Source organism: Shewanella sp. 10N.261.52.F9, from assembly GCF_041471165.1.
Lineage (GTDB): Bacteria > Pseudomonadota > Gammaproteobacteria > Enterobacterales > Shewanellaceae > Shewanella > Shewanella marinintestina.
The window spans coordinates 1-40,636 of record NZ_JBFRNX010000015.1; the positions used below are offsets into that span (position 1 = coordinate 1).

The following is a 40,636-nucleotide window of genomic DNA, read 5'->3' on the forward strand; positions in this document are numbered from 1 at the left end:
CCACACAGATTTGCTTGTCATATTGTTAAAGAGCGTGAAGTCGTCTTTCAGACTTCGCCTTAGACGCTTAGGTCGTTTGGCTGAGGAGGCGTATTCTACACTCTCCAGTGTCGGCGTCAAGCGCTTATTTTAAGAAGTTTTTCAAGCGATGACTCTTTGTTCAAGTCATATCTAATTTAGCTTCTAAAGCGATTGCCACCTGAGTCAAATCTCCGTGGAGTTTTAACTCTCTAACCCGTCGCAAGTCCCGTTCTATCTAGCGTTTACGCTGGGTAGTTGGCCTGCTGTGCCGTGTCAGTGGATGCGCATTATAGGGAGTTCTCGCAGCAGCGCAAGCGCTTTTTGAAAGAAAATCGGCGTTTTTTCAAAAAGATATATTAAGCACATCATACCCACTAAATACCCCCAGAGTTATCCACAAAACTCGGTTTTATGTCTACTATTTGTGCGCTGGGATAATGAGTCTAGTACAGTATTTTTGAGTTGCACGGACAATTTCAAACAAATTTGATATTTTCATTATTTGGTTAAGGGTTACCTGTCGATATTTTCTTTGCTTATAGCCTTATCTAGCTTCGCAATAAAGAAGTCTTGCTATATAAAGGAAAGAATCATCACTAACATCGACGTTTATAGATCTGACGCAATTCCTACGCGTCATTCAGAAAGTCCTCTGCTATATAGCTAATTACTTCAATCGGATTATCTAGCTGGCATTATCCAAGTTGCTTTCCCCTCCAGTGATATCAATTGAGATGATAGCTATTAACTCATTTTTCGCGACGCACCTTTATTAGCTCCTTACTTATTATCTGAATAGAGCAGTTCATGTGCCACTTACTTTATATAGATAACCTTAAGGTTATAACGAGTTCGATTCAGCCAGTTTTAAGGCTTTGTCGCAAAAACCAATATACGAAATACATTTCTTGTTTATAAGGTGATCCCTTTAACAGTGCGGCAATCGTGAGCTTCACCCATTTGTTAAGACATGTTTGAATAAAGCAACATCATTTCTTCTTGCCAAAGGTATAATCATGCACAATAACGTTAAAGCATTACTCGCGACCACATTGTTATTCTTCAGTAGCCAAAGCATGGCAAATAGCGGCTGTGGGTTTGAAGATAAACAAGATGGCTTTCTAGCAACTTGCAGTGAGGAGAAACAAGAAGTGATTTTAACTGGTGCAGTAACACATCAAGAGCTTAACGAATTTGACTGGTTCAATGATGAATATACAAACTATAAAGCAGATACTGCGATAGTAGCTAAACTGCAAAAAGTCGATAAGCCAACACAAGTGACCGTTATCATTGGCACTTGGTGCCCAGACTGTCACCGTGAAACGCCACGATTTATTCGTCTTATTGAAGAGATCAATAACCCGAATATTGAGGTCATCTATATTGGTGTTGATAGAGAGAAGCAAGATCCACAAGCTTTAGCGGCTAACTACGAGTTTAGCCGAATCCCTACCTTTATAGTCGAGCAAAATGACGAAGAGATTGGCCGTATTGTGGAAAGACCAGAAGTGTCACTAGAGGCTGACTTAGCTAAGATTTTAAAATAACCTTTGTTAATAAAAGAAAAGGCCGCTAATGCGGCCTTTTTAAATCTACCCGTTACTTAGAACTCGTAACGTGCAACGACTGAGAAGAAACGTTCTTCTTGGCGATCAGTTACCATTCCATAATCTGGATTCAACTCCAGACCAGAGTCCCCGTAACGCGCTCTTTCTTCATTGATATTTGTAGCTGAATCAGAATCAAGTACGTTATAAACAGTTCCTTTAATTGTGAAGTCACCATCAAAGATTTCTGTCATATAAGTCAACGAAAGATCAATATTGGTTACCCAAGGTAAGTTACCTGCTGAGCCTCGCGGTGCTGGGTTACCATTTTCATCATAGTGTGATGCTTGACCATAGTAACGACTAATACAATCATCCCATGGATTACCCGCAGCACAGCTATCGACACCTTCAGGATGGACAGAGAAGTAGCTTTGTGGGCGACCTGAAGTTACCCGAGTGACAAAACCGAAAATTAGCTCTTCTGTAATATCATACGCACCACTTAGCTTAAATGCATGCGTATGGTCATTCGGTAGATCACCATTAGCATGATCCATCAAGTCACCATAGTCGTAAGATGTAGTCCAACCAGGATCGGCTTGGTTATTATCTGTTTTAACTAAACCCTCGGTATTACCATAACTATGAGACCAAGTGTATGATGAATTGATACGTAAATCGTCAGTAACAGAACCATCTAGAGTAAACTCTAACGCCACATACTTACGTTCAGCTTCAGGTAATGCCATCTCTGCCGCACTTAAGTTAACATTATCAACTTTACCATCACCATCGAAGTCATAAGAAATAGCAACATCTTCACCCGGATTTAGCAGAACATAATAAGAGCTTTGACCTACGTTATCGGTAATACCCAACTCAGCAAGCTTTTTCGATAATACTGGTCCTACATCAGTATCTTCTACGCTACGACCTAAATCACGGTAAATACCGCGAACACCAGCGGTCATAGTTTCAAATACTTCCTGCTGATAACCTAAAGTAAATTCATCTGAGTACATAGATTTAAGTGAAGAAGAAGCGATTAGACCTGGCTCAGTAATCCCTTTTTGACGATACCAACGATCACGTAGCATAGCCCCGCGACTTGGTGAGCCATCAGCTGTAATCACTGGATGACCATCGCTATCGACTTGATCAAGTTCTGAATACTCAAACCATTCAATAGATGAAGAACCTTGAGTGATGTTCATGTTAGCTGATACTGGCTGGAAGTAGCGGCCATAGGTAGCAAACACTTTTGCCTCGCCATCACCAAAGACGTCATAAATAGCTTGAACACGTGGTGCAAATTGATCTTCCATTTCAACATAAGCACGACCATCTGAAACTGTATTTTCAAATTCGCTATAACGTAAGCCTAGGTTTAACACTAAGTTATCTGTCGCTTGCCATGAATCATTGATATAGAAAGCAGTTGAAGTTACATCTGAATCGGTAAAGCGCTCACGAACACGACGTTCGATGTAATCAGCTCCCTCGACTTGACCTGAGTTATCGTCTGCACCAGCGGTATAAACAGACCACCAACCTTGTGCATCACCAATACCGTTTTGAGAAGAACTGTAGTCAACTTTAACTTTTGTATAATCAACACCAAACTGAATTGAGTGGTCTTCTAAATCCCAACTGAAATCGATACGTGCTTGATCTCGAGTGTAATGCTCTTCAGAAACAGATGAATTTGTGTGTTGGCTGAGAGTGGTTGTACCGTCACGGAAATCCCAAACACCAGGATTAGTTGAGGCTACAACATTTTCAACATCTTCTTGTACACGGCCAACAACAGCTGATACAGAGAAGGTATCAGATAAATAACCATTATAATTTAAGCTATAGACTTTACCGCCATCTTCTCCAGGCGCATCAACACCTTGTTTTTCACCAATAACATTAGTTTCCCAGTCGTAAGCATAAGTTTTATTTGTCCAAGTACGCTTGTTGTTCATTGCAGAAAAACCAATTGAATGGTCGTCTGTCATATACCAATCTAACTTGGCGAACCAACGGTCTTCTTCACGGTCTTTGCTTGTTTTTGTTGTTTGGCCAGCCCACTCAGACTCTTCTCTTCTAGGTGCAAATAAACCGTAAAAGAATAGTGAATCTTCAATAATCGCACCACTTGCCCAAAGCTGTAGCTCTTTGAAGTCATAGCTATCTTGCTGAGTGTTAGTGCTAATCTCACCGTTTGATTGATAAATGCTATCTTGAGTGGCACGAAGAGATGATGGATCCCAGCGCGCTTCTGCACCAAACTTAAATTCGTTTTCACCCGACTTGGAAACCGCGTTAACAATACCGCCTAATGCACCGCCATATTCAGGGCTTACGCCACCCGTTTTAACTTGAGTTTGAGAAATAGCCTCCCAAGGCAAACGAATAGACCCCATACCAGTTCGAATACTAGTAACGTTTAGACCATTAAAATAGTAACCATTTTCTGCAGCTGATGAACCGCCAAAACTAGATGCGCCATTAAAATTTGAACCGCCTGGTGCTGCGGTACCAGGTGCCAACAATGCAATGCTTTCAAAACCAGTGTTAACAGGCATTGTTTGCAACTCGTCTTGGCTAAAGGTTAATCCAGAGGTTGATGAGGCGGTATCGACTCGACGGATCATACTGCCTGTTACTGCAATGCGCTCAACATCATCGGTGCCAGCATTATACAATTGACCGTCTAGTATGACTGATTGGCCGATACTAACTCTTACACCATTCTCTTGGTTTTGCTCATAACCATCTTTGCTAATGGTAATGTCATAGTCACCCACAGGGACATTACGTAGAAGGTAATCACCTTTCTCATTAGTCTCAACCGTAAATACTAAGCCCTTAGTTTTATGTTTTAGGGTAATGGTGGCATTCGATAAGTTGCTACCAGACTCATTAACAATGTGTCCCTTTACAATACTTGTATCTGCAGCCATCGCAGCTGGTGCAGATATAAATAACACCGAACCTACCGCAAGTGCAGCGAGCGTCTTTTTCGGCGAAAATCGCGTCAAAGCGTTACTTCCAGACATAATTTACTCTCCCTTAAATCTTCTTTTAGTAAGCGCTCAGCCAAAATATTTATTAGTGTGCTTGAGTGAAAAACAACCGAACGCAACAAAAGATTAACATTAAACGAATATTTTATACAATGTACTTTATGCAATAATGACCCGTGAATGCTGAAGGTACGTCTTAAGCTAGAAAGAAAATTAAGATGTAGAAGGATGTAACAACTTATAATTGTTAAAAAAATTAACAACTAGAGTGATTAGAAAAAGAATTGCAAATTGCAGTAGTATTTTTAAATAAGTAGTAAAAATTCGCTAAGGATCAGGAGCAAGTGAGGCTGAGATTAAAAATAACGTCATTGTAATAGCCTTTGCTATTACAAGACTATAAGGCTAGATAGAGGTACTCAGCCTTTAATACTGATTACTCAAAATATGGGGAACACCTAAAATGGAGAGGCCAGGTTAATATTTAAAAATTACTGTAGATAAAATAAGGAAGTTAAGCTTGCTCTGCAAGCATTTGCAAAACGCCTTCACGCAATGCACCACCAGACAGTTGTAGCTTCTCAATTTCTAATAACTCAAATAACGCGAGAAGAATGGCAACCCCAGCTGCAAATGTGGGGGCTCTCTCATGATTTAAACCACGAATATCCAGCATTGATAAGTCATTTTGTGACAGGATTTCTTGCTTAAGTGCTAATAAAACATCTTGGGTGATCGCCGTAGGCAAGCCTCTGTGGTTGAGCAGTTCAACAACTGATTGCACACTGCCCGATGCACCAACAACACAATGCCAACCTAATGATTTTAGAGTTATTAGCTGCTCACCAAGCACTTTTTTAACTTTGTTTTTGGCGTCATCAAAGTCAAGCTGTTGCAAAGGAGCATTACTAAAAAATGACTCATTAAAAGTCACGCAGCCTATAGCCAAACTGGTTTTAAGTAGCACTTTACTACCATCACCAATAATAAACTCTGTGCTCGCACCACCAATATCAATGACTAATCGACGCCCTTGACCATCAGTAGTCGCTACCATACCTTGATAAATCAACTCGGCTTCACGCATGCCTGAAATGATCTCGATTGGATGACCAAGAATAGGTAAAGCGCGACGACAAAAATCATCTGAATTAGAAATTTTACGTAATGTCGCTGTTGCAATAACAGCAACATTATCTGCAGACACGCCCTCTTTATTGAGCATATCAGCAAACATAGTTAAACAGTCTAGACCGCGTAATAACACCTCTTCACTTAACGAACCATCAGCCTGGATACCTTCGGCCAAACGGACTTTACGTTTATACTTGGCAATAATTTTAGGTTGTTGTCCTACCGTTTCAGCAACCAACATATTAAAACTATTTGAGCCTAACGTAATGGCTGCGTAAAGAGGTGTCGTCATTAAGCGTTATCGCCTATGAATGTCTACGGGTTCGGTCATGACGACGCGGACCATTACGTTGACCGCCCTGAGGACGTGTATTACCGCCTGTACCACGCGAGTTACGAGTATGAGTCGTAGGCTTGCGATGAATACGTACTGGTGGTGGAATATCATCAAGTAAAGCACTGCTGTCGTATGACGTTACCGGGATTGAATGCTGAATATAAGACTCAATTGCAGGCAAGTTAAGTGCGTACTCTTCACATGCAAAACTCACTGACACACCTTTTTGACCAGCGCGACCTGTACGACCAATACGGTGCACATAATCTTCACAGTCATCAGGTAGGTCATAGTTGTAAACGTGTGAAACGTCTGAAATATGTAAGCCACGCGCAGCAACGTCAGTCGCAACAAGAATATCAATTTCACCTTTTGTGAACTGCTCAAGAATACGTAAACGTTTCTTTTGCGGCACATCACCGGTTAACAAGCCTGCGCGATGTCCGTCACCTTCAAGCCATGACCAAACTTTTTCACAACTATGCTTGGTATTTGAGAACACGATGGCTTTTTCTGGCCAGTCTTCTTCAAGCAAAGACAATAACAAAGGCATCTTCTCCTCCATCGATGGATAGAAGATCTCCTCTTTAATGTTCTTTGAAGTTTTCTCGTTTGGCGCAATTTCAACTTTCTCAGGTTCGTTCATGTGGTCATAAGCAAGTTCTTGCACTTTCATTGAAAGCGTTGCAGAGAACAACATGTTAAGACGTGATTTAGCATCTGGCATACGTCTAAACAAGAAACGAATATCTTTAATAAAGCCCAAATCGAACATACGATCGGCTTCATCAAGAACCACAGCTTGAATTGCGCTAACGTTGATAACACCTTGGCGAACGTAGTCGATAATTCGACCCGTAGTACCAATTAGAATATCAACGCCTTGATCTAATACTTTACGCTGAACGTCATAACCTTCACCGCCGTAAACAATACCCACTTTAAGACCGGTATGCTTTGCTAGCAGATTTGCATCTTTAGCAATTTGGATAGCCAGCTCACGAGTCGGCGCCATGATAATAGCGCGAGGTTGATTGATTTGACGTTCGGCTGGAATAGGGGTCGATAGAAGGTGGTTAAAGGTGGCAACTAAAAAGGCCAGCGTTTTACCTGTACCCGTTTGAGCCTGACCTGCTATATCTTTTTTTTCTAATAAAATCGGTAACGATAAAGCTTGAATTGGTGTACAAAACTCAAAACCAGCTTCGTTAAGTGCTTGATGTACTTCCTTATGTAGAGGGAAGTCAGCAAACTTTTGTGTAGATAAATGTGTATCGCTCATAGCGCAGGCTTACCTGTAAAAGGTTGCAATAAAAAACTCGATCGTTTGAAATAGCGATAGAATTTTATCACGGAAAATTAGTGCACTCTCGGAGAAACGTGTATCACGATATATTTGGCATCAGTGACGGAATCATCATTCCCTCTATTTATATACGATGCGATGAAATTTAAGCGTGTGTATACAGTTCTCTTAAGACAATTTTAAACGCATCAAGCGTTAAACGTCGTTGACGTAGGCTAACTATGCCTGTAAATCAGCGTCTTGTCTAAAGCGTTTTAACGAACTAAAGAGTGCCGACATTAATATTTGCATAACTTTTAGCTTGAAAAGTTATTTTACCGACCCAATATACAGGTTAAGCCATTAACAAACCAGCAATGGCAGCCAAACTGGAGAACGACATGAGCGACAAGATTGTATACCTAAGCGACGATAGCTTTGAAAATGACGTAATTAATTCAGAACTACCAGTTCTGGTTGATTTTTGGGCTGAGTGGTGTGGTCCATGTAAGATGATTGCCCCAATCTTAGACGACGTAGCTGAGGAGTACGAAGGTAAGATCACTATCGCTAAGTTAAACGTTGACCAAAACAACGTATCACCAGCTAAGTACGGCGTTCGCGGCATCCCAACTCTATTGCTTTTCAAAGCTGGTGAGCTTGCTGCCACTAAAGTTGGCGCACTATCAAAAACTCAGCTTAAAGAGTTCATTGACGCGCAGCTATAATCACTCTAGCGCCCATTAATCCAATATTAGGCGCTATTAAGTGACTCCCGACACAGCTTCAATAAGAAAATGTGTCGGGTTTAGCTAAACTTCTAGACGCCCCGCCTTGTTAGTGCTACTTTAATAACCAGAAACATTCTTAATTAACCCACTTCTCGCTATCCGATCGATACTCTAGTAAGCTACAAACCTTTGATCGTAGATGGCATTGCCACGTACAAAACAAGACCCACCAAGATGAATTTATCAGAATTAAAAGACACCTCAATATCAGATTTAGTCCAGCTTGCGCAGGACATGAAGCTAGAGAATATGGCTCGTGCTCGTAAGCAAGATATCATTTTCTCTATTCTTAAGGCCCACGCTAAAAGCGGTGAAGATATTTTCGGTGGTGGCGTTTTAGAGATTTTACAAGATGGCTTCGGCTTCCTTCGTAGCTCTGATGGTTCATACTTAGCGGGTCCAGATGATATTTATGTATCACCTAGCCAAATTAGACGCTTCAATATGCGAACTGGTGACACGATTTTCGGTAAAATCCGTCCACCAAAAGAAGGCGAGCGTTATTTTGCCCTTCTAAAAGTTACCGAAGTTAACTTCGACAAGCCTGAAAATTCTCGCAACAAAATCCTTTTTGAAAACCTTACACCTTTACATGCGCAAGATCGTCTACGCATGGAACGTGGTAATGGCTCTACTGAAGATATCACTTCACGTATTCTGGATTTATGTTCACCAATCGGTAAAGGCCAACGTGGTCTTATCGTTGCGCCACCAAAAGCTGGTAAAACACTTCTGCTACAAAACATGGCGCAAAGTATTACTCACAACAACCCTGAAGTGGTGTTGATGGTTTTGCTAATTGACGAACGTCCAGAAGAAGTAACTGAGATGCAACGTATGGTAAAAGGTGAAGTTATCGCTTCTACTTTTGATGAGCCTGCAAGCCGTCACGTACAAGTTGCAGAAATGGTTATTGAGAAAGCTAAGCGCTTAGTTGAGCACAAGAAAGACGTTGTTATCTTACTTGACTCTATCACGCGTCTAGCACGTGCTTACAACACGGTAATTCCTTCATCAGGCAAGGTACTTACTGGTGGTGTTGACGCTAACGCTCTACACCGTCCAAAGCGTTTCTTTGGTGCTGCACGTAACATCGAGCATGGTGGTAGCTTAACAATTATCGCAACTGCGCTAGTTGATACTGGCTCTAAAATGGATGAAGTTATTTACGAAGAATTTAAAGGTACCGGTAACCAAGAGTTACACCTTTCTCGCAAAGCGGCTGAAAAGCGTGTGTTCCCAGCAATCGACTTTAACCGATCTGGTACGCGTCGTGAAGAGAAACTCACTACGCCGGACGAGCTACAGAAGATGTGGATCTTACGTAAGATCCTTAATCCTATGGATGAAGTGACAGGTATGGAGTTCCTTATCGATAAATTGGCAATGACCAAGACTAACGATGAGTTCTTCACAGCGATGAAACGCGCTAAAAGCTAATTAGCTTTTACACTATCCGCCCTAAACGGATAAAACAAAAAAACCGCATTCGTGCGGTTTTTTTGTATCTGCTATTTGCACCTATTGGCATTATCGGCCCATCAGGTGCTTTACCCGTGCCAAGCGCTGTTTACAACGCTCACGTAGCATATCCCGCAGCAACAGAATCACCGGCGTAACATGCTCACGACCAGGACATACCAGATATAAATCCGCATCTTCCCCTTGGTACTCGTTAAGTAACGGCACTAACCGACCACTATCTATATCCTCAGTAAGATCTAACCAAGACTTAAACACTAAACCTTGGCCTGCAACTGCCCAGCGCCTTGCAATATCGGCATCATTACAAGTTCGGTTAGCCGTTACTCTTACCTTATGCTGTTGACCATTTTTATTGAAAATCCATTGGTCATGAGTCCGCTCATCTAACATAAAAAATAAGCAGTTATGATTAGGTAGCTGCTCAAGTGAAGTGATGTTACCAAAGCGGGCTATATAGTCTGGCGATGCACACAGTACTCGGTGAGAATTACAGATTTTAAAGGCCACCAGCGAAGAGTCCTTAGGTACACCAGAACGCAGTGCTACATCGATTTTGTCATGATAAAAATCAGATAAGTTGTCACCAATATGCAGCCTAAGTTTGAGCTCTGGGTACTCTAGCAAAAAATCATCCAGCCACGGCAGCAACACATTGCGACCGACATCTGACGGCACAGATAAACTCACTAACCCAGAAATACTCGCTTGGGTACTTTCAATAGCGCGCTGACCCACTTCCAGATCTGATAAAGCGCGGCGGCAGTGAATTAGATAACGCTCACCCGCATCGGTTAAACGTAAGCTGCGTGTGCTACGAATAAACAATGCCGTACCTAGTTCTTTCTCTAGTCGTTTTAAGCCTGCACTGGCAACAGCTGAGGAGATATCCAGCTCAAGTGCTGCTGCAGTCAAGCTGCCGCAGTCAGCGACGCGCACAAATAGCTTCAAATCGTTAAGTTGCATTATCAATATTCCGTGTATAAATATCGCTTTATTATAATTTGATTGTAGATAAACAGCGGTTAAACGTCACCCACAAAAAAGCCTGCGTTAAGCAGGCTTGTCAATATAGGTTCTGAATGAAACGCTTAGTTTTATCGAGTCGATTAAACCAAGGTAACAGCCATCTTACGGCGTAGATAAGCAATCTGTTGCATATGCGGCAAATCCTTCGGACAGTTGTCCTGGCAGCCTAGTAGCGTCATACAACCAAACACACCGTCTTGGTTACCAATCACATGGTAGAAATCTTCTGCATTACGTGCATCACGACTATCTAGCTCAAAACGCGCAATCTTCATTAAGCCAACAGCACCAACAAAGGTATCACGCATTTGCTTAGTCGCACACGCTGACACACATACACCACACTCAACGCAGCGCTCTAGCTCATATAGCTTAGCCGCTTCTTCTGGTGACATTGGCGCTTCTAAACGATGAATATCATCATCGCCCGCTTTCGGGTGTAGCCATAGCTTTAAGCGCTCGGCAATTTCACGCATAAACTTACCCGTATTCACCGACAAGTCGCCAATCAATTCAAAGCCTGGTAGCGGCATTAACTTAATTTTTCCATCAGCAAACTTACTTGTTAAGGTGCGGCACGCTAAAGTCGGCATACCGTTAATCACCATGGCACAGCTACCGCAAATGCCTGCACGACAAACAAAGTCAAACTGCAGCGATGGATCTTGCAACTCACGCAACTGATTTAGTGCAATAAAGACCGTCATACCAGGCGCTTCTTCAATCTGGTAATCCACCATCTTCGGCTTATCATCCGGCATTTGCGGATCATATCTGAAAATACTGAAAGTTAAGGTGCGGCCCTTAGCCATTTGTTGGCTCATTTAGCGATCTCTCCTGCGCCTGAATTTAGTTTGTCACTCAAACGTTCGTTCTTTGGTTTTAATGATTCTGGTACATCAAATGGCATAACCGCCGCTTGTTTTTGATGTCTGTCGGCATCAGGGCCAAGCTGGCTGATAATCTCTGCAATTTGTTGTTCACGCTTTTCCGTGTCTGGATGGGCAATAGCGTTGTCGATACCGTAACCACGGTAGCCAGGTGGCAATTCCATCTTCATCACATCTAATTGCTCATACTCAAGCTGTGGTGACAGACTGTTAGCGTCTGGCCAGCTTGATAACGTACGGTTTAGCCAATCTTTGTCGTTACGCTGTGGGAAGTCCTCACGCGCGTGTGCTCCGCGGCTCTCTGTGCGCGCAGCAGCACCTGCAGCAACGGTTAGTGCCACTTTAAGCATGCGCTTAACACGCAGCGCTTCTACTAGTTCAGGGTTAGCATGGCGCTTCTTACACTTAAGGCCTAACGCATTAGCACGCTTAAGCAGGTCTTGTAGTTCACTCACTGCTTTATCAAGCTCTGGGCCATTACGGAAAATACCCACGTAATCCATCATGATGCGCTGCATCTGCTGCTTAAGCTCAAATGGATTCTCTGTGCCGTCACCGTCAATTAGCTCGTCAATTTCACCTTGTAGTTTACCCACAAAGGTCTCAACTAGATTAGTGTCGATTTCAAGGGTATTTTGCTCACAGAAGTCAGCAACATACTTACCGATGATCATGCCGCCAACCACAGTCTCAGCTAATGAGTTACCGCCTAAACGGTTAAAGCCGTGCATATCCCAACATGCTGCTTCACCGACACTGAATAGGCCTTTAAGCTGCGGGCTTTGGCCGGTAGCGTCAGTACGAATACCCCCCATAGAGTAATGCTGCGTTGGTCTGACTGGGATCCAATCTTTAGCAGGGTCTATGCCTAAGAAATTCTCACAAATTTCTTTTACTTCACGCAGGTTGGTTTCAACATGCTTACGACCTAGCAAAGTAATGTCTAACCACAAATGCGGACCGTACGGGCTATCTACTCCCTTACCTTTGCGCATATGCTCAGTCATACGGCGCGATACCACGTCACGTGATGCTAGCTCTTTCTTTTCTGGCTCGTAGTCAGGCATAAAGCGGTGACCATCTTTGTCACGCAATAAACCACCATCACCACGACAACCTTCAGTGGTTAGAATGCCCACAGGTACAATTGCGGTAGGATGGAACTGTACCGCTTCCATGTTACCTAGCTTGGCAACGCCGGTTTCTAGTGCTAGTGCTTGACCCACACCTTCACAAATAATCGCGTTGGTCGATACTTCATAAATACGCCCATAACCGCCCGTCGCAATGGTGGTCGACTTAGCAATATAAGCAATAAGCTCACCGGTAATTAAGCAGCGTGCAACCACACCGTGACAACGCTTGCCATCATGGATCAGCGACAATGCTTCCATGCGCTCATGCACAGGAATATCCATTGAAATCGCTTTGTTATCTACCGCATACAACAGCGAATGTCCTGTACCGTCAGCCGTGTAGCAAGTACGCCACTTTTTAGTGCCACCAAAGTCGCGGGCGTTAATTAAACCGTGCGCCTCTTCTGCTTCTTCAATGGTGACTTTCTCTGCATTCACCACCACCTGACGTGGTCCTTTAGTAATCCGCGTCCAAGGTACGCCCCAATTAGCCAGTTCACGCACTGCTTTAGGTGCACAATGAGCAAACATACGAGCGACATCCTGATCGCATCCCCAGTCAGACCCTTTTACAGTATCTTGGAAATGCACATCTTCATCATCACCCATGCCTTTTACAGTGTTACCAAGGCTTGCCTGCATGCCACCTTGCGCAGCCGCAGAGTGTGAACGTTTAGCAGGGATCAGAGATAGCACAACGGTGTCGAGCCCTCTCTCTTTCGAGGCGATGGCGACCCTTAGTCCAGCCAGACCGGCGCCCACGACTAAAGAATCGGTATATATGAGTTTCACGCTTGCTCCTTAAATAGGAATAGGTCGATGTTCTATTGCGCTGTGTCATGACTCATTGCCATGCTCAGCGTTATTTTTATTAATTTTTATTGATACCGACTGATTCAATCGGCATCAATTAATCTGTTGGCTTATGGACGAAATGGTTCAATCGGGAGCGTTAATTCACTGCCAATAATCATGTACTGAGCTAGGCTTAACAGGCCAATCACCATTAAGTACACCACTAAGATATGAGCTAATTTACGTAGACCATTACGATTAGCACTAATGCCCCATTTCACTGCAACGCGGTACAAACCAAACATTGCATGAATAACCACTGCAGGCAGCAAAACGATATACAGTAACCATGCATTATCGTGATACACGCGCTCAGCACTTAAATGCGGGCCAATTTCCGGAGTCGCAATCATGGTGTATAGATGAACAGGCACAAGGAAGAATAAGATGAAACCACTGACAAGTTGCCAGAACCACACGCGAGTATCGCTATGGTTAACCACTTGCATTTGGCTACGTAGCGCACGCCACTGACCAATTTGAGCAGGGAAGCGACGTAGTGCAAACGCTGCATGGACTAAAACCACTACCAATAAGAAGGCTGAGAATATGCTGGTCAATAGCGGATAACCGTGGCCGGTTTCGCTAAACATGCCGCCCTCAAGAAATTGCACTACATGGTAGAAAGCTTCTTTACCAAATAAAATGCTAGATTCAAAATGTAGGTGCACCAGCAAAAAACATCCTAAAAGAATGCCGGTAGCGCTTTGCAAGCGGTCAGCTTTGGCAGACCAGGTGTTAGCTACTTTTTGTTGAAATAGGTTTACAGTGTCAGTTAGGGTTCTCACGGTTCTTTTTCTTTTATAGTGCCTATTGTCGGGACTTACACCATAACAGGAAGATTTGCCCTACAAATATTCGCCATTTTAAAGCGTGAGCTTGCTCACCAAGCTACTCACCACTCTTTGACAGTGATCACAAACGCAAACTATAAAAGCAAACGCTGGTCAAACCATTTTACCGACCAAATTCAATAACTTGACATCGAATTGTAAACACTAAAACACTTAAACACCTTATACTTTAGTCTATATTTAAATTCACAATTTCGCACACAATCTAGTCGAGATTTTTACTCACAACGGTAAGCTTAGGCCTGCTCACAACAAAAACCACTGCTTTTTAATGTTGGCGCTGACGTAAATCGAGCAGATGGTTTACAATAACGCCATTATATCTAGCTACAGAGACGATCCCATGCCTTGGATCCAATTAAAAGTCGACACCGACAACCAGCACGCCGATGCCCTAAGCGACATGCTTATGGATCTTGGTTCACTATCTATCACTTATGAAGATGGCAAAGATACGCCAATCTACGAACCAACCTTAGGTGAAACACCACTATGGAACCACACAGTATTAACGGCACTATTTGAAGCAGATTACGATCTAGCACCAATCGTAGCGATGCTGAAAGGCTTGCCTTACCTAGGCGAAAACTTTAGCCACAAGATTGAACAAGTTGAAGATAAAGACTGGGAACGTGAATGGATGGATAACTTCCACCCAATTCAGTTTGGTGAGCGCCTATGGATCTGCCCAAGCTGGCGTGAAATTCCAGACCCAACCGCAGTTAACGTGATCTTAGATCCTGGTTTAGCCTTTGGTACTGGTACTCACCCAACTACCGCACTTTGTCTAGAGTGGCTAGACGGCTTAGATTACACTAATAAAGACGTTATCGACTTTGGTTGTGGCTCCGGTATTTTAGCCGTAGCAGCACTGAAGCTTGGTGCTGAGCGCGTTACCGGTATCGATATCGACTATCAAGCGATTGAAGCATCAAAAGCTAACGCTGAACGTAACGGTGTTGAAGATAAGCTAGATCTATATCTACCAGAAGATCAGCCTGCAGATTTGCTTGCCGATATCCTAGTTGCCAACATTCTTGCAGGCCCACTGCGCGAACTTGCACCACTCATTGCTGAAAAAGTGAAACCAGGTGGCCAATTGGCACTTTCGGGTTTATTACAAGAGCAAGCAGAAGAAGTCTCAGCTTTCTACAGCGAGTGGTTCGATATGGATGCACCGGCTCACAAAGACGACTGGAGTCGCTTGACAGGTATACGCAAATAGCGGTAACCAGCGGCGCTTTAAGCGCCGCGACTGACTTCTCACTCAACAAAAGTCAAGCAAAAAAGTTGCCCTCAGGTCATTTATTGACCTTTTCACAGGCTTGAAAAAGGCGTACTATAGCGCCCCTTTGACGAGCAAGGTGTTTTGATAAATGCAGATTGGACCCTATCGCCTGAAAAATCAGTTGATCGTGGCCCCAATGGCAGGTGTCACAGACCAACCCTTTAGAAATCTCTGCTTACGTTATGGCGCAGCCTTAGCCGTGTCGGAGATGCTTTCGTCTAATCCTGAGGTTTGGGATACAGATAAAAGCCGCTTGCGTATGACACACGCAGGTGAAGACGGAATACGTTCGGTTCAGATTGCCGGAGCAGATCCTGAGTTAATGGCCAATGCCGCTGTTGTCAACGTACAACAAGGGGCGCAAATCATTGACATTAATATGGGCTGCCCAGCGAAAAAAGTGAATAAGAAGCTTGCAGGATCAGCTTTGCTACAAGATCCAGTACAAGTAGAAGCAATTCTACGTGCTGTTGTCGCCGCAGTTGATGTGCCTGTCACGCTAAAAATTCGAACGGGTTGGGCTCCAGAGCACAGGAATGGTGTTCATATCGCCCAGATTGCAGAAGATTGCGGTATTGCTTCATTAGCCGTTCACGGCAGAACGAGGCAGTGCATGTACAAAGGCGATGCCGAGTACGACACAATTAAAGCAATTAAAAAACAGATCTCGATACCTGTTGTCGCCAATGGAGACATTTTAACGCCAGAGAAAGCACGTTTTGTGTTGGATTATACTGGTGTGGATGCCCTGATGATTGGACGAGGAGCTCAAGGAAGGCCTTGGATATTTAGGGAAATCCAACATTACCTGGATACAGGTAATAAGCTAGCGCCCGTTGAGATGGATGAAAAGCGTCAAGTTATGCTTGAACACCTGGAACTACTATACAAATTGTATGGTGATTTTAAGGGCATCCGCTTCGCAAGAAAGCATGTTGGCTGGTACCTAGACCAAGAACATCAACGACCTTTTAGGGCCGAATTTAATCGACTCGAAACCGTTGAAGAACAATGTTCCATGGTGGAACGCTATTTTGATGAATTTGTTGCATATTAATAAAGAGCAGAATACGAATGTTTGATCAGACTACTCACACTGAAGTTCACCCACTTACTGTTGGCAAAATCGAAACCGCAAGTGGCGCTATCAAGCCACAATTACTACGTGATGCGGTAAAGCGTGCTGTCACTAACTTTTTCGCTCAGATGGACGGGCAAGAAGCTGAAGAAGTATATGAAATGGTGTTAAGCGAAGTTGAAGCACCTCTGCTAGATATCATCATGCAACACACTCGTGGCAACCAGACTCGCGCTGCCAACATGCTAGGTATCAACCGTGGTACTCTACGCAAGAAATTAAAGAAATACGGCATGAACTAAGACTTACGTCTTAACATGTTGTATTAAAACGGGCTTTCCAGCAATGGAAAGCCCGTTTTGCTTTTATATGTACCCTCATATGTACCCCGCTATCTCTATTGCCTCTATCAAAGTCCCATTCTTTCCATTTGTAAATCAAGCAAATAATCCTCAAACCATGCAGCGCTTTCAGCTTCGGCTAATTTTCACCTTGTAGACTCGCAAACCATGTGACAATTTCTAACAAGTTTTAACTTAGTTGTTAACTAAAAAAGTGATAAATTGCACCACCCGCCGCTACTCAACAAAGCATGAGCACGGCCATTGTGCAGATTGAAGAATCAGTATCATTACAACAATTAAAGCTGCGGCATATTTGCAAACATGACCGCAGAACTAAATCCCGATAGAGGACATTATGCTAACTAAGAAAACCCTACTAAACAGTGCATTAAGCCTAGGTCTATTAACCAGCTTCACTGCAAATGCCGAGACATTTGATTTTGTCGAAAAGCAATCTAATAACATCGACACGTTAGTGGTCTTCCAAGCAGGCGAAAAAGCATCAAGCGCGCTTAGCAAGTTAGATAAACAATCAAAGCAGCAAATTAGCAATGCCTTAGCCTTGCAAGAGTTTACTGGCGAAAAGAAACAAATCGTAGAGATTTTAATGCCTACTGGTATCGATGCTAAACGCCTTGTAGTGATTGGTGTCGGCGATGAAGCAGAATTAACTCCCGGTGAAGTCAACAAACTTGGTGCGGAAATCACCGCCCATTTCAACGGCATTGAAGTAAAAGACATTCAAGTATTAACCGATGGCCTTAACGATGCCACCAGCAACGCTAGCTTCGCTGCAGAGCTTGCTCACGGTATTAACCTACGCGCTTACAAGTTCGATAAGTACTTTTCAGAGAAAAAGCCTGCTGAAAAAAATTACACCATCGCCGTCGACGCAGCGAAAGACACTGACAAGCGATACACTCAGCTAGCAGCGATTGAGCAAGGCGTATTCTTAGCTCGTGACTTAACCTCTGAAACCCCAACTGAGATGACACCGGTAGACTTTGCCAATGCAGCAAAAGAGCTTAAAAAGCTCGGTGTAAAAATTACCATTTTAGAGCCTAAGAAAATTGCCAAGCTAGGTATGGGCGCATTACATGCGGTTGGTCGTGGTTCTCTAGAAGGCGCTCGCCTTGTTGTTGCTCACTGGGAAGGTAATGACGATGCCCCAATCGCGCTTGTGGGTAAAGGTATCACCTTCGACTCGGGTGGTTATAACATTAAGGCATCTGGCGATTCGATCTCGCGCATGAAGTCTGACATGGCTGGTGCAGCTGCAGTACTTGGTGCAGTTAAAGCCATGGCATTGCAAAAAGCTGATGTTAACGTCGTCGCGGTAATGCCAATGGCAGCCAACATGGTATCTGAAACCGCTCTGGCGCCAGGTGATGTATTGATGACAGCTGAAGGCTTAAGCGTTGAAGTGCTCAATACTGACGCTGAAGGTCGCCTAATCTTAGCCGATGGCATGTGGTACGCCCGTGAATACTACAAGCCACAAGTAATGGTTGATGTTGCGACATTAACCGGCTCTAAGGTTCGTGCACTAGGTAAACGCTACACTGCGGTATTTAGTGAAGATGATGCCCTAGTCGATGAACTCACTTTCTCAGGTAAAGCAGTAGATGAAAAGCTATGGCGCTTACCACTTGCATACGATGACTTACTAAAAAGCCCAATTGCTGATTTGAAAAATGCCGGTTTTGGCGGCCCTGGCGCTACTACAGCAGCGGTATTCTTACAGCAATTCACTGGCGATACTAAGTGGGCGCATTTAGATATTGCGGGTAGTGCATTGGCAGCAAAAGATGTGGGTGTGACTCCAGCAGGCGGCACAGGTCACGGCGTACGTTTACTAAGTAACTGGCTTATGACTCAAAGCAAATAAGCTTTTGGTACGACATCTATAACTTAGATGATAGCAAGTCATAAAAAAGCCCTGCAATGCAGGGCTTTTGTTTATCTGGCGGACTGAACTCACTACTTTCGCAGCCAAGCTCCACGCTATAATAGAGCGACCAGCAATGAGTGCCGCTCTTTAGCGATAAGGGTTAGTTCTTAGATAGTCGCCTCATCAGAAACTTTGTGTTTATTCTCACCACGCTGGTGCGCCATACGATACAAAATTGGCAACACGAATAAGGTCAGAATGGTCGATGAGATAATGCCGCCAATCACTACTGTGGCAATTGGGCGCTGCACTTCAGCACCTGTGCCAATATTAAGTGCCATCGGAACAAAGCCAAGCCCTGCTACTAAGGCTGTCATCAATACAGGGCGCAGTCTTATTAGTGCACCATCAATAATCGCAGACATCAACTCGCCCTTCTCTTGATACAGCTGACGAATAAAGCTCAGCAGCACTAGACCGTTAAGCACCGCCACACCTGAGAGCGCAATAAAGCCCACACCAGCAGAAATCGACAATGGCATGTCTCGCAGCCAAAGTGCAATCACCCCGCCTGTCAGCGCCAGTGGAATACCGGTAAAGATGATTAGCGCATCTTTTACTGAGCTAAAGGCCATCACCAATAAACCTAAAATGAGTGCCAACGTTAATGGCACCACAATCGATAAGCGCTGACTTGCCGACTCTAATTGCTCAAAGGTGCCGCCATATTCAAGCCAATAACCTGCAGGAATATCCACTTGCTCACCAATTTGCTGTCTAGCTTCACTGACAAAGGTGCCCAAGTCGCGACCACGCACGTTAGCGGTCACCAGTATGCGGCGCTTACCGTTTTCACGGCCGATCTGATTAGGCGATGGTGCAATATCTAACGTCGCCACTTCAGATAACGGCACATATTGCCCAGATGGCAACATGATTGGTAGCTCGTGTAAGTGCTCTACGTCTTTACGGATCGCTTCAGGTAAACGCACCACCATTTTAAAGCGGCGATCGCCTTCAAAGATAAGGCCTGTCTCCTCACCACCTATTGCAGTAGCGACAAAGTCTTGCAGCTGGTTAACCGTTAAGCCATAACGCGCTAACGCCATGCGATCAGGTTGGATCGATAACATAGGTAAACCTGTTACTTGCTCAACTTGCAGATCGGCAACACCATCGATCTTTTCCAGCACTTCATGGATCGCATTCGCTGAAGCCAGTAGCTGATCGAGATCATCACCGACAACCTTAATACCCAGATCGGCACGAACGCCGGAGATCAACTCATTAAACCGCATCTCGATCGGCTGGGTTAGTTCAAAGTTATTACCCGGTTGACCCGATACTGCTGCGACAATGTCAGCAGCTAACGCATCATGGCTCATTTTAGGGTTAGGCCATTCATTACGCGGCTTTAGCATAATAAAGGTATCAGCGATATTTGGCGGCATGGGATCGTTGGCAACCTCTGGCGTACCGATCTTAGAAAACACATTTAACACTTGCGGGAAGTGTTTAATGCGATCTTCTAACTGCATCTGCATATCCACCGATTGCTCTAGGCCTGTGCCCGGAATACGGATCGCTTGTAGCAAGATATCTTCCTCATTGAGTTGAGGAATAAACTCAGAGCCAAGAGTCGTTGCCAGCCAAATAGAAAAGCCCACTAACGCCATCGCTGCGCCAAGCACTAACCAACGTAACTTCATTGCGCCAATTAATAACGGCTTATAAAGTGATTTAGTCGCGATGATGACACGGCTCTCTTTGTCACTCACTTTGCCCGTCATAAACAAGGCTACAGCAGCTGGCACTATAGTTAGCGACAAGACTAACGCAGCTAGCAACGCCATCACGACCGTTGACGCCATAGGGTGGAACATCTTGCCTTCCACGCCTGTAAGGCTGAATAGCGGAATATACACTACGGTAATAATCAGCACGCCAAACAAGCTAGGACGGATCACCTCATTGGTAGCTTCAAACACCAGTTGCAAACGCTGTTTACGTGGTAATACATGACCACCATTTTGCGCTTGTGCCTGACCCAGTCTGCGAATGGCGTTTTCAACAATAATCACTGCACCATCGACGATCAAACCAAAATCAAGGGCACCTAAACTCATCAGATTGGCAGAAACACCCGCCTGAACCATGCCCGTCATGGTGGCTAACATCGCTAGCGGAATTACCGCCGCAGTGATTAAAGCGGCTCGTGCGTTACCCAGTAGGATAAACAACACCACGATAACCAGTAACGCGCCTTCTACTAAGTTTTTCTGTACCGTATAAACCGCTTTATCGACTAAGGTGGTGCGGTCGTATACCGCTTCTACCTTAATGCCATCCGGTAGCGATGCTTTAATATCTTCAAGTTTCGCCGCTACTGCGAGTGATACCTGACGTGAGTTTTCGCCCACCAACATCATTGCACTGCCGAGTACCGTTTCTTTACCGTCACGAGTCGCAGCGCCGGTACGCAGCGCTTTACCAATCCCCACTTCTGCTACATCAGCTATAAAGATTGGCGTGCTATCAATATGTTTAATCACCACTTGCTCAATATCACTAATGGTCTTTAGCTGCGCCGCAGAACGCACTGTTAACTGCTGACCATCTCGCTCAATGAAACCAGCACCACGATTACTATTACTGCTTTGCAGCGCCAGCTTAATATCAACAAATGACACACCGTATTGCAGCATGCTTGTTGGTGATGGGGTGATATGGTATTCCTTGTCATAACCACCAATAGTGTTGATCTCAGTAACACCAGGCACTTGAGCGAGCTGAGGCTTAATGATCCAATCTTGGATCTCTCTTAACGCTGTCGCATCAAATTCGCTGCCATCAGCTTGCTTGGCATTAGGCAGCGCTTCGATGGTGTACATGTAGATCTCACCAAGCCCGGTCGAGATCGGTCCCATCTCCGGCTCGATATCACTGGGTAACTTGCCCTTAATCGCATTTAAGCGCTCATTGATCAAGTTACGGGCAAAGTACAGATCAGTGCCCTCATCAAACACTACGGTCACTTGCGATAAACCATAGCGCGATAGCGATCGGGTGTAAGATAACTGCGGGATCCCCATCAGTGCATTTTCGATCGGATAGGTAATTCGTTGCTCAGTTTCTTGTGGTGAATAGCCTTCTGCGCGGGTACTAATTTGCACCTGCACATTGGTAATATCCGGCACCGCATCAATCGGTAGTTTTTGATAGCTCCACAGCCCGACTGCAACCAGCAGCATGGCGAGGAACATCATCATCCAGCGTCTATTTATCGCAAGACGCAATACTGACTCAATCATTGACGTCTCCTTTAGTGAACGTGGGCAGCGCTTGATTTCTCAAGGTCGGCTTTGAGTAGAAAGCTATTGGCAACAGCGTATTCTTCGCCAACTTCAAGACCCGATAATACTTCGCTCATTTCGCTATCGCTGCGGCCAAGGGTTACAGCGCGTCTTTCAAAACCTTCATCATTGCGGATAAATACCACTTGCTGGCCTTCTGACTCCTGCAGCGCGCGGTTATCTATCGTTAATGCCACCGCTTGCTTACTCAGAGTAAGCTTGCCGGATAGTAAAGCCCCTACTGCCCATTGGCCGTTGCTGTTATCAAGTGGGGCACGAGCCAGTTTTATGTTGTCACCGTTTGTTGAATTAAGTAGATATTGAATACTTGAAGTTGCTTTTAGCTGTTCAGCTGAAATGCTGAGCGTTTGCCCTAAGGCAACTTTGCTTAGTTGGCCGGGAAAGATTTGGTACTGCGCCCAAAGCTGACTGTCATCGATAATGCTTAGCAGTACATTATCATTCGCCATTTCGCCTGCATTGGCACTGCGCCCTACTACCACACCAGAGATTGGCGCTTTAATGGAGTAACGCTTTAAGCTGGAATTTGACTCGACTTCTGCCACCACTTGACCAGCTTTAACGCTATCGCCAACGGTCACATTCATGCGGGTTATTAAGCCGGCAAAACGAGCGCGAACTTCCGCTTTTGCCGCTTCAGGCACCACTGCACGACCATATACTGTCATTGTTTGTTTGATATCACCTGCTTCGGCTTGCTGGGTCACTATGCCTGACGCCACAATTTGCTCGACGCTGATGTGAACTCTGCCCTCTTCATGCTCGTCATGACCATGTTCATCGCCATGCTCATCATCGTGACCACTATGTTCGTCTTGATGACCGTCATTATGGCCATGTTCATCGCTATGCTCATCACCGTGACCATCATGTTCGTCTTGATGCTGATCTGTGTGCTCTGTTTGCTCTTGATGCACCGCTTCATGATGATGCTCAGACTCATGGCTATTTACAGGCTCATGGCTAGCGTTAACAGTGCTGCTAATCATCAATACAACTGCAGCAACAACAGCAAGGTGAACTAAGGAGAATTTATTTAATAAACTAGGATTCATTTTGTATATCCTTTCGCAGCATCAGAAGAATTAGCTGACTTTGAGAAATCATTGAAGAAAGTATGTTGAGAAGCAGGTAATGGCTCAGCAATCAGCTGCTCAATATCGACGCCATAACGCAATGCAGAGGCCGCTGCATCAATTAACGCACGGCGAGCAAATAGCAGTTCTTCTCGGGCAGTTAAATAATCAAGATAGCTGTAAAGCCCCTGTTCATAGGCTTGTTTGGTATCTTCAAGGGCTGAGGTTAAGGTGGGGATCACGCTTGCCTGTAGGCGGTTAACAGTCACTATCGCTTGTTTACGGCTGGCATAAGCACGATACAGTTGACCATATAACTCTAAAAGTGCCACTTCTCTGTTGGCGAGTACTTGCTCTTTTGCGGCTTGTGCCGAAAGAACGGCACCAGTGTTACGCTCACCATTAAACAGCGGCATACTAAAACCGGCGGTCAATGCCATATCATTAGTTTGCTGAAATTGCTTTACACCCACCGACCAGCTGATATCGCGGCTAGACTGGGTTTTAGCAAAGCGTAACTCGGCCTCTTTAAGCTGTGCCTGAGTTAAATAAGCGGTAATAGCTGGGCTATATTTTACTTTCTCAAATAACGGCTCGAGTGCGACATCATCTGTAAAAGCAAACAAACTGCCCTGCAGTGAATCAAAATCAACCTGAGATTGACCCCACATCATACTTAACGCCAATTTAGCGTAGTCGAGCTGCTGTAGCTGAGTTTCGGCAACCAGTCTGGCATTAAATGCCGCCGCTTGGGCGCGCTTAACTTCGGCCTCTGGTGTTACAGCTGCTTGAGCGCGCTTAGCTACAACCGCTTGTGTTTCTTCTGCAAGCTGTAATGAATCAACAGCAAGTTGCAGTTGCGACTGCGCCGCCAATACATCGATATAACGACGTGTTGCTTCAGCTAATAAATTTAATGCGGTAATTTTTTGTTCGGCATCTAATACAGCGCGCTGCTCACTAACAATACCGCTGCGAGCATCTAACTTGTCACCCAGTTCAATGACCGACGATAAAGACACGCTAAACTCGGCGCTATCGATTCCTTGGAACTCACCGCTGCCCACGAGATTGTCAGCATCAAAGCCGATTTCAAAGCCTGGCGTCAACGCTTGAGTTTGCGCTGCGCCATCCAGCGCCTTAGATCTAAACTCAAACACTTTAAGGGACGGGTGTTGTTGTTGAACCCGCTCAATAACCGTGATTAACGACAGTGCATCTGTTGTCGTTTCAGCCTTTGCGACCAATGGCACTGCAAATAGCAGGGTAATGATAACGAGAGTGCTTAAAAGCCCTCGCCAAAGACAACGTATAGCCATTTTAAAGGCGTCGTTGCCAGCATAAGTATTATAAAACATCAGAGAATAGGCCTCGATTTAATACAAAAAATACAGAGCTGTTAGTTAAACCCAAAAGAGGCCTAACAGATCTTTAGCAAGCAGATAAAAGCTCGCTAAATGAATAAAATTTTGATTAAACGATTAAGGCTTTAGGCGGGCGCAAGAAAGCGAAATAAGGGGATTCAACAGAGGTAGAGCTAAAAGCAAAAAGATGGCTATTTGGGCTTGCCGTCATAGATGTTAATGCGGTAACAGGGTGCATCAAGGTCATACAGCATGAGCAGCAATTATTACTGCATTCAGTACAATCATCTTCAACATGGCTTACAGACTGGGGATCACACAAGTCAGCACTTGCTATTACATCGTCTTTAAGCTCAGTAATCAACACCACATTATCAGTACAATCATCATGAGCCAATGAACAGTCATCAGCCATTGCAACTACAGATTGCATCGTTAAAATCACGATCAATAACATCCGCCCCAACTTAGCTGGAGTGGTGGTGAATATTGCGCGAATTAAACACGATAAGCTCGACATTAGGCCGCAGCATTACCTTTGTTTTTAATAACGTACATATCTGACTCTAATTGCACTCTTGTATTACCTTTGATGCTCACTAGTTTAAATTAATCAAAATTAAAACACTATGCGTTTACCAGCCTTAATCGACTCTCTGTATAAAAAAGTTCCTAAAACATCGATAAGCCCACATCTATACCTGTAAATTTTAGCGACAGCCCTCTACCCATATCGAGTTAATTCATAGTAAAAAGTGTGATTACCCGAGCATTTTACTCAAGTAATAATTGAACACACCATAAGATGCAAATAATATACATCTAAATTATAAAGCCTAACTTGCCATGGTGATGCCAATGTCTCAATCAAATACATTTCAGCCTGAATCACTTCAATCTAATGAACATCTGCTAGCCTCTCGCGTTGGCGAGTTAGTCGCTAATGACTTTCGTACTGCCCATATTTTTAGTCAGCATGGTATTGATTTTTGTTGTGGTGGAAGCATTTCATTAGCGCGAGCAATCAAACGCTTTGACGCTGATGAAATGGTCTTACTGGATGCATTAATGGCATTAGAAACTGAAGGCGATAAGCAGCCAGGTTTAGAGCTACTCGCTTTACCCGATCTGCTTAATTACATTGAGTCGACTCACCATACTTTTGTAAGAGAGAAAGCGCCTTTACTGCTGGAATACAGCCAAAAAATGGTGCGTGCTCATGGTGAGAACCATGAAGAGATAAAGCCACTCGCAGGTTGGATCCGCGCACTCGTCGACGACTTAATGCCGCACCTGATGAAAGAGGAGCAAATCTTATTCCCAGCAATTTTAGGTCTGCACAACCAAGTTGAGATGCAAAATTGCTTTGGCCACATTGGTAACCCGATTAATGCCATGCTGCATGAGCATGATGATGCATTGCAGATCTTTGAAAAAATCAGCCAGCTAACTAATGGTTTTACTCCGCCTGCACACGCTTGCACCACTTGGCGAGTTTGCTATGCCAGCTTGGCAGAATTTGAAGCAGACTTAAAACAGCATATCGATCTTGAGAACAATATTCTGTTTCCTAAAGCTTTGGCACTAACAGCTTAAATTATTGCACTAATAGTTAGCGTATAATAGCTGCCCCATCAAAGTAAAAGGCTCACATCAGTGAGCCTTTTTATTATTAAACTGAATAGCTAGACTAACCGCCTTAGCTGCATTATTGATGAGATTTCAATATGTGGCAGTTGTTGTTTAGGTAACGATTTCTGCGCTACGCCAAAACCAGGGTTAAGCCATACCGCCTGACAGCCGGCGCCTCTTGCCCCGTCAACATCACTTTTAGCGCTGTCACCCACATGCAGTATTTTATCTAAAGGTAAGGCTAATTTGCTTGCTGCCAACTCAAACATGTCTACTGCAGGCTTTTGCGGATAGCCTATTCCAGGATGCAGTACAAATTCGAGTAACTCACCTAAACCTATGCGCTGATAATCGACATTGCCATTGGTAATCCCAACTAAGCGATACTTTTGCTTAAGCTGCGCTAATAACTCTAGTACTTCTGCTGACACCTTAAAATTACTACGGTGTAAGACAAAGTTCTCCAGCCCAGCTTTAGCACCTACTTTGGCTGTTTCTGTATCGTATCCAAGCTCAATTAGTCCCAGCTCTAACATCTGTAACCGTGCTTTACTGGTGTCGTGACGAAGCTCTGGAGAGCGACTCAACATACGTGATTTAAGCGCGCGCCAGTCATCAAATTGCCACGCCGTTGCTTTCGAATAATGTTGATGCAGAAATTGCTGCAGCGCCTTTTCAGCCGCGATAATAATCGGTCGATTGTCGTAAAGGTTGTCGTCTAAATCAAAGCTGATCGCTTCAAAAGGTTGTGGTCGAATATAGATTTTCATGCTTTATCTCCACGTTTTTTAGCTCGCGGATGGGCACCGTCATACACCTTAGCCAGATGCTGGAAGTCCAAACTCGTATAAACCTGAGTGGTCGACAAATTGGCGTGGCCTAAAAGCTCTTGTACCGCGCGCAGATCGGCGCTGGACTCAAGCATATGCGTTGCAAACGAGTGCCGTAGCTTATGTGGATGCACCTTAATGCCGATGGCTTGCTCTTGACCCCACTTAGCCAAACGCGCTTGAATGCTGCGGTGCGCTAATCGTTTACCTTTAGCGGTAACAAACAGGGCATCATCTTCACAAGGGATATCACGCTTGATATCCAACCATTGATTTATCGCTTGCAGTGCCAATTTACCAATTGGCACAATTCGTTCTTTGCTGCCCTTACCGAGTACTTTGACTTGCGCCTGTGAAAACTGAATGTCAGCAGCGTTTAGTGCTGCGAGCTCAGCAAGACGTAATCCTGATGAGTAAAACAGTTCCATAATAGCTTTATCGCGAAAACTCAATGGATCGTTGGCGTCGATTTCCAGCAGATGAGTTACTGAATCAACGTCCATATTCTTAGGCAGAGGTTTGCCTTGCTTAGGTGCACTAAGACTAATCGCAGGATTCACTTTGATAAGCTGCTCACGCAGTAAAAACTCGTAAAACTGTTTAAGTGAAGATAGCGTCAGTGAAAGTGAACGTGGACTGAGACCTTTGCGGTGTAACTTAGCCAGAACAGCCTGCAAAGAATCGTGCTGCTGCGTTAACCATGACTCTGTTTCAGTAAATAGCTTAGCAACCCTATTAAGTTCAAACAGATAATTACGCACTGTATAAGCCGACACTTGACGCTCAGTACGTAAATATCGTTCAAAGTCTGCTAACGCTTTATCAGCCATATCGCCTCGCGATTAGATTTTTGTCAGCTGGTGATCGAGTAATTGTTTCAGCTGCGACAACAGCAGGTGATCCATTTCTGGATGAAAGTGCATTGGATCTTGGCTAGCAATCGCAAAAATCACCTGACCGCACTCTTTGGATAAACGAGAAAGCGCAACTGAACCCACTTCAGTACCAAACAAACGTTTGGACTCTTCATTGGTTAAACGGCCAAAGTAATAGCCAGAGTCTAAACGTTTGCTCCAGATCTGCGACAGTTCACTGTCGATATCATGCACTGTGATTAGCCTAACGTGGCTAAACTGAAATTGCTCGATTAGTCCATTAGATAATACTTGGCGTAAGTCGCCCATATCTTCACATTTTAGCAGCTGCATAGATAAGCGGCTGTTGAACATGTAGATCTGCTCATTACGCGATGCCATAGCCAATAATGCAGTGATCTCTTCTTCAAGCTGGCTAACGCGTTGACGCAACATCTCTTGTCGACGCTCAACCAATGACACTGCGCCACGCTCGGCATGAGGAATTCGCATCGCCAATAATAGTTCTGGGTAGCGACTAAAAAAATCTGGATTATCCAGCAAGTATTCGCGGATCAAGATCTCGTCAAAGGGGGCATTTGAATTAGGATTATCGATCATTGCGCGATCTGCCCATCATAAACGTGTTCAGCCGGACCTGTCATCCACAACGGTTTGCCTTCGCCGTCCCAGTTGATCATTAGTGTGCCACCTGGGAGATCGACTTGCACATTGCGATCTAACTTACCTTGTTGAATACCTACAACAACCGCCGCACAAGCACCTGTGCCGCAAGCTAAGGTTTCCGCTGCGCCGCGTTCATACACCCGCAGTTTAATATGCCCAGAGTTAACCACCTGCATAAAGCCAACATTAACGCCTTTAGGGAAACGCTCATGATTGGTCAGATCGGCGCCAATGGTATCAACATCAGCCGCTTCTACGTCATCAACCTCAATCACACAATGGGGATTCCCCATTGAAACAGCGCCACATAAATAGGTACCACTCGATGCCATTAGCAGATAGGTCTTTTCGACTTTTTTAGCAGTAAATGGGATCTTACTTGGCTCTAAAACCGGCACCCCCATATTCACGGTCACTTTACCGTCACGCTCAAGACGTAAGGTAATTTTACCCGATGAAGTGCTTACGCGAATTTTATGTTTATGGGTTAAACCTTTATTACGCACAAAACGTGCAAAACAACGAGCGCCGTTGCCGCACTGCTCTACTTCGCTACCGTCAGCATTAAAGATGCGATAATGAAAATCTAAATCGGGATCGTATGGCGGCTCAACCAATAATAACTGATCAAAACCGACACCAAAATTCCGATCGGCTAGACGCTTAATTTGATCTGGCGAGAAAAACACATTTTGTGTGACGCCATCGACGACCATAAAATCATTGCCTAACCCATGCATCTTAGTGAATTGGATCAAGGGGACATCCTTAAAAAGTATCAATAGCGGATCTCAAGATCCGCTACTTAGTATTATGCTAGTTTACGGCAGGATCTGCTCACCTTGCCATAACTGAGCGACTTTTTCTCGCTCTCGAATGACATAAGCGTTATCTGCATCAACCATCACTTCGGCCGCGCGTGGACGAGAGTTGTAATTTGACGCCATAGTGAAGCCATAAGCACCTGACGAACGCACCGCAAGATAGTCACCTGCTTGCACGTTCAACTGACGATCTTTACCCAAGAAGTCACCGGTTTCACAAACGGGACCAACCACATCGTAGTTATGAGTTGCGCCTGCACGCTCGATTACCGGAATGATCTTTTGCCATGCACTATAGAGTGACGGACGGATCAAGTCGTTCATCGCGCCATCCACTAAAGCAAAACGCTTATCGCTGTTTTCTTTCAGATAAAGCACTTGGGTAACAAAGATCCCAGCATTAGCTGCGATAGCGCGGCCAGGTTCAAAAATCAGCTTCAGATCGCGATCGCCTAAACGCTCAAGTAGCGCAGCGGCATACACATCTGGCTGTGGCGGCACTTCATCATCGTAAGTCACACCGAGTCCACCGCCCACATCAAAGTGCTTAATCTTGATCCCTTGCGCTGCTAAGCGATCAATTAGCGCTAGCATACGATCCATTGCATCTAAGAAAGGTTTTATTTCGGTAAGCTGCGAGCCAATGTGGCAATCAACGCCCTTAACAGCAAGACCTGGTAATTCGTTAGCACGGGCAAAAATAGCCTCGGCTTCTTCCATGGCGATACCAAACTTGTTTTCTTTAAGACCGGTAGAAATATAGGGGTGAGTGCCAGCATCAACATCCGGATTAACGCGCAATGACACCGGAGCCACTTTACCCAGACGCAAAGCCACTAGGTTTAGCTGCTCTAACTCAGCTGCAGATTCAACATTAAAGCAATAAATGCCTAAGTTAAGCGCCATTTCCATCTCGGCGACCGTTTTACCAACGCCAGAGAAAACCACTTTAGCTGGATCGCCGCCAGCTTCTATTACCCGTGATAGCTCGCCGCCAGAAACAATATCAAAACCACTGCCTAAGCGCGCTAGCACGTTAAGCACGGCTATATTTGAATTTGCTTTTACCGCATAACAAATAAGGTGTGGATGATCACTCACCGCATTATCAAAAGCGTGCCAATGACGCTCTAGCGTTGCGCGAGAATATATATACAGCGGTGTTCCATGCTGTTTTGCGAGTTCGGCAACTTGGCACTGCTCCGCATAAAGCTCATCTGCTTGATATAAAAAGTGATCCAACGTCTTTAGTCCTTTTTGTTTTGTTCGCTTTGCTCATGCTCTGCGTCAGACACCTGCTTATCAGTTGTCTGCTGATTAACTTCCTGTGGCGGCGCTCTAAATAATGCACTTTTTTGCCCACAGCCCAAAAGTACTAGGCTACCAAGCCCTACCAGCAAAAACAGTCTCATTTTTTTCAACATCAGATGACCCTTGCAGCAATAGCAGCAACGCTTGCTATACGGCTAAAATTGTTAATCCTGATGTTTGCAGACAAGTCCGCTATGCGTCAACCCTCTAACGCATTTATATCGGGGCTTTATTACATAATATCTCAACGCAGAGAGGCTAGTATTACCGCAGTTAATTAACATAAATCACAACTTAGCGCTAAAAAGCCTCACTAACTTAAAAAAAATCACTCTTTCCTTGTTAAAAGCAGTGGATAAAAAGCGCAGTGAAAAACTACTATTTGCATGAATATAAAGAGTTTTAATGTATTTATTTATGAGTGTGATTATTTAGTTTCTGATTAACCACAAAATTAATGTGATTGGTAATCAGGCTAGTGATTGGTAAGATGTTGGTATTACCTAAATCTGAGGAAGAATTAGCATGGCTATAACAGATTTCGAATTTCATCAATTGGTTGATGAGATATTTCAAACAATTGATAACGCATTAGAAGTGCTGATTGACGAGCAAGATGCTGATATCGATGTTGATGGCTCTGGCAATGTGCTGCAATTAGAGTTTAATGGTACATCGACAATCGTGATGAATAAGCAAGAGCCCCTGCATGAGATTTGGTTAGCAACGCAGTTTGGTGGTTATCACTTCGCTTATGTAGATGGTAAATGGATGGACGAGCGCAATGGCAATGAATTTATGCCATTCGTTGTTGAGTCTATCTTTAAACAAAGCGGACTAAAGCTAGATATTTAATCTAGCAATTTCCTCTTAGTTTATTGCAATTAAAGGGAGCCTAGCTCCCTTTTTTATTATCTACTAACAATACCAAGCATTTCACTTCTTATTAAAACGCCCTTCTATTATTGCACCAAGCAAACGACCAATGTTAAAAATCGACCTCAGCCGATTCATGAGTGACCCCGAACGGGACTGCCGTTAACTCGCCTTTTACTCGCTTCAATTTAAAAAATTGTGGCAAATTGAAGTTATCCTTAGTCAATTGTGGATCTTCAAAAGTATGATAGTGACTGAGTTTATTTACTAGCGCATTAACGTCTGTACCCTCTTGTACATAATGATTTAGCTCGTTGCCCTCATCTAAAATAAACACATCCAAGCCTTGCTTGCGTTGACGCAAGAAATATTGAATTGCACCTTTAGCCGCGTAGTCTTGGATCACTGCCGGCAACTTAGCAAACGGTTCATCGCCTAAAGTAGGTCTGGGTAGCTCGAGTAACTTGCGTTGTGACAACTGCTGATAAAAAGATTTGGCATCACTTAAATTTTCATAATGCATACCACGATTATTAAAAAATAAGCCATAACGCAGCTTACCCACTTGCAGTGCATAACCTAATGTTGTTGAGCTTTGTGCCTGACGACTGAGCCTAACTGCGCGATAAAGTAAGTCTTGCACTGTGCGCTCTGTTTGCGAACGTAGCTTAAGCGAGCAACTAATAACCTGCACGGAAACTTCTTCTACCGCACGCTTCATTCCAGGAGTGACAAACGACAGCGCATCGAGAATGCTTTTTTTGCCTTCAAAATGATGGCAATGCCATTCTCCCCAGCTATTAAGGCTGATCACATCAATCGAGTCGACCATATTTAAGTGATTACGGCCAATTGAAAACACGTTACTGTTCATGTAATCAACCATAATATCTTGCCCTGACCAGCTCTCTGTCGGATCGCTATTAAAGTTTAATAAAAAGACTAGTTTACGAAAATGCCACGGCTGATAAAGTGCCATCTTAGAGACTTTTATAGACTCATTAACCACTAAACCATCTAGCCTATTTGCCGCCTGAGTTAAATAACTGGATTTACGTTTACTTTGTCTAATTTCATGCCAACGGGTTTGACTATTTGCTACACCATTTAAACTGGCCCAAACTAATAATTTGGCTTTGCTTTTCGAATGAAAAACAGCACTATGCTCTAAAAAGTTTCTTGGATTTGGTGAGCAGCGATAAAGATAGTAAAACTTGTCTTGAGAACTATATATCACCGACAAGTGCGGCTCTAAAATAGAGCGGCTCCATAGCGAGTTCAAGCGCATAATCTGATGTGCATCTTCGCTAAAATAAGTGTGTAGTTTTCGGGTAAGTAAACCCAGCTCAGAGATCCGTAAGCTTTCACTTAATTTATGGGTTGAAGCAAACTGTAATAACGTACGATAACTGCCTAACATCAACTCATTAAGCTGCTCGTTAAACCACTGTAACTGACCGCAGTGCCAATTTTCACAGTTATCCAGAGTCTTCAATAAACTGTCTGACCAATTCCAGTCAGCCACCAATTTTTGCATCTTAAAATAACGCCAATCCACCGCCTGATCATGTTGGCTTAACTTAACGCCACATTTTAGATAAAAACAGCGTCGGGTGATCTCTAGTCGCCTAACATCATCTCGCTTAAGCAAATAAGACTCTATCGATTCGTACAATAAGTAATAGGCGTCATTAGCAGAAGAAAAATCCCCTTCTAATGTATGCTGCCAAATACGCTCACTTACAAGTTGAGTATGGGGATACTCGCTGGCATAAGCTTCAAGTAAAAGTACCTTTAATAGTGCCTTATGCGGTTTTTCTACCCCCTTATAAAGTTGCCAAAGCGACGCTCCAAAGTACTCACTTGCAGGTAAGGCATTCGCGTCGCCCAAAGATAGTAGGCTTTTTGATTTATCAGCATTTGGCCACCACGCAATAGACTTACCAGCCAATCGAAATTGACTACGGTAAAACTCCTCTAATAACAACCAATGCTGCGCACTCCCGCTATGCTCATGGCCCATGCAGTTATACAGATCGCTCTTATCATTACGCCCTTGAATAAACTGCTTAGGGTGGACTAAATAAAAATTGACCTCAAAATCAAACAGAGCAAACCATTGCGTTAACAGCTGAGTTTTATTAACCAATAGTTCACAAGCATTTTGGGTTAACTGCTCACTATGTACTAACCAAACATCAATATCACTTTGTATATTTTGGCCAAAACTTGCCGTACTCCCCATGCTGTAAACACCTTCGATAAGAGGGTCATTTACGGAGCTAGTTGTGGTAATTTCAATATTGAGAGTATCGCAGGCTTCAAGCCCATCGGGCCCTAAAACGTAGTCAGCGACTCCACTTGGAGTTAATGGGCCGTTGTAACCTGGTAACTTTGGGGAATGGTAATGCAATAAAACCGAGATGAGCCGAAGGAGATGACGCTTTAAGGGCGACAACAATGCAACTGCTCTAGCATACCTAATGACATCTAACCTTTGCGCGGCATGCTCGAGTTTAGCAATCTCTTGTGGCAAATGATTTGACCTTAAAAAATAGATAACGCTCCGCTAATGTATCTCGCAAACTAACCCTCGGCAAGTAAATGTGATCAAGATCATGTTTTTCGCCAATATAGAACAGGGTGGACTTCAAAGAATCGGCAGCAGAATGTTACATCTGTATTCAGGCAATGTTAGCATTGGCGCAAATAAGTTCTAAGATGGAATATCGTTCATGTCTCAAAATCTGATCCGTATCGCAACACGTAAGAGCCCTCTTGCCATGTGGCAAGCCGAATTTGTGAAAGCTGAACTGGAAAAAATCCATGAAGGCCTCACGGTTGAATTGCTGCCAATGAGCACTAAAGGTGACATCATCTTAGACACACCACTGGCTAAAGTGGGTGGTAAGGGATTATTCGTTAAAGAACTTGAAGTCGCTATGCTTGAAGGTCAAGCTGACATCGCGGTGCACTCAATGAAAGACGTGCCAGTTGAGTTTCCTGAAGGTCTAGGCCTTGAAGTTATTTGTGAGCGTGAAGATCCACGTGATGCTTTCGTATCAAATACCTATAAAACTATTGAAGATTTGCCACAAGGTGCAGTAGTCGGTACTTCAAGCTTACGTCGTCAATGCCAAATTCGCGCAGCACGTCCAGACTTAGTCATTAAAGATTTACGCGGTAACGTAGGTACACGTCTAGCTAAGTTAGATGCTGGTAACTACGACGCAATTATTCTTGCTGCTGCAGGTCTTAAACGCCTAAAACTAGAAGAAAGAATCGCTAGCTTTATTTCTGCAGAGCAGTCACTACCCGCTAACGGTCAAGGTGCTGTAGGTATTGAATGCCGTACAGATGATGCTCGTGTTAAAGCATTACTTGCTCCGCTAGAGCACGCTGAAACGCGTATTCGTGTTATTGCAGAACGTGCAATGAACACTCGTCTTGAAGGTGGTTGTCAGGTACCTATTGGTGCATATGCTGAAATTGACGGTGATACATTAAATCTGCGTGGTCTAGTCGGTAATCCAGATGGTAGCCAAATCATCACAGCTTCTTCTACAGGCAACACTGCCGATGCTGAAAAGCTAGGTGTTGCATTGGCAGAAGAACTACTCGAGAAAGGCGCAAAAACCATTCTTGACGCTGTGTACGCAAACGCGTAACTAGAATGAAAGTCTTACTGACACGCCCTGAGGGGCGCAATCAGTTAATGATAGAGGCGTTGACACAGCGCAACGTCTCTTACTTTGTTACACCCCTTTTAAATGTACAACCCACCTCAAATCTTGATGCTACTCAGATCAATAGCACGCTAAAGCAAGCCGATATTGTTATTTTTATTAGTACCAATGCGGTGACTTTTTCTTCTCAAGCTATCAATCACCAATGGCCTCAATCTGCGCACTACCTTGCTGTGGGTGATGCGACATATGCAGCGTTAAAACAGATTGGTATAGAAGCGGAAAAAGCCCCCGATGATTGCCAACAAACCGAAGGCTTATTAACGCTAGACTCACTCAGTAATATCGATGGTAAGCACATTGTTATCGTAAGAGGCCAAGGTGGCCGTGAAGATTTAGCCACAGAGCTTAGTCTCAGAGGCGCCCAAATGAATTACTGGGAAGCTTACAAACGTGGCTGTCCGCCCCTCGATACATCTCAAATTTGTCAGCAATGGCAAAGCTTCGGCATTAACACTATTATCATTACTAGCGGTGAAATACTCGATAACCTTGTTAAAACAGTACCAAAAGAGCTATTTGCTTGGTTGCAAACTTGTCATATTATAGTGCCAAGCTCCCGAGTATATGAAAAAGCAAAAGCGTTCGGTTTACAACAAATTACTAATGCAAAAGCTGCCAACACCAATGCTATGTTGACTGCGTTATTTCAAAAGTAGTTAGCCGCTAATTGTAAGTTTATACTCGCTATTTCTGCAGCACCATAGCTTTCAAGGACTGTTTAATGGAAACCAAGAACACTGACGCCAGCGCTTCAGAGCCAACAACTGAGTCAAAGGTTGCAGCGCAGCCTGCTGTCGAGCCAGAGTCAACAGTAGAAGCTGAATCACAATCAACTGCAGCCCAAGCTACAGCGAACACAGCCCAAGACACGACAAGCACTTTATCTACTCAAAATAAAGCGACACCTTGGGGCACAATTGTCACATTGTTCTTATTGCTGATTTTGACTTTTGCTGCCGTTGCAGGTGGTTACTACCTGTATCAACAGCTACTGACGCAACAAGCTGAATCAGCAAAGCTTAGCCAACAATTACAAGCAGCTTTAATTGAACCTAATAAACGTATTGCTATGCTGGAGCAACAACAAGGTCAGTTTAAATCTACCGTCGACTTAGCCATGGCCCAATCTCTTGAGCAGCAGACTCAACTTGAAGAGCGCGTGTCTATTATTGCTCAGCGTAACCCTAATCATTGGCGTGCAGAAGAAGCTAAGTACCTCGTTAGACTCGCCGGACAAAAACTGTGGTTAGAGAAAGATCCGAGCACAGCCACTAGCCTACTTAAAGCTGCAGATGAGCGCATTAAATCAATGCGAGATCCCTCTTTAATGCCGCTTAGAAAAGCACTAGCAAAAGATATTGCGGCTGTTGCGGCTGTTAAAAATACCGATATTTCAGGCACTGTTCTTACCCTAGATTCAATTATCGATAACCTTGATAAACTACCTTTAAATCGCGCTGAGACGCACTTCTCTGCTGAAGAACTTGCTGACACCCAAGTAAGTGATTCACTGGATGATTGGCAATCTAATTTATCTAAATCTTGGCAAGCGCTAATTGATGACTTTGTTATTGTAAGAAAGCGTACAACCGATGCTGCGCCGCTATTAGAACCAGATCAGCAATGGTATTTAGTTGAAAATACTAAAAATAAATTACTGCAAGCACAGTTAGCTTTGTACCGCCAAGATCAGGTGAATTACCGCAACTCTATAAAGCTTGCACGAAAATGGATATTTCAATATTTTGATCTAAAAGACCAACAAACTACCGACGCACTTGCCACCTTGGATGCTTTAGAAACCCTAAAGATTCAATCAACTAGCATTGAGCGCTTTCAAGCCTCTAACTTGCTAAATCAGTTAGTGACCTATGGCAATTTAATGACTGAGGAGACGCAATAATGGTTCGCGCCCTCGTCTATCTAATAATTATTCTACTTGGCTTATGTATTAGCCCTTTTCTAGTAGGCAGCAAAGGCTACGTTTACCTAGCAATTGGTGATTACCAAATTGAAACGAGTATTGTTTTTGCTGTTATCGCACTAATTATTTTTTATAGCTTATTACAGTTAGTTGAGTTTGTGGCAGTTTGGCTATTAAACTTAGTACTCAATAGCCGTTACTTACCAGAAAGATGGCGTCGAAAAGCGGCACGAAAACATACACTTCTCGGCGCTCTAGCATTAGCCGAAGAGAACTGGCCTGCCGCAGAAAAAGCTATGGCAAAAGGCGCGGAAAAAGGTGAGATCCCAGCGCTAAACCTATTAGCCGCTGCTCGCGCAGCTCACCATCAAAATAATCATCAAGCTCGTGACGAATATTTAGCAAAAGCACAATTAGAACCTTCGGCAGTAAAAGCGGTTAGCACTACACGTACTCGGTATTTATTGCAACAAGGTGACTTAGTTGCCGCTAGGGAAGAACTCGATAAGCTTAATCCAACTAGCAAAAGTAAATTTCCAGTTCTAAAACTGGCTATAGAGCTGTACCAAGCACAGCAAGATTGGCAAGCGCTTAAGTTGTTACTGCCAATCGTTGCTAAAAAGCATATTTTAGATGATGACGGCTTTAAAGTGTTATCGCTAAAGACGAATACAGCGCTATTGACTCAAGCGGTTAAATTAAACGAGCAAGAGCTAGAAAAATGCTGGCATTGGCTTACTCGTGCAGAAAGAAAACAACCTGAATATATTGCTTTGTATGCGATAGGGCTAAATCAATTTGAGAGAAAAGCTGAAGCGATAAAGTTACTTTTAAAACAAGTAAAATCTTCGGCTTCTGCGGCTATATTCAGCGCGCTATCCGAAGTAATAACGCCCGCCGATGTTGAAGCTAAAAAGCAATTATTAGCATTAGACAGTCAATATGAAAACAATGTCGACTACCAAATCTGCTTAGCCAAGCTTTATCAACAAAATCACGATCATCAACAAGCCAAAGTTTGGTGGCAAAAAGCTTGCTACCTCAAAGATGATAAAGACAATTTACATGCGCTAGCCGACGCTCAAGAGCACTTAGGTGAGCTTAATCGTGCCCTACAAACACGACGTAACGCGGCTAAACTTATTTAGGCTTTATACCTTTTTAAACTAAAGGCTGAATTTTATTCGGCCTTTAGTTATTTGAACTCCCCTTTCCCTCTATTTTTAATCTCCTAACCTACTGATAAAAAACTGATAAAAAGCATAAAACACAAACTTCAATTAATTGTCACCGACTTGCTTGACTTCCCACAATTTGACAACGCCTCAATGCAGTACAGAATTTGTACTGTTAGTGCGTAAATAACAACTAACTAAGCACTAATAATTCTTCATTTAACTCACGGATGAGATAGGTAGAGTATTTTAAGATGGATAAATTTATTCCAAAGCAGGACGCCAAGATTCTTGAGCTTTCTGGTGCCATAAACACAAGCACTGCACAAGGTAACAATACACCTCTCAAAGTAGGCGATACCTTAAGAGAAAATGTGGTTTATAGCGCATCTGTGGGCACAACATTTTTACTGCAATACAGTGATGGTACAACCGTCACGCAAGATGAAGTAGCCAACCTTTCTGAAACCGAAGCTCCTCAAGACCTCGCAACCATAGATCCTAGTGTGGATGCGGAGATAGCTGCACTACAAGCTAAAGTTTTAAGCGGGGAAGATCCTACACTCAACTTACCTGACACAGCTGCAGGCGAAAGTGCGCCAACGGGTAACGAAGGGAGTGGCTTTATCGCTGTAGGACGCACCGGTGATGAAACGATTGCAGCAGCAGGGCATGATACCGAAGGCTTTACCCAAGTTGAGCTTCCTCGAGTAGAGGAAGAGCAGAACTTTTTATCACAACTGAACCCACCAAGTATTATCTCAAGGTCTGTAACTCTTTATGAACAGCACTTAGAGCAAGGTACAAGCCCCCAATCAGCCTTACTATCGCAAGCTGAAAGTGTCTCAGTAATAGTACAGGCAGGCATACAATCGCTGACCATCAATGGGCTACAAGTTTTTGCTGACGGTAACTTTGTTGGACCAGTAACCATCATTACTCAGTTTGGTACTTTAACAATAAGTAGCTACGACATAAGCACTTCAACCTTAAGTTATAGCTATACCTTATCGTCTAATTTCGATCATTCAGCGACTGACACGCTTTCAGAGATATTTGTATTAGAACTAACAGATAGCCAAGGTGCCAGTGTGACATCAGTCGTTACTGCTAATGTTATTGATGATGCACCCAATGGACTAGATGATAGTAATCAAATCGCCGAAGGCGACATTGATGGCGTAAATGGCAATGTTCTGCAAAATGACACTTTGGGTGCAGACTCAGGCTCGTTAACCCAAATAACCAATAGCGACAATATCGGTGTAGATGTGACAGGAAGTACCGTTATATCGGGAGTCTACGGCACTTTAACTATTGCAGCTGATGGCAGTTATACCTATCAGCTCAATAATCAATTACCTGAAATACAAGCACTTGCTATTGGTGAGCAGTTAATCGAATTTTTTGACTATCAACTTAGTGATAGTGACGGTGATTCAATTGTTCAAACGTTAACTATTACTATAACAGGTGAAAATGACGCACCAGAAGTTACCTCTTCACTCGAAGATGCTATGGGTACCGTTATTGAAGCGGGTGTCTTAGTCGGTGGTAATACAGAAACGGCAGGTATCCCGCAGGTCTCAGGAACTTTAACAGCAAATGATATTGATAACGGAGCTGTACTGACTTGGCAACTAACCAGTGACCCAATTACTCCATATGGAGTATTTTCAATTGATCAAGTAACTGGGGAGTGGACGTTCAGCCTCGATAATGAGCTAGCAAACAGCTTAGCTTTTGGCGAAACAACGACTGAAATCTTTACGATAACGGTAACCGACCAATTTGGCTTATTCGATACTCAAGAAATCACAATAACGATTGTTGGTACTAACGATATTCCTGAGCTGACGGTAACCAATAGCGGCAGCGTGACCGAAGACAGTATTGATCTGCAGCCCGATCGCCTTGTGGCCACCGGCGATATCACCACCTTTGATGTCGATAACAATGATGTGCTCACCTTAAGCGC

General features: G+C 43.9%; 32 protein-coding genes. 14 read left to right on the forward strand and 18 right to left on the reverse strand.

Features of this window, described 5'->3' with window-relative positions:
- Positions 1-1,037: 1,037 nt before the first annotated feature.
- On the forward strand, positions 1,038-1,571 hold the full coding sequence (locus tag AB4298_RS11965; RefSeq protein WP_249000610.1) for a thioredoxin family protein: 534 nt from the start codon (positions 1,038-1,040) through the stop codon (positions 1,569-1,571).
- Between the two features lie 56 nt (positions 1,572-1,627).
- Here the strand turns inward: AB4298_RS11965 and AB4298_RS11970 are convergent, their stop codons facing one another.
- The 3 genes from AB4298_RS11970 to rhlB all read right to left on the reverse strand — a co-directional run bounded on the left by AB4298_RS11970 (position 1,628) and on the right by rhlB (position 7,341).
- Positions 1,628-4,621: a TonB-dependent receptor gene (locus AB4298_RS11970; RefSeq protein WP_249000611.1), complete on the reverse strand. Its 2,994-nt coding sequence runs from the start codon at positions 4,619-4,621 to the stop codon at positions 1,628-1,630.
- 481 nt (positions 4,622-5,102) lie between these two features.
- Positions 5,103-6,014, reverse strand: a complete 912-nt coding sequence (locus AB4298_RS11975; RefSeq protein WP_371986888.1) for a Ppx/GppA phosphatase family protein — start codon at positions 6,012-6,014, stop codon at positions 5,103-5,105.
- Between the two features lie 13 nt (positions 6,015-6,027).
- Entirely contained in the window at positions 6,028-7,341 is a 1,314-nt protein-coding gene (rhlB, locus tag AB4298_RS11980; RefSeq protein WP_249000613.1) for an ATP-dependent RNA helicase RhlB, read from the reverse strand.
- Between the two features lie 404 nt (positions 7,342-7,745).
- Here rhlB and trxA point away from each other — a divergent pair, with 404 nt between their 5' ends.
- Both trxA and rho read left to right on the forward strand, forming a co-directional pair.
- The gene (trxA, locus tag AB4298_RS11985; protein WP_012278950.1) at positions 7,746-8,072 is read left to right on the forward strand and encodes a thioredoxin TrxA; all 327 of its coding nucleotides are present in this window, start codon (positions 7,746-7,748) and stop codon (positions 8,070-8,072) included.
- A gap of 237 nt (positions 8,073-8,309) precedes the next feature.
- Positions 8,310-9,575: a transcription termination factor Rho gene (rho, locus tag AB4298_RS11990; RefSeq protein ID WP_249000614.1), complete on the forward strand. Its 1,266-nt coding sequence runs from the start codon at positions 8,310-8,312 to the stop codon at positions 9,573-9,575.
- Positions 9,576-9,665: 90 nt separating this feature from the next.
- Here the strand turns inward: rho and AB4298_RS11995 are convergent, their stop codons facing one another.
- From AB4298_RS11995 to AB4298_RS12010, 4 genes are all read right to left on the reverse strand, one after another.
- Positions 9,666-10,583: a LysR family transcriptional regulator gene (locus tag AB4298_RS11995; RefSeq protein WP_371986889.1), complete on the reverse strand. Its 918-nt coding sequence runs from the start codon at positions 10,581-10,583 to the stop codon at positions 9,666-9,668.
- 143 nt (positions 10,584-10,726) lie between these two features.
- The gene (locus tag AB4298_RS12000) at positions 10,727-11,458 is read right to left on the reverse strand and encodes a fumarate reductase iron-sulfur subunit (RefSeq protein ID WP_248472478.1); all 732 of its coding nucleotides are present in this window, start codon (positions 11,456-11,458) and stop codon (positions 10,727-10,729) included.
- Positions 11,459-11,466: 8 nt separating this feature from the next.
- Complete coding sequence (locus AB4298_RS12005; protein ID WP_371986890.1) at positions 11,467-13,464, reverse strand: fumarate reductase flavoprotein subunit; 1,998 nt, start codon at positions 13,462-13,464, stop codon at positions 11,467-11,469.
- 131 nt (positions 13,465-13,595) lie between these two features.
- Positions 13,596-14,315, reverse strand: a complete 720-nt coding sequence (locus tag AB4298_RS12010) for a fumarate reductase cytochrome b subunit (protein WP_249000617.1) — start codon at positions 14,313-14,315, stop codon at positions 13,596-13,598.
- Positions 14,316-14,724: 409 nt separating this feature from the next.
- On the opposite strand from AB4298_RS12010, the gene prmA reads away from it, so the two are divergent.
- From prmA to AB4298_RS12030, 4 genes are all read left to right on the forward strand, one after another.
- The gene (gene prmA, locus AB4298_RS12015) at positions 14,725-15,606 is read left to right on the forward strand and encodes a 50S ribosomal protein L11 methyltransferase (RefSeq protein ID WP_249000618.1); all 882 of its coding nucleotides are present in this window, start codon (positions 14,725-14,727) and stop codon (positions 15,604-15,606) included.
- Positions 15,607-15,757: 151 nt separating this feature from the next.
- Entirely contained in the window at positions 15,758-16,726 is a 969-nt protein-coding gene (gene dusB / locus AB4298_RS12020; protein ID WP_220780388.1) for a tRNA dihydrouridine synthase DusB, read from the forward strand.
- Positions 16,727-16,743: 17 nt separating this feature from the next.
- Positions 16,744-17,049 carry a DNA-binding transcriptional regulator Fis gene (fis, locus tag AB4298_RS12025; RefSeq protein WP_012153658.1) on the forward strand — a complete coding sequence of 102 codons (306 nt, stop codon included), beginning with the start codon at positions 16,744-16,746 and terminating at the stop codon, positions 17,047-17,049.
- Between the two features lie 397 nt (positions 17,050-17,446).
- The gene (locus AB4298_RS12030) at positions 17,447-18,979 is read left to right on the forward strand and encodes a leucyl aminopeptidase (RefSeq protein ID WP_249000632.1); all 1,533 of its coding nucleotides are present in this window, start codon (positions 17,447-17,449) and stop codon (positions 18,977-18,979) included.
- Positions 18,980-19,149: 170 nt separating this feature from the next.
- Here the strand turns inward: AB4298_RS12030 and AB4298_RS12035 are convergent, their stop codons facing one another.
- The 4 genes from AB4298_RS12035 to AB4298_RS12050 form a co-directional block, all read right to left on the reverse strand.
- Positions 19,150-22,293: an efflux RND transporter permease subunit gene (locus AB4298_RS12035; RefSeq protein ID WP_249000633.1), complete on the reverse strand. Its 3,144-nt coding sequence runs from the start codon at positions 22,291-22,293 to the stop codon at positions 19,150-19,152.
- Positions 22,294-22,304: 11 nt separating this feature from the next.
- Positions 22,305-23,411, reverse strand: a complete 1,107-nt coding sequence (locus AB4298_RS12040; RefSeq protein WP_371986892.1) for an efflux RND transporter periplasmic adaptor subunit — start codon at positions 23,409-23,411, stop codon at positions 22,305-22,307.
- Positions 23,408-24,790, reverse strand: a complete 1,383-nt coding sequence (locus tag AB4298_RS12045; protein WP_371986893.1) for a TolC family protein — start codon at positions 24,788-24,790, stop codon at positions 23,408-23,410. The genes AB4298_RS12040 and AB4298_RS12045 overlap by 4 nt, the downstream gene beginning before the upstream one ends.
- Positions 24,791-24,905: 115 nt before the next feature.
- Complete coding sequence (locus AB4298_RS12050; RefSeq protein WP_249000635.1) at positions 24,906-25,316, reverse strand: hypothetical protein; 411 nt, start codon at positions 25,314-25,316, stop codon at positions 24,906-24,908.
- 338 nt (positions 25,317-25,654) lie between these two features.
- Here AB4298_RS12050 and ric point away from each other — a divergent pair, with 338 nt between their 5' ends.
- Positions 25,655-26,392, forward strand: coding sequence for an iron-sulfur cluster repair di-iron protein (gene ric, locus AB4298_RS12055; RefSeq protein WP_371986894.1), 738 nt, complete (start codon positions 25,655-25,657; stop codon positions 26,390-26,392).
- A gap of 89 nt (positions 26,393-26,481) precedes the next feature.
- On the opposite strand, the gene AB4298_RS12060 is transcribed toward ric, so the two are convergent.
- The 6 genes from AB4298_RS12060 to AB4298_RS12085 all read right to left on the reverse strand — a co-directional run bounded on the left by AB4298_RS12060 (position 26,482) and on the right by AB4298_RS12085 (position 31,047).
- Positions 26,482-27,198 carry an HAD-IA family hydrolase gene (locus AB4298_RS12060; protein WP_371986895.1) on the reverse strand — a complete coding sequence of 239 codons (717 nt, stop codon included), beginning with the start codon at positions 27,196-27,198 and terminating at the stop codon, positions 26,482-26,484.
- A complete protein-coding gene (gene xerC / locus AB4298_RS12065) occupies positions 27,195-28,088 on the reverse strand; it encodes a tyrosine recombinase XerC (protein WP_249000638.1) in 894 nt (297 codons plus the stop codon). Before xerC ends, AB4298_RS12060 begins: the two co-directional genes overlap by 4 nt.
- A gap of 12 nt (positions 28,089-28,100) precedes the next feature.
- Positions 28,101-28,733: a DUF484 family protein gene (locus AB4298_RS12070; RefSeq protein WP_249000639.1), complete on the reverse strand. Its 633-nt coding sequence runs from the start codon at positions 28,731-28,733 to the stop codon at positions 28,101-28,103.
- Positions 28,730-29,557 (reverse strand): diaminopimelate epimerase, encoded by an 828-nt coding sequence (gene dapF, locus AB4298_RS12075; RefSeq protein WP_371986896.1) that lies wholly within the window; start codon positions 29,555-29,557, stop codon positions 28,730-28,732. Before dapF ends, AB4298_RS12070 begins: the two co-directional genes overlap by 4 nt.
- 63 nt (positions 29,558-29,620) lie before the next feature.
- Positions 29,621-30,865 (reverse strand): diaminopimelate decarboxylase, encoded by a 1,245-nt coding sequence (gene lysA / locus AB4298_RS12080; protein ID WP_371986897.1) that lies wholly within the window; start codon positions 30,863-30,865, stop codon positions 29,621-29,623.
- A gap of 5 nt (positions 30,866-30,870) precedes the next feature.
- Positions 30,871-31,047 carry a hypothetical protein gene (locus tag AB4298_RS12085; protein WP_249000642.1) on the reverse strand — a complete coding sequence of 59 codons (177 nt, stop codon included), beginning with the start codon at positions 31,045-31,047 and terminating at the stop codon, positions 30,871-30,873.
- Between the two features lie 412 nt (positions 31,048-31,459).
- Between AB4298_RS12085 and cyaY the strand changes: the two genes are divergently transcribed.
- On the forward strand, positions 31,460-31,789 hold the full coding sequence (cyaY, locus tag AB4298_RS12090) for an iron donor protein CyaY (RefSeq protein ID WP_220780419.1): 330 nt from the start codon (positions 31,460-31,462) through the stop codon (positions 31,787-31,789).
- 133 nt (positions 31,790-31,922) lie between these two features.
- Here cyaY and AB4298_RS12095 read toward each other — a convergent pair whose 3' ends face one another.
- Positions 31,923-34,346: a class I adenylate cyclase gene (locus tag AB4298_RS12095; protein ID WP_371986898.1), complete on the reverse strand. Its 2,424-nt coding sequence runs from the start codon at positions 34,344-34,346 to the stop codon at positions 31,923-31,925.
- 199 nt (positions 34,347-34,545) lie between these two features.
- Between AB4298_RS12095 and hemC the strand changes: the two genes are divergently transcribed.
- From hemC to AB4298_RS12120, 5 genes are all read left to right on the forward strand, one after another.
- The gene (gene hemC, locus AB4298_RS12100) at positions 34,546-35,478 is read left to right on the forward strand and encodes a hydroxymethylbilane synthase (RefSeq protein WP_371986899.1); all 933 of its coding nucleotides are present in this window, start codon (positions 34,546-34,548) and stop codon (positions 35,476-35,478) included.
- A gap of 5 nt (positions 35,479-35,483) precedes the next feature.
- Positions 35,484-36,215, forward strand: a complete 732-nt coding sequence (locus AB4298_RS12105) for a uroporphyrinogen-III synthase (RefSeq protein WP_371986900.1) — start codon at positions 35,484-35,486, stop codon at positions 36,213-36,215.
- A 65-nt stretch (positions 36,216-36,280) separates the two neighbouring features.
- On the forward strand, positions 36,281-37,462 hold the full coding sequence (locus AB4298_RS12110) for a uroporphyrinogen-III C-methyltransferase (protein ID WP_371986901.1): 1,182 nt from the start codon (positions 36,281-36,283) through the stop codon (positions 37,460-37,462).
- Positions 37,462-38,631, forward strand: a complete 1,170-nt coding sequence (locus AB4298_RS12115) for a heme biosynthesis HemY N-terminal domain-containing protein (RefSeq protein ID WP_371986902.1) — start codon at positions 37,462-37,464, stop codon at positions 38,629-38,631. Before AB4298_RS12110 ends, AB4298_RS12115 begins: the two co-directional genes overlap by 1 nt.
- A gap of 281 nt (positions 38,632-38,912) precedes the next feature.
- Positions 38,913-40,636: retention module-containing protein (locus tag AB4298_RS12120; protein ID WP_371986903.1), on the forward strand; the 1,724-nt coding region annotated here is incomplete at its 3' end.

What these genes read in the sequence shown, in the direction of transcription:
- AB4298_RS11965 (WP_249000610.1), top strand. Translation starts at nt 1,038, where the DNA reads ATGCACAATAACGTTAAAGCATTACTCGCGACCACATTGTTATTCTTC.
- AB4298_RS11970 (WP_249000611.1), bottom strand. Translation starts at nt 4,621, where the DNA reads ATGTCTGGAAGTAACGCTTTGACGCGATTTTCGCCGAAAAAGACGCTC.
- AB4298_RS11975 (WP_371986888.1), bottom strand. Translation starts at nt 6,014, where the DNA reads ATGACGACACCTCTTTACGCAGCCATTACGTTAGGCTCAAATAGTTTT.
- rhlB (WP_249000613.1), bottom strand. Translation starts at nt 7,341, where the DNA reads ATGAGCGATACACATTTATCTACACAAAAGTTTGCTGACTTCCCTCTA.
- trxA (WP_012278950.1), top strand. Translation starts at nt 7,746, where the DNA reads ATGAGCGACAAGATTGTATACCTAAGCGACGATAGCTTTGAAAATGAC.
- rho (WP_249000614.1), top strand. Translation starts at nt 8,310, where the DNA reads ATGAATTTATCAGAATTAAAAGACACCTCAATATCAGATTTAGTCCAG.
- AB4298_RS11995 (WP_371986889.1), bottom strand. Translation starts at nt 10,583, where the DNA reads ATGCAACTTAACGATTTGAAGCTATTTGTGCGCGTCGCTGACTGCGGC.
- AB4298_RS12000 (WP_248472478.1), bottom strand. Translation starts at nt 11,458, where the DNA reads ATGGCTAAGGGCCGCACCTTAACTTTCAGTATTTTCAGATATGATCCG.
- prmA (WP_249000618.1), top strand. Translation starts at nt 14,725, where the DNA reads ATGCCTTGGATCCAATTAAAAGTCGACACCGACAACCAGCACGCCGAT.
- dusB (WP_220780388.1), top strand. Translation starts at nt 15,758, where the DNA reads ATGCAGATTGGACCCTATCGCCTGAAAAATCAGTTGATCGTGGCCCCA.
- fis (WP_012153658.1), top strand. Translation starts at nt 16,744, where the DNA reads ATGTTTGATCAGACTACTCACACTGAAGTTCACCCACTTACTGTTGGC.
- AB4298_RS12030 (WP_249000632.1), top strand. Translation starts at nt 17,447, where the DNA reads ATGCTAACTAAGAAAACCCTACTAAACAGTGCATTAAGCCTAGGTCTA.
- AB4298_RS12035 (WP_249000633.1), bottom strand. Translation starts at nt 22,293, where the DNA reads ATGATTGAGTCAGTATTGCGTCTTGCGATAAATAGACGCTGGATGATG.
- AB4298_RS12040 (WP_371986892.1), bottom strand. Translation starts at nt 23,411, where the DNA reads ATGAATCCTAGTTTATTAAATAAATTCTCCTTAGTTCACCTTGCTGTT.
- AB4298_RS12045 (WP_371986893.1), bottom strand. Translation starts at nt 24,790, where the DNA reads ATGTTTTATAATACTTATGCTGGCAACGACGCCTTTAAAATGGCTATA.
- AB4298_RS12050 (WP_249000635.1), bottom strand. Translation starts at nt 25,316, where the DNA reads ATGTCGAGCTTATCGTGTTTAATTCGCGCAATATTCACCACCACTCCA.
- ric (WP_371986894.1), top strand. Translation starts at nt 25,655, where the DNA reads ATGTCTCAATCAAATACATTTCAGCCTGAATCACTTCAATCTAATGAA.
- AB4298_RS12060 (WP_371986895.1), bottom strand. Translation starts at nt 27,198, where the DNA reads ATGAAAATCTATATTCGACCACAACCTTTTGAAGCGATCAGCTTTGAT.
- xerC (WP_249000638.1), bottom strand. Translation starts at nt 28,088, where the DNA reads ATGGCTGATAAAGCGTTAGCAGACTTTGAACGATATTTACGTACTGAG.
- AB4298_RS12070 (WP_249000639.1), bottom strand. Translation starts at nt 28,733, where the DNA reads ATGATCGATAATCCTAATTCAAATGCCCCCTTTGACGAGATCTTGATC.
- AB4298_RS12085 (WP_249000642.1), bottom strand. Translation starts at nt 31,047, where the DNA reads ATGTTGAAAAAAATGAGACTGTTTTTGCTGGTAGGGCTTGGTAGCCTA.
- cyaY (WP_220780419.1), top strand. Translation starts at nt 31,460, where the DNA reads ATGGCTATAACAGATTTCGAATTTCATCAATTGGTTGATGAGATATTT.
- hemC (WP_371986899.1), top strand. Translation starts at nt 34,546, where the DNA reads ATGTCTCAAAATCTGATCCGTATCGCAACACGTAAGAGCCCTCTTGCC.
- AB4298_RS12105 (WP_371986900.1), top strand. Translation starts at nt 35,484, where the DNA reads ATGAAAGTCTTACTGACACGCCCTGAGGGGCGCAATCAGTTAATGATA.
- AB4298_RS12110 (WP_371986901.1), top strand. Translation starts at nt 36,281, where the DNA reads ATGGAAACCAAGAACACTGACGCCAGCGCTTCAGAGCCAACAACTGAG.
- AB4298_RS12115 (WP_371986902.1), top strand. Translation starts at nt 37,462, where the DNA reads ATGGTTCGCGCCCTCGTCTATCTAATAATTATTCTACTTGGCTTATGT.